52 protein-coding genes (1 of these 52 running past the window's edge) are annotated in these 56,039 nt (G+C 72.5%); 30 read left to right on the top strand and 22 right to left on the bottom strand.

Translation table 11 applies throughout. The features are described 5' to 3' along the window. Positions 1–184: the start of an acetyl-CoA C-acetyltransferase gene (locus tag ACWDUZ_RS29910; RefSeq protein ID WP_451634920.1), read on the bottom strand. Its footprint begins 1,031 nt before the window's first position; the window shows 184 of its 1,215 coding nt (coding positions 1–184); the start codon lies at positions 182–184; its stop codon lies beyond the left edge, outside the window. 11 nt (positions 185–195) lie between these two features. After that, on the bottom strand, positions 196–1,353 hold the full coding sequence (locus tag ACWDUZ_RS29905; RefSeq protein ID WP_451634919.1) for a CaiB/BaiF CoA transferase family protein: 1,158 nt from the start codon (positions 1,351–1,353) through the stop codon (positions 196–198). A gap of 247 nt (positions 1,354–1,600) precedes the next feature. Between ACWDUZ_RS29905 and ACWDUZ_RS29900 the strand changes: the two genes are divergently transcribed. Then, complete coding sequence (locus tag ACWDUZ_RS29900) at positions 1,601–2,779, top strand: saccharopine dehydrogenase family protein (protein WP_451634918.1); 1,179 nt, start codon at positions 1,601–1,603, stop codon at positions 2,777–2,779. Here ACWDUZ_RS29900 and ACWDUZ_RS29895 read toward each other — a convergent pair. Both ACWDUZ_RS29895 and ACWDUZ_RS29890 read right to left on the bottom strand, forming a co-directional pair. Next, positions 2,776–3,507, bottom strand: a complete 732-nt coding sequence (locus tag ACWDUZ_RS29895; protein WP_451634917.1) for an endonuclease V — start codon at positions 3,505–3,507, stop codon at positions 2,776–2,778. The two genes, ACWDUZ_RS29900 and ACWDUZ_RS29895, sit on opposite strands and share 4 nt — an antisense overlap. A 75-nt stretch (positions 3,508–3,582) precedes the next feature. Beyond that, a complete protein-coding gene (locus ACWDUZ_RS29890; protein WP_451634916.1) occupies positions 3,583–3,876 on the bottom strand; it encodes a plasmid stabilization protein in 294 nt (97 codons plus the stop codon). Between the two features lie 427 nt (positions 3,877–4,303). On the opposite strand from ACWDUZ_RS29890, the gene ACWDUZ_RS29885 reads away from it, so the two are divergent. The 4 genes from ACWDUZ_RS29885 to ACWDUZ_RS29870 all read left to right on the top strand — a co-directional run bounded on the left by ACWDUZ_RS29885 (position 4,304) and on the right by ACWDUZ_RS29870 (position 9,026). Beyond that, on the top strand, positions 4,304–4,720 hold the full coding sequence (locus ACWDUZ_RS29885) for an SsgA family sporulation/cell division regulator (RefSeq protein WP_451634915.1): 417 nt from the start codon (positions 4,304–4,306) through the stop codon (positions 4,718–4,720). 402 nt (positions 4,721–5,122) lie between these two features. Further along, positions 5,123–6,748 (top strand): ABC-F family ATP-binding cassette domain-containing protein, encoded by a 1,626-nt coding sequence (locus ACWDUZ_RS29880; RefSeq protein ID WP_451634914.1) that lies wholly within the window; start codon positions 5,123–5,125, stop codon positions 6,746–6,748. 297 nt (positions 6,749–7,045) lie between these two features. Next, entirely contained in the window at positions 7,046–7,822 is a 777-nt protein-coding gene (gene ddaH, locus ACWDUZ_RS29875) for a dimethylargininase (RefSeq protein ID WP_451634913.1), read from the top strand. A gap of 229 nt (positions 7,823–8,051) precedes the next feature. Next, positions 8,052–9,026, top strand: a complete 975-nt coding sequence (locus ACWDUZ_RS29870) for an acyl-ACP desaturase (protein ID WP_451634912.1) — start codon at positions 8,052–8,054, stop codon at positions 9,024–9,026. 29 nt (positions 9,027–9,055) lie between these two features. Here the strand turns inward: ACWDUZ_RS29870 and ACWDUZ_RS29865 are convergent, their stop codons facing one another. Next, on the bottom strand, positions 9,056–9,301 hold the full coding sequence (locus ACWDUZ_RS29865; RefSeq protein WP_451634911.1) for a WhiB family transcriptional regulator: 246 nt from the start codon (positions 9,299–9,301) through the stop codon (positions 9,056–9,058). A gap of 207 nt (positions 9,302–9,508) precedes the next feature. Between ACWDUZ_RS29865 and ACWDUZ_RS29860 the strand changes: the two genes are divergently transcribed. Next, on the top strand, positions 9,509–10,303 hold the full coding sequence (locus tag ACWDUZ_RS29860) for a VOC family protein (protein WP_451634910.1): 795 nt from the start codon (positions 9,509–9,511) through the stop codon (positions 10,301–10,303). Positions 10,304–10,318: 15 nt separating this feature from the next. Here the strand turns inward: ACWDUZ_RS29860 and ACWDUZ_RS29855 are convergent, their stop codons facing one another. Continuing rightward, entirely contained in the window at positions 10,319–11,356 is a 1,038-nt protein-coding gene (locus ACWDUZ_RS29855) for a LacI family DNA-binding transcriptional regulator (RefSeq protein WP_451634909.1), read from the bottom strand. Positions 11,357–11,411: 55 nt separating this feature from the next. Between ACWDUZ_RS29855 and ACWDUZ_RS29850 the strand changes: the two genes are divergently transcribed. Further along, entirely contained in the window at positions 11,412–11,753 is a 342-nt protein-coding gene (locus tag ACWDUZ_RS29850) for a hypothetical protein (RefSeq protein WP_451634908.1), read from the top strand. A gap of 15 nt (positions 11,754–11,768) precedes the next feature. Here ACWDUZ_RS29850 and ligD read toward each other — a convergent pair whose 3' ends face one another. Beyond that, complete coding sequence (gene ligD, locus ACWDUZ_RS29845; RefSeq protein WP_451634907.1) at positions 11,769–12,803, bottom strand: non-homologous end-joining DNA ligase; 1,035 nt, start codon at positions 12,801–12,803, stop codon at positions 11,769–11,771. A 74-nt stretch (positions 12,804–12,877) separates the two neighbouring features. Here ligD and ACWDUZ_RS29840 point away from each other — a divergent pair, with 74 nt between their 5' ends. Then, positions 12,878–13,951: an ATP-dependent DNA ligase gene (locus ACWDUZ_RS29840; protein WP_451634906.1), complete on the top strand. Its 1,074-nt coding sequence runs from the start codon at positions 12,878–12,880 to the stop codon at positions 13,949–13,951. A gap of 15 nt (positions 13,952–13,966) precedes the next feature. Here ACWDUZ_RS29840 and ACWDUZ_RS29835 read toward each other — a convergent pair whose 3' ends face one another. Continuing rightward, positions 13,967–15,157 (bottom strand): zinc-dependent alcohol dehydrogenase, encoded by a 1,191-nt coding sequence (locus ACWDUZ_RS29835; RefSeq protein ID WP_451634905.1) that lies wholly within the window; start codon positions 15,155–15,157, stop codon positions 13,967–13,969. A 122-nt stretch (positions 15,158–15,279) separates the two neighbouring features. Then, complete coding sequence (locus ACWDUZ_RS29830; RefSeq protein WP_451634904.1) at positions 15,280–15,744, bottom strand: MarR family winged helix-turn-helix transcriptional regulator; 465 nt, start codon at positions 15,742–15,744, stop codon at positions 15,280–15,282. A gap of 181 nt (positions 15,745–15,925) precedes the next feature. Here ACWDUZ_RS29830 and ACWDUZ_RS29825 point away from each other — a divergent pair, with 181 nt between their 5' ends. The 6 genes from ACWDUZ_RS29825 to ACWDUZ_RS29800 all read left to right on the top strand — a co-directional run bounded on the left by ACWDUZ_RS29825 (position 15,926) and on the right by ACWDUZ_RS29800 (position 20,938). After that, entirely contained in the window at positions 15,926–16,189 is a 264-nt protein-coding gene (locus ACWDUZ_RS29825; protein ID WP_451634903.1) for a hypothetical protein, read from the top strand. Beyond that, positions 16,186–16,959: a protocatechuate 3,4-dioxygenase subunit beta gene (gene pcaH / locus ACWDUZ_RS29820; RefSeq protein WP_451634902.1), complete on the top strand. Its 774-nt coding sequence runs from the start codon at positions 16,186–16,188 to the stop codon at positions 16,957–16,959. Before ACWDUZ_RS29825 ends, pcaH begins: the two co-directional genes overlap by 4 nt. A 5-nt stretch (positions 16,960–16,964) precedes the next feature. Further along, the gene (gene pcaG, locus ACWDUZ_RS29815) at positions 16,965–17,567 is read left to right on the top strand and encodes a protocatechuate 3,4-dioxygenase subunit alpha (RefSeq protein ID WP_451634901.1); all 603 of its coding nucleotides are present in this window, start codon (positions 16,965–16,967) and stop codon (positions 17,565–17,567) included. Next, positions 17,564–18,916, top strand: a complete 1,353-nt coding sequence (pcaB, locus tag ACWDUZ_RS29810) for a 3-carboxy-cis,cis-muconate cycloisomerase (protein WP_451634900.1) — start codon at positions 17,564–17,566, stop codon at positions 18,914–18,916. Before pcaG ends, pcaB begins: the two co-directional genes overlap by 4 nt. Beyond that, the gene (gene pcaDC, locus ACWDUZ_RS29805) at positions 18,913–20,082 is read left to right on the top strand and encodes a bifunctional 3-oxoadipate enol-lactonase/4-carboxymuconolactone decarboxylase PcaDC (RefSeq protein ID WP_451634899.1); all 1,170 of its coding nucleotides are present in this window, start codon (positions 18,913–18,915) and stop codon (positions 20,080–20,082) included. The genes pcaB and pcaDC overlap by 4 nt, the downstream gene beginning before the upstream one ends. Positions 20,083–20,146: 64 nt before the next feature. Beyond that, a complete protein-coding gene (locus ACWDUZ_RS29800; protein ID WP_451634898.1) occupies positions 20,147–20,938 on the top strand; it encodes an SDR family NAD(P)-dependent oxidoreductase in 792 nt (263 codons plus the stop codon). A gap of 11 nt (positions 20,939–20,949) precedes the next feature. On the opposite strand, the gene ACWDUZ_RS29795 is transcribed toward ACWDUZ_RS29800, so the two are convergent. Next, a complete protein-coding gene (locus ACWDUZ_RS29795) occupies positions 20,950–23,628 on the bottom strand; it encodes an ATP-binding protein (protein ID WP_451634897.1) in 2,679 nt (892 codons plus the stop codon). Between the two features lie 478 nt (positions 23,629–24,106). Here ACWDUZ_RS29795 and ACWDUZ_RS29790 point away from each other — a divergent pair, with 478 nt between their 5' ends. Then, positions 24,107–25,198, top strand: coding sequence for a DUF2510 domain-containing protein (locus tag ACWDUZ_RS29790; RefSeq protein WP_451634896.1), 1,092 nt, complete (start codon positions 24,107–24,109; stop codon positions 25,196–25,198). Positions 25,199–25,340: 142 nt separating this feature from the next. Here ACWDUZ_RS29790 and ACWDUZ_RS29785 read toward each other — a convergent pair whose 3' ends face one another. After that, a complete protein-coding gene (locus ACWDUZ_RS29785) occupies positions 25,341–25,958 on the bottom strand; it encodes a TetR/AcrR family transcriptional regulator (RefSeq protein WP_451634895.1) in 618 nt (205 codons plus the stop codon). 209 nt (positions 25,959–26,167) lie between these two features. On the opposite strand from ACWDUZ_RS29785, the gene ACWDUZ_RS29780 reads away from it, so the two are divergent. Together ACWDUZ_RS29780 and ACWDUZ_RS29775 are read left to right on the top strand one after the other, a co-directional pair. Beyond that, positions 26,168–26,968: a phosphatase PAP2 family protein gene (locus ACWDUZ_RS29780; protein ID WP_451634894.1), complete on the top strand. Its 801-nt coding sequence runs from the start codon at positions 26,168–26,170 to the stop codon at positions 26,966–26,968. Then, positions 26,965–27,978 (top strand): hypothetical protein, encoded by a 1,014-nt coding sequence (locus ACWDUZ_RS29775; protein WP_451634893.1) that lies wholly within the window; start codon positions 26,965–26,967, stop codon positions 27,976–27,978. The genes ACWDUZ_RS29780 and ACWDUZ_RS29775 overlap by 4 nt, the downstream gene beginning before the upstream one ends. 51 nt (positions 27,979–28,029) lie before the next feature. On the opposite strand, the gene ACWDUZ_RS29770 is transcribed toward ACWDUZ_RS29775, so the two are convergent. The 6 genes from ACWDUZ_RS29770 to ACWDUZ_RS29745 form a co-directional block, all read right to left on the bottom strand. Further along, a complete protein-coding gene (locus ACWDUZ_RS29770; protein WP_451634892.1) occupies positions 28,030–28,830 on the bottom strand; it encodes a phospholipid scramblase-related protein in 801 nt (266 codons plus the stop codon). 52 nt (positions 28,831–28,882) lie between these two features. Further along, positions 28,883–30,949, bottom strand: a complete 2,067-nt coding sequence (locus ACWDUZ_RS29765) for a phosphocholine-specific phospholipase C (RefSeq protein ID WP_451634891.1) — start codon at positions 30,947–30,949, stop codon at positions 28,883–28,885. 250 nt (positions 30,950–31,199) lie between these two features. Beyond that, the gene (locus ACWDUZ_RS29760) at positions 31,200–32,015 is read right to left on the bottom strand and encodes an ABC transporter permease (RefSeq protein ID WP_451634890.1); all 816 of its coding nucleotides are present in this window, start codon (positions 32,013–32,015) and stop codon (positions 31,200–31,202) included. A gap of 13 nt (positions 32,016–32,028) precedes the next feature. Beyond that, positions 32,029–32,892 (bottom strand): ABC transporter permease, encoded by an 864-nt coding sequence (locus ACWDUZ_RS29755; RefSeq protein ID WP_451634889.1) that lies wholly within the window; start codon positions 32,890–32,892, stop codon positions 32,029–32,031. A 2-nt stretch (positions 32,893–32,894) separates the two neighbouring features. After that, positions 32,895–34,091: an ABC transporter substrate-binding protein gene (locus ACWDUZ_RS29750; protein ID WP_451634888.1), complete on the bottom strand. Its 1,197-nt coding sequence runs from the start codon at positions 34,089–34,091 to the stop codon at positions 32,895–32,897. 24 nt (positions 34,092–34,115) lie between these two features. Continuing rightward, positions 34,116–35,147 (bottom strand): ABC transporter ATP-binding protein, encoded by a 1,032-nt coding sequence (locus tag ACWDUZ_RS29745; RefSeq protein ID WP_451634887.1) that lies wholly within the window; start codon positions 35,145–35,147, stop codon positions 34,116–34,118. A gap of 147 nt (positions 35,148–35,294) precedes the next feature. On the opposite strand from ACWDUZ_RS29745, the gene ACWDUZ_RS29740 reads away from it, so the two are divergent. Beyond that, positions 35,295–36,101, top strand: coding sequence for a FadR/GntR family transcriptional regulator (locus tag ACWDUZ_RS29740; RefSeq protein ID WP_451634886.1), 807 nt, complete (start codon positions 35,295–35,297; stop codon positions 36,099–36,101). 104 nt (positions 36,102–36,205) lie between these two features. Further along, positions 36,206–37,057: a cache domain-containing protein gene (locus ACWDUZ_RS29735; protein ID WP_451634885.1), complete on the top strand. Its 852-nt coding sequence runs from the start codon at positions 36,206–36,208 to the stop codon at positions 37,055–37,057. Positions 37,058–37,124: 67 nt separating this feature from the next. Here ACWDUZ_RS29735 and ACWDUZ_RS29730 read toward each other — a convergent pair whose 3' ends face one another. After that, entirely contained in the window at positions 37,125–37,796 is a 672-nt protein-coding gene (locus ACWDUZ_RS29730) for an MmyB family transcriptional regulator (RefSeq protein ID WP_451634884.1), read from the bottom strand. 225 nt (positions 37,797–38,021) lie between these two features. Here ACWDUZ_RS29730 and ACWDUZ_RS29725 point away from each other — a divergent pair, with 225 nt between their 5' ends. Next, positions 38,022–38,678, top strand: coding sequence for a helix-turn-helix domain-containing protein (locus ACWDUZ_RS29725; protein WP_451634883.1), 657 nt, complete (start codon positions 38,022–38,024; stop codon positions 38,676–38,678). Between the two features lie 262 nt (positions 38,679–38,940). Continuing rightward, the gene (locus ACWDUZ_RS29720) at positions 38,941–39,168 is read left to right on the top strand and encodes a hypothetical protein (RefSeq protein WP_451634882.1); all 228 of its coding nucleotides are present in this window, start codon (positions 38,941–38,943) and stop codon (positions 39,166–39,168) included. Positions 39,169–39,331: 163 nt separating this feature from the next. Here ACWDUZ_RS29720 and ACWDUZ_RS29715 read toward each other — a convergent pair whose 3' ends face one another. Together ACWDUZ_RS29715 and ACWDUZ_RS29710 are read right to left on the bottom strand one after the other, a co-directional pair. Beyond that, positions 39,332–40,012: a 4'-phosphopantetheinyl transferase family protein gene (locus tag ACWDUZ_RS29715; protein ID WP_451634881.1), complete on the bottom strand. Its 681-nt coding sequence runs from the start codon at positions 40,010–40,012 to the stop codon at positions 39,332–39,334. Continuing rightward, positions 40,002–40,868, bottom strand: a complete 867-nt coding sequence (locus ACWDUZ_RS29710; protein ID WP_451634880.1) for a metallophosphoesterase family protein — start codon at positions 40,866–40,868, stop codon at positions 40,002–40,004. Before ACWDUZ_RS29710 ends, ACWDUZ_RS29715 begins: the two co-directional genes overlap by 11 nt. Before the next feature lie 260 nt (positions 40,869–41,128). Between ACWDUZ_RS29710 and ACWDUZ_RS29705 the strand changes: the two genes are divergently transcribed. Next, on the top strand, positions 41,129–42,250 hold the full coding sequence (locus ACWDUZ_RS29705) for an ATP-grasp domain-containing protein (protein ID WP_451634879.1): 1,122 nt from the start codon (positions 41,129–41,131) through the stop codon (positions 42,248–42,250). Between the two features lie 303 nt (positions 42,251–42,553). On the opposite strand, the gene ACWDUZ_RS29700 is transcribed toward ACWDUZ_RS29705, so the two are convergent. Beyond that, entirely contained in the window at positions 42,554–43,891 is a 1,338-nt protein-coding gene (locus ACWDUZ_RS29700) for a 6-phospho-beta-glucosidase (RefSeq protein ID WP_451634878.1), read from the bottom strand. Positions 43,892–44,118: 227 nt separating this feature from the next. On the opposite strand from ACWDUZ_RS29700, the gene ACWDUZ_RS29695 reads away from it, so the two are divergent. Then, positions 44,119–44,964 (top strand): hypothetical protein, encoded by an 846-nt coding sequence (locus ACWDUZ_RS29695; RefSeq protein WP_451634877.1) that lies wholly within the window; start codon positions 44,119–44,121, stop codon positions 44,962–44,964. Between the two features lie 286 nt (positions 44,965–45,250). Next, positions 45,251–46,678 carry a glycoside hydrolase family 16 protein gene (locus ACWDUZ_RS29690; RefSeq protein ID WP_451634876.1) on the top strand — a complete coding sequence of 476 codons (1,428 nt, stop codon included), beginning with the start codon at positions 45,251–45,253 and terminating at the stop codon, positions 46,676–46,678. 70 nt (positions 46,679–46,748) lie between these two features. Here the strand turns inward: ACWDUZ_RS29690 and ACWDUZ_RS29685 are convergent, their stop codons facing one another. Beyond that, positions 46,749–47,780: a helix-turn-helix domain-containing protein gene (locus ACWDUZ_RS29685; RefSeq protein ID WP_451634875.1), complete on the bottom strand. Its 1,032-nt coding sequence runs from the start codon at positions 47,778–47,780 to the stop codon at positions 46,749–46,751. Positions 47,781–47,946: 166 nt separating this feature from the next. Between ACWDUZ_RS29685 and tkt the strand changes: the two genes are divergently transcribed. From tkt to ACWDUZ_RS29655, 6 genes are all read left to right on the top strand, one after another. Next, positions 47,947–50,022: a transketolase gene (gene tkt, locus ACWDUZ_RS29680; RefSeq protein WP_451634874.1), complete on the top strand. Its 2,076-nt coding sequence runs from the start codon at positions 47,947–47,949 to the stop codon at positions 50,020–50,022. A 19-nt stretch (positions 50,023–50,041) separates the two neighbouring features. Next, a complete protein-coding gene (gene tal, locus ACWDUZ_RS29675; RefSeq protein ID WP_451634873.1) occupies positions 50,042–51,208 on the top strand; it encodes a transaldolase in 1,167 nt (388 codons plus the stop codon). Beyond that, complete coding sequence (zwf, locus tag ACWDUZ_RS29670) at positions 51,208–52,893, top strand: glucose-6-phosphate dehydrogenase (RefSeq protein WP_451634872.1); 1,686 nt, start codon at positions 51,208–51,210, stop codon at positions 52,891–52,893. Before tal ends, zwf begins: the two co-directional genes overlap by 1 nt. Further along, positions 52,890–53,816 carry a glucose-6-phosphate dehydrogenase assembly protein OpcA gene (opcA, locus tag ACWDUZ_RS29665; protein ID WP_451634871.1) on the top strand — a complete coding sequence of 309 codons (927 nt, stop codon included), beginning with the start codon at positions 52,890–52,892 and terminating at the stop codon, positions 53,814–53,816. Before zwf ends, opcA begins: the two co-directional genes overlap by 4 nt. Before the next feature lies 1 nt (position 53,817). After that, positions 53,818–55,458, top strand: a complete 1,641-nt coding sequence (gene pgi / locus ACWDUZ_RS29660; protein ID WP_451634870.1) for a glucose-6-phosphate isomerase — start codon at positions 53,818–53,820, stop codon at positions 55,456–55,458. A 15-nt stretch (positions 55,459–55,473) separates the two neighbouring features. After that, positions 55,474–56,039, top strand: a 566-nt coding sequence (locus tag ACWDUZ_RS29655; protein WP_451634947.1) for an NADP-dependent phosphogluconate dehydrogenase, incomplete at its 3' end; no start/stop codon positions are given.

The raw sequence follows: 56,039 nt of genomic DNA, 5'->3' as shown, positions 1-56,039 counted from the left end.
GACCGACGACGCCGAGCACGATGTCGTCGACGGCGGCCGGGTCCAGGCCGGGGAAGCGGTCGCGGATCTCGTGGATGAGGCCGACGACCAGGTCGATGGGCTTCGTGCCGTGCAGGGCGCCGCCTGCCTTGCCGCGCCCGCGCGGGGTGCGGATCGCGTCGTACACGTACGCTTCGGTGGTCACGGGAAAGCCTTTCAGCGAGGGTTCTCGGTGCGGTGAGGTCGGGGGGCGAGCGTCGGCAGGTCCCAGTCGCGGGCCACGTCCGCCGTGTCGGCGCCCGGCCGGGCGGGGCCGGTGCGGACGGCGGTGGGGGTGGCGGAGAAGCGGGGAGCGGGGGCCGGCTGGGTGAGGCCGCCGTGGTCGGTGAACGTGGCTCGGGCGGCGAGGTGCGGGTGGCGCGGGGCCTCGCGCAGCGACAGCACGGGGGCCACGCATGCGTCGGAGCCGTCGAAGACAGTGGTCCACTCCTGGCGGGTGCGGGACCTGAAGCGGTCGGCGACCGCCTTGCGCAGTTCGTCCCAGCGGGTGATGTCGGCGTGCGCCCCGGCGAGGTCCGGCAGGTCGAGGCGGCGGAGGAACTCGTCGTAGAAGCGCTGTTCCAGCGCTCCGACGGCCATGAATCCGCCGTCGGAGGTCTCGTACGTGCCGTAGTACGGGCAGCCGCCGTCCAGGAGGTTGGAGCCGCGGCGGTCCTGCCAGCCGCCGGCGGCGAGCATGCCGTGGATCATCGCGGACAGGTGGGCGGCGCCGTCCACGATGGCGGCGTCCACCACCTGGCCGGTGCCGGTCGCGCGGGCGTGGTGCAGGGCGGCGAGGACGCCGACGACGAGGTACAGGGAGCCGCCCGCGTAGTCGCCGAGGAGATTGGCCGGCACGGCGGGGGGCCCGTCCGCCTCGCCGATCATGCCGAGGGTGCCGGTGACGGCGATGTAGGCGATGTCGTGTCCCGCGCGCGGGGCGAGCGGTCCGTCCTGGCCCCAGCCGGTCATCCGGCCGTAGACGAGCCGGGGGTTGCGGGCGTGGCAGTCCTCGGGGCCGACGCCGAGGCGCTCGGCGACGCCGGGGCGGTAGCCCTCGATGAGGACGTCCGCGCGGGCGGCGAGGTCGAGGACGCGGGCGGGACCGTCCGGTGACTTGAGGTCGACGATCACGGAGCGCTTGTTGCGGTTGGTGAGGTCGTGGGCGGGGTCGATGCCGAGTCCGGCGCCGCCGGGGCGGTCCACCCGCACCACGTCGGCTCCCAGGTCGGCCAGGAGCATGGCGGCGAACGGTCCGGGGCCGATGCCGGCCAGCTCGACCACGCGCACGCCGGTGAGCGGCCCGTGCCGACCTGACGCCTGTGCCGTTGTCATCGAGCCCCCTTGCCGCGACCACCGTGACACAACTGATGTCACACCGATGATGCTAAGAACCTGTTCCACCGCGCACAAGCCCTGACCGAGCAAGCGCTTAGCCGAGTCATGGCGAGATGTACCCGATACGGCGGTGGCCGTACCGCTCGGCACCCCTCGCCGTCGGGCGCCGTCGTCCCTCACGCTAGCCTCGGCCACCGGCAGCGGCGCGGGCATGTGGGCTGCGGGAGCGACGGCGAGGGGTGTCATGAGCAGGCTGAAAAGGACGGAGCGTCCGTACGACATCGTGCTCTTCGGAGCCACGGGCTTCGTGGGGACGCTCACCGCGGAGTACCTCGCCGCCCACGCCCCCGCAGGGCTTCGCTGGGCGATCGCCGGCCGCAGCGAGGAAAGGCTCCGGGAACTGCGCGAACGGCTGCCGGGCGGCGCGTCCGTCGGGGTGCTGCGGGCGGACGTGGCCGAACCGGACTCCCTGTGGGAACTGGCCCGGCAGGCGCGCGTGGTGGCCACCACCGTGGGCCCCTACGTGACGTACGGGGAGGAACTGGTCGCCGCCTGCGCGGACAGCGGCACGGACTACCTGGACCTGACCGGGGAGCCCGAGTTCGTCGACCTGGTGTACGTCCGGCACGACACGCGCGCGCGGGAGACCGGATCGCGTCTGGTGCACGCGTGCGGGTTCGACTCGGTGCCGCACGACCTGGGCGTGTACTTCACCGTGCAGCAGCTGCCGGAGGGCGTGCCGCTGACGGTCGACGGCTACGTCCGGGCGGACGCGGCCTTCTCGGGCGGGACGTTCGCCTCGGCGCTCAACCAGTTCGCCCGTCCGCTGCGGATGCGGGCGGCGGCCCGGGACCGCGCACGGCACGAGCCGCGGCTGATGGGGCGGCGGGCGTCCGCGCCGGTGGGCGCGCCACGGTTCGCCGGGGAGATCGGCGCGTGGGCGCTGCCGCTGCCGACCATCGACCCGCAGATCGTGGTGCGCTCCGCGCGGGCGCTGGACCGGTACGGCCCGGACTTCCGCTACCGCCACTACGCGGCCGTACGGCACCTGTCGGCCGCGGCGGGCGGGGTCGCGGCGGTCGGCACGCTCGCGACGGCGGCCCAGCTGCCGCCCGCCCGCCGCTGGCTGTCCGGCCGGCTCAGGCCGGGCGAGGGGCCGAGCCCGCAGAAGCGGGCCCGGAGCTGGTTCTCCGTGCGCTTCGTCGGCGAGGGCGGCGGCAGGCGGGTCTTCACCGAGGTCGCGGGCGGCGACCCCGGCTACGACGAGACGGCGAAGATGTTCGCGGAGTCGGCGCTGTCCCTCGCCTTCGACGACCTGCCGCACACGGCCGGCCAGGTGACGACGGCCGCGGCCATGGGAAACACGCTCATCGACCGGCTGCGTGCGGCAGGCATCACCTTCCGCACGGCGGCGAGCCGTTAGCGCGGCGTGTCCGTGCCCCGGCCCCGGCGCCGTGCCTGGGCCGTGGCCTCCCGCAGGGCCCGGCGGCACAGTGCGTCGGCCCTGCGGGTCGTCTCGGGCAGGCGGTAGGCCGGGGTGAGGGCGAGGGTGTGGGCGCAGGCGTTGTCCAGGGTCACCCGGTGGCCCACGGAGACGAAGACCGGCTTCACACCGTCCCGGGTGCGCAGGGCGCGGCCCACCTCGTCGGAGCCCGCCAGCAGTGGGGAGGCGCTGCCACGCGGGGCGCCGGGGTCGTCGTAGGTGAAGGCGAAGGGGTTCTTGGCGACGCCGATCGTGGGCAGTCCGGTGAGGACGCCCAGGTGGCTGGCGAGGCCGAAGCGACACGGGTGGGCGAGGCCGTAGCCGTCGCAGACGACGAGGCCGGGCGGGCGGTCCAGGGCGTCCAGCGCGGCGAGCACGGTGGGGATCTCGCGGAAGGCGAGCAGCCCCGGCACGTAGGGGAAGGAGATCCGGCCGACGGCGGTGGCCTCGGCGACGACCCGCAGGGTGGCCGCCTCCAGCACGACGGCCGCCGCCGCGACGACGTCCCGTTCGTCGTCGTAGGCCACGTCGACTCCCGTGACGTGCCCCGCGCCGGGCTCCGGCCCCCGCTCGTCCAGCACCACGCGGGCGCGCAACTCGTCCTGCACGGCGCGGGCCTGCTCCTCGGTCCCGGGCCAGCCGGCCGGAATGCCTACGGTCGTCGTCATGGTGCTGACGAGGGTACGGCGCACCGCGTCCGCCAGGGACGCCGGGGCGGGAGGCGGGCCCGCCCCGGGCGCGGGTCAGCTCTTGCCGAGGGCCTGCCGCAACTGCTGCTTGTTCATGTCCGAGCGGCCGTGGATGTTGCGCCGCTTGGCCTCCTCGTAGAGCTGGTCGTAGGTGGGCCCTTCGGAGCCCCGGCCGGACCGCTGTGCGGACCGGCTCGCGGTCCTGGACTCGCCCGAGCGGGCGCGCTCCTTGTTCACCGTGCGCGCGGCGATCTCCTGGGCGCGGTCTGCGCTCTCCCCCCGGTCCTGGGCGCTCTCCTTGATGTGCTCGTACTGGCGCTCCCGTTTCGAACTGGAACCGCGTGGCATGCCGTTCACTTCCTCTCTGTCAAGGAACGGATACCCGCATCCTGAAACAGTTCGTCATATCAGGCGATATCCACTCCGCCAGTCGAGCGACCCGTCCCGTGCCGCCGGGCCCCGGCGGCACGGGCCCCGGGCAGCCGTGGGCGCCGTACGCGCCGCGCCCGCCGCCCGGCCGCAGGGCCGCGAGCCACGTCCTCAACTGCCGGGCCGCACGCGGCCGGAGAGCCGCCGTGGCCCACCGGACGGACACCACCCGTAACTTCTGTGCATGAACGCGGTGACAGAGGTCACTCGCACTTCGTGTGCACGGATCGGCCGGTTCCGACGTCTCTTCCAGTGCCCGGCCTCGTCCGTGCGGACGTCCGTCCAGCCGTCCCACGTGATCGTCCCGCCTGATCGTGATCGTCATATGCCGCAAGGGAGCAAGGCGTTGTCCACCGTCATCGAGCAGACCGTCGAGGCGCGTCTGGTCGCCGCCGCGCCGCGGATGCCCAGCATTCCCGCCACCCTCCACTACGACCGGCGCGACCCGTTCGCCGTCCGCATGACCTTCCCGGCCCCGGCCACCCTCGAGGGCGTGGAGGTCTGCTGGACGTTCGCGCGCGACCTGCTCGCGGCCGGCCTGCACGAGACCGAGGGCCACGGCGACGTACGCGTGCGGCCCTACGGCTACGACCGGACCGTCCTGGAGTTCCACGCCCCGGAGGGCACCGCCGTGGTGCATGTGCGCAGCGAGCAGATACGGCGCTTTCTGCGCGCCACGAGCGAACTGGTGCCGGCCGGCCTGGAGCACCTCCAGCTCGACTTGGACCACGACCTCGCGGAGCTGATGCGCGACGCCTGCTGACGCCCCCGGCCCCGGGACGCATTCCACGCACCCGGCACGCGTTCCCCGGCCCTGGACGGGCTCCCCGTGCGGGACGGCTCCCCGGACGTCGGACGTCCGCGTCGGCGGGTGCCCGGCGCGGCCCGATATCCGTTGACAGCCGTCCCGCGCTCTCGTACGGTGTACAGTGGTCCTGTTGCCGTCGATTGGAGAAGGACGTTGCTCGTCTGAGGTCCTGAGACACCGCGTCACACCGAACAGGTGTGTGCGTCGCGTGCGACCTCGGCGTCCGAGCCGTCCTTCGGGTAGTCCGGCCAGGGCTTTTCTCATGCCCCGCGGGCCCTTCCCCTACGGTGATCCTCGCCTTGCGGTGTCTCGACACGCGATTGCCCCCCAACCGCACCCAGCAACCGCGAGGCGCCCATGTCCGCATCCATCACCTGTACCTCCCTGTCCTTCGCCTGGCCGGACGGCACCACCGTCTTCAGCGGTCTCGACATCGCCTTCGGCCCCGGCCGGACCGGGCTCGTCGGCGTCAACGGCTCGGGGAAGTCCACCCTGCTCAAGCTGATCGCCGGCGAGCTCACCCCGTCCGACGGCACCGTGCGGATCACCGGCGAGATCGGCTGCCTGCCACAGAACGTCTCGCTCGACACCGCGCTCCGCGTCGACGAGGCGCTCGGCATCGCCGCACAGCGGGCCGCACTGCACGCCATCGAGGCCGGCGACGCGGCCGAGGAGCACTTCGAGACCGTCGGTGACGACTGGGACGTGGAAGAGCGCGCCCTGGCCACGCTCGGCGAGCTCGGCCTCGGCCACATCGACCTGGACCGCACCATCGGCGAGGTGTCGGGTGGCGAGTCGGTACTGCTGCGCCTGGCCGCGCTGCTGCTGCGCCGCCCCGACGTCCTGCTGCTGGACGAGCCGACCAACAACCTCGACCTCTACGCGCACCGACGGCTGTACGCGGCCGTCGCCGCCTGGCCCGGGGTGATGGTCGTGGTCAGTCACGACCGCGAACTGCTGGAGCTGGTCGACCAGATCGCCGATCTGCGCGCCGGTGAGGTCACCTGGTACGGCGGCAACTTCTCGGCGTACGAGGAGGTCCTCGCCGTCGAGCAGGAGGCCGCCGAGCGGATGCTGCGGGTCGCCGAGGCCGATCTGCGCAAGCAGAAGCGGGAGCTGGCCGACGCCCAGGTCAAACTGGCCCGCCGTAAGCGGTACGGCCAGAAGATGTGGGACAGCAAACGCGAACCGAAGATCGTCATGGGGGCCCGCAAACGCGCGGCCCAGGAGTCCGCGGGCAAGCACCGCATCCTGCACGAGGAGCGGCTCGCCGAGGCCCGGGAGCGCCTCGACGAGGCGGTGGAGGCAGTACGGGACGACGACGAGATCCGCGTCGACCTGCCCTACACGGCCGTGCCGCCGGGCCGCACCGTCCTCACTCTTCAGGACCTCCGGCCGGCGTACGGCGCGCGCGTGGACGGCGGTCTCGACCTGCGTGGTCCCGAGCGCGTCGCGCTGATCGGGCGCAACGGCGCGGGCAAGACGACGCTGCTGCGCACGATCGCCGGGGAACTGGTGCCGATGTCGGGCACCGTGACCGCCCACGTCCCGACGCGGTTCCTGCCGCAGCGCCTGGACTTTCTCGACGGCGAGTTGAGCGTCGCGGAGAACGTGGCCCGGTTCGCGCCCGACGCCACCAACAACCGGATCCGGGCCCGCCTCGCCCGCTTCCTGTTCCGCGGCGCCCGGGCCGACCAGAAGGCGGCGACGCTGTCCGGCGGCGAACGCTTCCGGGCCGCGCTGGCCGCGCTGCTGCTGGCCGAGCCCGCACCGCAGCTGCTGATGCTCGACGAGCCGACGAACAACCTCGACATGGCGAGCGTGCGCCAGCTGACGAGCGCCCTGGAGTCCTACGAGGGCGCGCTGATCGTGGCCAGTCACGACCTGCCGTTCCTGGAGTCGATCGGCATCACGCGCTGGCTGCTGGTGGAGGAGGGAGAGCTGAGGGAGACCGACCGGGACGCCGTCGGGGACCCCGTGTAGCAGGTGTCCCGTGTCGGCCCGGACCGGGCAGCGGTGGCCGGCGGCGAGGCGCCGTGCCGGTCACCGCGGGCCCGTCCTTCGGGCGGACGACGCGACTTTCGGAACACCTCCTGGAGCGGCGGGCCCGGGAGGGCGCACCTCAGGAGCGCATTTCAGGAGGGCTACAGCCCGGCAACGGGGGGTTCAGTCCGCATGCTCCGGTGACGCATGATGGCCAATCGGTGCCCTGCCGTGCGACGCGTCCGCGGGGCACCGGCACCGCACACCAGTACCGCCCCGCTCGATACGGAGACTTTCGTGCCCAGCCAGAAGGCCCTCGTCCGCCGCCCCGGCCCGCGCCTCGCCGAAGGGCTGGTGACCCACATCGAGCGGGAGGCGGTCGATGTGGAGCTGGCGACGCGGCAGTGGGAGGCGTACGTCGAGGCGCTGACGGCCAACGGCTGGGAGACGATCGAGGTCGAGCCGGCCGACGACTGTCCCGACGCGGTGTTCGTCGAGGACACCGTCGTGCTGTACAAGAACGTCGCTCTGATCACCCGGCCCGGCGCCGAGTCGCGGCGCCCGGAGACCGCCGGGGTCGAGGAGGCGGTGGCGCGGCTGGGCTGCTCCGTCAACTGGGTCTGGGAGCCGGGGACCCTGGACGGCGGTGACGTGCTGAAGGTGGGCGACACGATCTATGTCGGCCGCGGCGGACGCACCAACGCGGCCGGGGTGCAGCAGTTGCGGGCCGTGTTCGAGCCGCTGGGCGCGCGTGTGGTGGCCGTCCCCGTCAGCAGGGTGCTGCACCTGAAGTCGGCGGTGACGGCGCTCCCGAACGGCACGGTCATCGGCCACATCCCGAAGGTGGACACGCCGTCGCTGTACCCGCGTTTCCTGCCGGTGCCCGAGGAGTCCGGCGGTCATGTGGTGCTGCTCGGCGGCGGCAGGCTGCTGATGGCGGCGAGCGCGCCGAAGACGGCCGAACTGCTGGTCGACCTGGGCTTCGAACCGGTCGTGGTGGACATCGGCGAGTTCGAGAAGCTGGAGGGGTGTGTGACGTGCCTCTCGGTGCGGCTGCGGGAGTTGTACGCCTGACCGGGTGAGCCGATCACTCGCCCAGCCCCAGGACCTGCGGGTCGCGGAGCTGCTCCGACCGCACGCGCGGCACGGCCGGCTCCCCCGCTCGGCCGCCTGATCAGCGATCTTTACGCCGTACTTAACCTACGGCTTCGTAACCTACGGCCACGTAGCCTACGATCCCGTAGGTTCCGGCACCGCTCGCCGGTATGTCCCCGCTTCCTTGCCGCGTCCCCCTGGAGTTCCCGTGACGATCACTTCCCCGCACCTCGGCAGCCCCTCCGCCTGGACCGACTCCCGGCTGCTGTACGCACTGGAGGAAGTGGTCGAGAACGAGCTGAACCGGCATCTGAAGGTCGCCAAGGACTGGATGCCGCACGAGTACGTGCCGTGGAGCGACGGCCGCAACTTTCCCGGGCAGTTCGCGGACGGCGAGGCCTGGGACAAGGGACAGTCCGAGGTCACCGAGATCGGCCGGATCGCCCTCGTCGTCAACCTCCTGACCGAGGACAACCTGCCCAGCTACCACCACGAGATCGCCACCCTGTTCGGGCGCGACGGCGCCTGGGGCACCTGGGTGCACCGCTGGACGGCCGAGGAGGGCCGGCACGGCATCGTGATGCGCGACTACCTGCTCACCTCGCGGGCGGTCGACCCGGACCAGCTCGAACGGTTCCGCATGTCGCACATGTGCGAGGGCTTCGAGTCCGACAACCGGCACTCGATGCTGCACTCGGTCGCCTACGTCGCCTTCCAGGAGCTCGCCACCCGCATCTCGCACCGCAACACCGGCCACCAGTCCGGCGATCCGGTCTGCGACCGCATGCTGGCGCGGATCGCGACCGACGAGAACCTGCACATGGTCTTCTACCGCAACCTGCTCAAGGCGGCCTTCGAGATCGCCCCCGACCCGACCATGCAGGCGGTGCGGGACGTGGTCGTCGACTTCCGCATGCCGGGCCACGGCATTCCCGGGTTCGAACGGGCGGCGGCCCAGATGGCCATCGGCGAGGTCTACAACCTGCGTATCCACCACGACGACGTGCTCCAGCCGGTGCTGCGCTTCCTGAAGGTCATGGAGATCGACGGCCTCGGCCCCGAGGGGCGGAAGGCGCAGGAGGAACTCGGCCTGTTTCTGGGCGGCCTGGACGCGGAGGCCACCAGGTTCGACGAGAAGCTGGCGGCCCGCAAGGCGCGCATGGCGGCCCGCGCCGGCGCCTGAACCGGCCGGCCGCCACCGAACGACAGGGCCTACCGCGTCGCCCTCCGCAGGTTCTGCCGTTCCTTTTCGGACAGTCCGCCCCAGACGCCGAAGCGTTCGTCGTGCGTGAGCGCGTACTCCAGGCAGGCCGAGCGCATCTCGCACATGCCGCAGATGCGCTTGGCCTCGCGCACGGAGCTGCCCGGCTCGGGGAAGAAGAAGTCGGCCCCGGTCTGCGCGCACAGCGCCTGGGCCTGCCAGGCGCGGTCGGCCGGGGTGAGGGTCTCGATGTGCATGAGCGAGATCGTGCCGGACGGCGAGAAACGTTCGATCAACGCCGGATCAACGGCGGGTGCGCAGGCCGCCCGCGGTCTTGATGATGGCGCCGCGACCGGGGCCGGCGCACGGCGGCGCGCCCGGGGACGGCGGCGACACGCGATTGTCGGTGGGCGGTGCGAGACTCGGCAGAGCAGGCAACGGGTCTCTCCCCGAGGAGGGCAGCGATGCTCACCACCCGTTTCGTGGACGGCGCTCCGAACTGGATCGACGTCGGCACCCCCGACATCGACGGCGCCCGCTCCTTCTACGCCGCGCTGTTCGGCTGGCAGTTCCGTTCCGCGGGGCCCGAGGCCGGTGGCTACGGCTTCTTCCAGCTGGACGGCCGGACCGTGGCCGGCGGCATGCAGATGACTGCCGAGCAGGGTCCGCCGGCCTGGACCGTGTACTTCCACAGTTCCGACGTGGAGGCGACCGCGAAGGCGGTCGAACAGGCGCACGGCAGGGTGCTGATGCGGCCCATGGACGTGATGGGCGAGGGCCGCATGGCGATCTGCGCCGACCAGGCGGGGGTGCCGTTCGGTCTCTGGCAGCCTGGGCGGACCAGGGGCGTGGACCTGGCCGGCGACCCGGGGTCGCTGTGCTGGGTCGAGCTGTACACGCCGGACATCGCGGCGGCCGCCGCGTTCTACCACCGGGTGCTGGGTCTGGAGACCTCGGCGGCCCCCTTCCCCGGCGGCACATACACGTGTGTCAACCCCACCGAGGGCGGCGAGGACGCCATGTTCGGCGGCGTCGTCCCGCTCGCCGACGACCCGTCCGAGGCGGAGGCCGGCCCCCACTGGCTCCCGTACTTCGAGGTCGAGGACCCGGACGCCACGGCCACCCAGGCCCTGGAGCGAGGCGGTGGGATCCACCGGGCCGCCGCCGACGTCCCGGGCGTCGGCCGCATCGCGCGCCTCGCCGACCCCTACGGCGCCCGGTTCGCGGTCATCAAGAGCGCCCCGCGGCAGGCCGCCTGAGGCCGCCCGGCGGCACTACGCGGAGGCGCGCCGTACCAGGGTGGTAGGGAGGACGACACCGTGCGGCGCGGCCTCCGCCCGGGCGTCGGCGCCCGGGCGGTCGAGGCCGCGCAGCAGCAGACGGGCCATCAGCCGGCCCATCTCCTCGATGTCCTGACGGACGGTCGTCAGCGGTGGGTCGGTCTGCTCGGCGAAGGGCAGCATGTCGTCGAAACCGACCACCGCGACGTCCTGCGGGACCCGCAGCCCGCGCTCGCGGAGCACGCGCAGGGCACCGGCCGCGGTCAGGTCGTTGGCGGCGAACACCGCGTCGAGATGTGGGCAGCGGTCCAGAAGTTCCCGCATGCCGCGCTCGCCACCGGCGGGCGTGAAGTCGCTCTCCACGATCAGCCGGGGGTCGGCGCCGGCCATGACGTCCCGGTAGCCCTCCAGCCGGTCCACCGCGGAGGTCTGGTCCAGGGCACCGGAGATGTGCCCGATCCGGGTCCGGCCGAGCTCGACGAGGTACCGTACCGCCTGCCGCGCGCCGCCCCGGTTGTCGCTGTCGACGTACACCACGTCCCGGGTGGCCTCGCTCCAGCCGGGCCGCCCGCCGAACACGGTCGGCACCCCGGCGCGCTGGATCAGCCCGGGCAACGGGTCGTCGAGGTGGAGGGAGAAGACGAGCGCGCCGTCGACGTGGCCGCCCGCGAGGTAGCGGCCGACCCGGGCGTGGTCGTCGCGGCCCTCGGTCAGCAGCAGGACCAGCTGGGAGTCGTGCGCCGTCAGTTCCTTGCTGATCCCGCGCATCTGGAGCGCGAAGAACGGGTCGGCGAAGACGCGGGTCTCCGGTTCGGCGATGACGACGGCGACCGCGTCGCGCCGCTTGGTCACCAGGCTGCGGGCCGCCTGGTTGGGCACGTATCCCAGTTCGTCCACGGCCCGCCGGACCCGCTCGGCCAGGGGCTCCCTGACTCCGTCCGACCCGTTCACCACCCGGGACACGGTGGCCCGGGACACCCCGGCCCGCGCGGCCACGGCCTCCAGCGTGGGACGCGGCGCTGTCTCGGTCACGTCGTAACTCCTCACGGGGCGGGTGCGGGTCAGGATAACCGGCACCCTCCTGAACGTGACGGGGCGGACGGCCTGGGCGTGCCCGTACACCGACTTCCCGCTTCTCGAGGTCCGGGCCGGTGACGAGGTGCGGGTACGGAAGAACCCCGTGCACGGCGCTTCAGGGCTGGCCGTGGGCGGCGACCGCGTGGCGTTCCTCGGCGGGTACCGCGAGCGGCGTGAGCTGGTCACCGAGTGCCGCCTCACCGAGACGACCGTCGAGGTCATGGCGGAGCGGCTGCTCGTGCGCCCCGACGGCGGGGCGCTCGCCCGACGGTACTCCGTCGTCTCCCGCGGCCCCCGCCTGTACGTCCGGGAGCGGGCGGCCACGGAGTGGTGCGTGTTCGAGCTGGGGTGACACCCCGGCGGCCGGTCAGGAGGCGGCGGCCGGTCCTTCCTTGGGTGCTCTGGCCCGGCTCGGCTGCACCCGCTTGGGCTCGCCGGGCATCTTCGGGTATTCCGGCGGGTAGGGCAGGTCGCCGAGGTCGTGGTCGCGCTCGTCCCGCGCGGCCAGCTCCAGGAGCGCCTCCAGGGAGAAGGCGTGGTCGTCCATGTCGGCGTGCACGTCGCCGAGGCCGGCGTACCGGGCGGGCATGGTCACGATGTCGAAGTCCTGGGGGCGGGCGACGCCCACCTCGTCCCAGCGCAGGGGGGCCGAGACGGGGGCGTGCGGGCGGGGGCGCACGGAGTAGGCGGAGGCGATGGTGCGGTCGCGGGCGGTCTGGTTGTAGTCGAGGAAGATGCGGGCCCCGCGTTCCTCCTTCCACCACTTGATCGTCACCTGCTCCGGCATGCGGCGTTCCATCTCCCGGCCGAGGGCGATGGCGGCGCGCCGCACCTGGGTGAAGGTCCAGCGGGGTTCGATGGGCACGAACACGTGCAGGCCGCGCCCGCCGGAGGTCTTGGGCCAGCCCCGCAGCCCGCCGAACTCCTCCAGCACCGCGCGCAGTTCGTGGGCGGCGCGGACGGCGTCGTCGTAGTCGGTTCCGGGCTGCGGGTCGAGGTCGATGCGCAGTTCGTCCGGGTGGTCGACGTCGTGACGCCGTACCGGCCAGGGGTGGAAGGTGAGCGTTCCGTACTGGGCGGCCCACACCACGGCGGCCTCCTCGGTGGGGCACATCTCGTCGGCGCTGCGACCGCTGGGGAAGGTGATGTGGGCGGTCGGGATCCAGTCGGGCATGCCTTTGGGCGCCCGCTTCTGGAAGAACCACTCACCGGCGATGCCGTCGGGGTAGCGCTCCAGGGTGGTGGGGCGGTCGCGCAGGGCGCGCAGGATGCCGGGGGCGACCGCCTGGTAGTAGCGGGCGACATCCAGCTTGGTGTAGCCGCGCTCCGGGAAGAAGACCTTGTCCGGACTCGACAGCCGAACCGTCCGGCCGGCCACCTCCAGTTCCACCGCATCGCCCATGCGAGCCACGGTAGGCGTACGCCGCACACCTCGCACACCGGGCGAACGGCGTCGCATGCGCGCACAATCTCAGCATGGATCTGCCCGTGATGCCCCCCGTGAAGCCGATGCTCGCCAAGTCGGTGGCGAAGATCCCCGAGGGCATGCAGTACGAGGCGAAGTGGGACGGGTTCCGGGCGATCGTGTTCCGTGACGGCGACGAGGTCGAGCTGGGCAGCCGTACCGGCAAGCCGCTGACCAGGTACTTCCCGGAGCTGGTGGAGGCGCTGAAGGAGCGTGTGCCGCAGCGCTGCGTGCTCGACGGGGAGATCGTGATCGCCCGGGAGGGTCATCTGGACTTCGACGCGCTGACCGAGCGGATCCACCCGGCCGACTCCCGGGTGCGCACCCTGGCCGAGCGGACGCCCGCCTCCTTCGTGGCGTTCGACCTGCTCGCGCTGGACGACGAGTCGCTGCTCGACGTGCCGCTCTCGGACCGGCGGGTACTGCTGGTCAGGGCGCTGGCGGAAGCAACCGCCCCGGTGCACGTGGCACCGGCGACGACCGACGTCGAGGTGGCCCGGCAGTGGTTCGAGCAGTACGAGGGCGCTGGTCTGGACGGGGTGATCGCCAAGCCGCCCGGGGTGCGCTACCTCCAGGACGAGCGGGCCATGTTCAAGGTCAAGCACGAGCGCACGGCGGACGTGGTGGTGGCCGGCTACCGGCTCCACAAGAGCGGTCCCGTCGTCGGATCGCTGCTCCTCGGTCTGTACGACGACCAGGGCAGACTCCAGCATGTGGGGGTGTCGGCCGCGTTCCCGATGAAGCGCCGCGCCGAGCTGATCGAGGAGCTGGCGCCGCTGCGGATGGACGATGTGGCCGGGCACCCGTGGGCGGCCTGGTCCGACGAGGCGGCGCACGCGTCGGCCCGGCTGCCGGGCGCGCCGAGCCGCTGGTCGGGCAGGAAGGACCTGTCCTGGGTGCCGCTCAGGCCGGAGCGGGTGGCGGAGGTGGCGTACGACCACATGGAGAACGGGGCGCGGTTCCGGCACACGGCGCGGTTCCGCCGCTGGCGCCCGGACCGCACCCCGGACAGCTGCACCTACGCCCAGCTGGAGGAGCCGGTCCGCTACGACCTCTCGGAGATCCTCGGCTCCCGGCCCCGCTGAGCCGGGGCGTCGTCGTCAGGGTGTCATCAGCACCTTGATCGCGCCGTCCTGCTTGCGCTGGAACATCTCGTACGCGTGCGGCGCGTCCGCGAGCGGCACCCGGTGCGTGGCGAAGTCGTCGACGCCGAGCGGGTCCTCGTCCGTGAGGTAGGGCAGGATCTCGTCGGTCCAGTGGCGGACGTTGGCCTGGCCCATCCTGATCTGGAGCTGCTTGTCGAAGAGGGTGAGCATCGGCATCGGGTCGGCCGAGCCGCCGTAGACCCCGGTCAGCGAGAGGGTCCCGCCCCGGCGCACCAGGTCGATGGCCATGTGGAGGGCGGAGAGCCGGTCCACGCTGAAGCGTTCGGACAGCGGGCCGCTCAGGGCGCGCGGCATGGCGGCGGCCGTCTGCTGGACGAGCCGGGCGACATGGCTGCCGTGCGCCTCGGTGCCGACCGCGTCGATCACCGCGTCGGGGCCGCGCCCGCCGGTCTCGTCGTGGATGGCGGCGACGAGTTCCTTCTCGTGGTCGAAGTCGCGCAGGTCGTACGTCTCCACCCCGCGCCGGCGCGCCCGTGCCAGCCGCTCCGTGACCAGGTCCACGCCGAACACGCGCTCGGCGCCGCGCGCCTTGGCGATCCGGCAGGCCATGTCGCCGATCGGGCCGAGGCCGAGCACGGCGACGGTGCCGCCCTGGGGGACGTCGGCGTAGGCGACGGCCTGCCAGGCGGTGGGCAGCACGTCGGAGAGGTAGACGAAGCGGTCGTCGGCCGGCCCCTGGGGAACCTCGATGGGGCCGTAGTGCGCCTGCGGGACGCGCAGGTACTCGGCCTGGGCGCCCGGTACGGCGCCGTACAGACGGGTGTAGCCGAACAGCGCGGCGCCCATGCCCTCGCTGGTGACCTGGGTGGTCTCGCACTGGGTCTGCAGGCCGGCGGAGCACATGAAGCAGTGGCCGCAGGAGATCTGGAACGGCACGACCACCCGGTCGCCGGGCTTGAGGTTCGGGACCTCGGACCCCACCTCCTCGACGATGCCCATCGGCTCGTGGCCGAGGATGTCGCCGGGTGTCATGAACGGGGTGAGCACCTCGTACAGGTGCAGATCCGAGCCGCACAGGCCGGTCGAGGTGATCCGGATGACGGCGTCGGTCGGCTCCTGGAGCTTCGGATCGGGGACGTCTTCCACCCGGACGTCGCGCTTGCCCTGCCAGGTCACTGCCTTCATGATGTGGCGCCCCTTCCCGTCATGGTCCGTCGCCTTCGCGGACGCCGGGTACCCGGGCAGACGAGGGCGAACCGGAACAACCGGCGGGACGGGCGGCGAGCGCGGACCGGGCGGCGACGACGTCAGGACGGCGCGGCCGCGCGTTCCCCCGGATTGCGCAGTTCCTCGGCGGCGTCCGCGACCCTGCGGATGAGGTCGAAGAAGCGGGTCTGCTCCTCGTCGCTGAGCGGGGCCAGGAAGACCTGGTTCATCCGGGCCGTACGCACGGTGAGCTTGCGGTGGACCCGCTCGCCCTCCTCGGTCAGCCGCAGCAGGAAGCGGCGGCCGTCCTGCGGGTCGCGGACCTTGTCGAGCAGTCCCCTGCGGCCGAGCCTGCTGACGACCTCGGCGATGGTGGACCGGTCGAGGCCCACCCGCTCCCCCACCGTGCGCTGGTCGAGCCCGGGCTCGGCGACGAGCGCGTTCAGGACCGCGAACTGCGGCGAGGTGATCTCCTCGGAGACCATCGTGTTCCACAGCAGGTAGTGGGCCTGCTGGAGCCGCCGGGCCAGGTGCCCGGGGTGGGTGGTCAGGTCCACCGCGGCCATGCGCGCCCCCTGATTGATTCGTCGGTGCACTGAACGATACAAGGCGATCGCCTGGCCTGTCGCTCTTCTGGTTCCAGGAGACGTCGAGGTCTTGACGGTTTCGACCTCCGGTGGCAGCGTGAGGGCCATCGTCGAATTACTCAGTGCCCTGATTAATTACGGAAGGGGTGCGCTGCACGGTATGGACAGGGTGGTCGCCGCGCCGGCCCGGATGACCGCGACCGGTGTCCGCGCCCTCGAGCGGCACGCCGTCGGACTCGCTCCGGCCGAGGCGGCCGACCGCACCCCGGCCGAGGCCGGCCGGACCTCCGCGCGGCTCGCCGGCACCGCCGCCCACCAGCCCGCCCGCGAGGGCTCGGCACCGGCGTCGCCACCCTTCGCATCAGCGTCGGCCGGGGCCCCGTCCTCGTCCTCGAACGCCAAGGAAGCGCCAGGTACCCCATGACCCTCACGCAACACGACATCGACCAGGAGATCGCGGCCGAGCACGCCGCGTACGAGAAGCGCCTCGCCGAAGGCGCGCCGGTCGAGCACCACCCGCGCCGCGACTACGCGCCCTACCGGTCCTCCGTGCTCCGCCACCCCAAGCAGCCGCTGGTCGCCATCGACACCGGCAAGGACCCCGAGCTGGTCGAGCTGTCTTCGCCCGCCTTCGGCGAGCGGGACATCACCGGGATCGACAACGACCTCACCCGGCAGCACACCGGCGAACCCGTCGGCGAGCGGATCACCGTCTCCGGCCGGCTGCTGGACCGTGCCGGGCGTCCCGTGCGGGGCCAGCTCATCGAGATCTGGCAGGCCAACTCCGCCGGCCGCTACGCCCACCAGCGCGAGCAGCACGACGCCCCACTCGATCCCAACTTCAGCGGTGTGGGCCGCACCCTGACCGACGCGGACGGCTGCTACCGGTTCACCACCATCCAGCCGGGCCCGTACCCGTGGCGCAACCACGTCAACGCCTGGCGTCCGGCGCACATCCACTTCTCGGTCTTCGGTTCGGCGTTCACCCAGCGGCTGGTGACGCAGATGTACTTCCCGAACGACCCCCTCTTCCCCTACGACCCGATCCTGCAGTCCGTCACCGACGACGCCGCCCGCCAGCGCCTGGTCGCCACCTACGACCACAGCCTGTCGGTGCCGGAGTTCTCGCTCGGCTACCACTGGGACATCGTGCTGGACGGCCCGCACGCCACCTGGATCGAAGAAGGACGCTGACCGCCATGACGAAGATCGACACCAGCGGCCCGGAGGGCGTGCCGCCCACGCCGTCGCACACCGTGGGCCCCTTCTACGGCTACGCGCTCCCGTTCCCCGGCGGCGAGGAGATCGCCCCCCTGGGCCACCCGGACACGATCACCGTGCACGGGTACGTGTACGACGGTGAGGGGCGGCCCCTGCCCGACGCGCTGCTGGAGGTGTGGGGTCCCGGCCCGGACGGCGAGCTGCCGGCCGTCGACGGCTCGATGCGGCGCGACCCGGCCTCCGGCGGTTTCCTCGGCCGCAACGGCGTGGAGTTCACCGGCTTCGGGCGTATCCAGACCGACTCCGACGGCCACTGGTACGTCCGGACGCTGCGGCCCGGGGCGCGCGGCAGCAACGCCCCTTACCTCAGCCTGTGCGTGTTCGCGCGCGGCCTGCTCGTGCACCTGTTCACCCGGATCTATCTGCCGGGCGACGCGGCGACGGCGGCCGACCCGCTGCTCTCCCGGCTGGACGAGCAGCGACGCGGCACGTTGATCGCCGGGGACGAGGGCAACGGGACCTACCGTTTCGACATCCGCCTTCAGGGCGAGGGCGAGACGGTCTTCCTGGAGTTCCAGTGACATCACCAGCACCACCGGCATCGTCCGCCGACGACGACGCCGGACTGCTCGGGCCCGGCTGGGCCGCCTCCGCCGCCGCGTCCGCGACGGGCGACACCGCCTTTCTGCGGGCGCTGCTCGACGCCGAGGCCGCCCTCACCCGGGCGCAGGCCGTGCTCGGTCTGGCCCCGGCCGAGGCGGCGGACGAGGTTTCCCGGGCGGCCGACCCGGCCCGCTTCGACGTGCGCGCGCTCGCCCGGCGCGCACACGCGGGCGGCAACCCGGTGATCCCGCTGGTCGCCGAGCTGACCCGGGCCGTGGGCGAGGAGTACGGCTCCTACGTGCACCGCGGCGCGACCAGCCAGGACATCATGGACACCGCGACGATGCTGGTGGCCGTGCGCGCCCTGGACACCGTCCTCGCCGACCTGGCCCGCACCGAGGCGGCACTGGCCCGGCTGGCCCGCACGCACCGCGACACGGTGATGCCCGGCCGGACGCTGACCCAGCACGCCGTGCCGACCACGTTCGGTCTGAAGGCGGCCGGCTGGCGGTCCCTGGTGCTCGACGCCCGGGACCGGGTCAGCCGGGTGCGGGAGACGCTGCCCGCCCAACTCGGCGGCGCGGCGGGGACACTGGCGGCCTTCACCGCGTACGGCGCCGACGACGCGACGGCGCTCCCGGCGGCGTACGCCCGGGAACTGGGCCTGCGCGCACCGCTGCTGCCCTGGCACACGCTGCGCACCCCCGTGGCCGACCTCGCCGGATGCCTCGCCTTCACGGCCGGGGCACTGGGGAAGGCGGCGGCGGACGTGCTGGTGCTCTCCCGTACGGAGATCGCCGAACTGGCGGAGGGCAGCGGCGGCGGCTCCTCCGCCATGCCCCACAAGGCGAACCCGGTGCGCGCCACCCTGATCGCGGCGGCCGCCCGGCGCGCCCCGCAGCTCGCTGCCACGCTGTACGGCTCGCTCGCGGCGGAGGACGAGCGCCCGGCGGGCGCCTGGCACGCCGAGTGGGAGCCGCTGCGCGATCTGCTGCGACTGGTGGGCGGCGCGGCCCGGGACGCGGCGGAGCTGGCCGAGGGGCTGCGGGTGGACGCCGATGCCATGCGCGCCCATCTCGGCCTGACCCACGGGCTGATCGTCTCCGAGCGGCTGTCGGCCGAGCTGGCCCCCTTGCTCGGCCGCGCCCGCGCCAAGGAGCTGCTCGCCGAACTCGCCGGCCGCACCCGCACGGAAGGCCGCGATCTCGGGGAACTGCTCGCCGGACAGCCGGAGTCGAAGGACCTCGACCTCGGCCGGACCACCGACCCCGCCCGCTACACGGGCTCCGCCGGAGCCCTCACCGACCGCGCCCTGGAGCGACCGTGACCCTGCACCACCTTGCCGAAGGCCCCACGAGTACTCCCCCGCTGCTGCTCGGGCCGTCGCTCGGCACCTCGTACCGGCTGTGGGACAAGGTCGCCCCGGAGCTGGCGGTCTCGCACCGGGTGGTGCGCTGGGACCTGCCGGGGCACGGCGGTTCGGCGGCCGGCCTGGTCGGTGCGGGCGCGACCGTCGGGGACCTCGCCGCACTGGTGCTCCGGCTCGCGGACCGACTCGGGATCGAGCGGTTCGCCTACGCGGGGGTGTCCCTGGGCGGTGCGGTGGGGCTGCACCTGGCCGTACACCACCCCGAGCGGGTGGCGTCCCTGGCGGTGATCTGCTCGTCCGCGCACTTCGGTGGTGAGAAGGCGTGGCGGGAGCGCGCCGAGCGGGTCCGGCGGGAGGGGCTGGAGTGGCTGGTGGCGAGCGCCGACTCCCGGTGGTTCGCGGGCGACTTCACCGTGCCGGAGCTGGTCCGGGACCACCGGGAGGCCGACCCGGAGGCGTACGCCGCCTGCTGCGACGCGCTGGCCGCGTTCGACCTGACCGACCGGCTGGACCGGATCGGCGCGCCCACGCTGCTGATCGCCGGCCGCGAGGATCCGGCCACGCCCCCCGCGCATCTGCGGCAGATCGCGGACGCGGTGCCGGGCGCGGCGCTGGTGGAGATCCCGGGGGCGTCCCACCTGGCGCCCGCCCAGTGCCCGGAGGCCGTCCTGGCCGCGCTGCGCACCCACCTGGGCGGTGCGCCGCGGCGGGGCATGGAGGTGCGGCGGGAGGTGCTCGGCGACGCGCACGTGGACCGGGCACAGGCCCGGCAGACCCCGTTCACGGCCCGCTTCCAGGACTTCATCACCCGCTACGCGTGGGGCGAGATCTGGGCCGATCCGACGCTCAGCCGCCGTGAGCGCAGCATGATCACCATGACGGCGATGGTCGCGCACGGCCACTACGACGAACTGGCGATGCATGTACGGGCGGCGCGCCGCAACGGGCTCACACCGGAGGAGATCGGCGCCGTGCTGCTGCAGAGCGCCGTGTACTGCGGGGTCCCGGCGGCGAACTCGGCGTTCGCGGTGGCCCGGCGGGTGCTGGACGAGGAGTCCGCGGAGTCCGAGGAGTCCGCGGTCTCCGGAACGGCCGGGGAGTCGGAGGTGTCCGGCGAAGGGTGACCCTGCTGGTCGTACCCGCGACGGCAGCACCCGTGCCGGCGGTGGGTGTGCCTACGGTGGGGGCATGTCCACTGTTCTGATCACCGGCGCCACCTCCGGTCTCGGCCGGTATGTCGCCTTCGAACTGGTCCGCTCCGGGCACGTCGTCCTCGCTCACGGGCGCGACCCGGGCCGCACCGAGCGGCTGGTCGAGGAGCTGCGCGCCGAGGGCGAGGCGGCGGGGTTCTTCGCCGACCTCGCCTCTCTGGCGCGGGTGCGCGAACTGGGGGCCGAGGTCGCACAGGCGTACCCCGGACTGGACGTGCTGGTCAACAACGCGGGCGTCGGCACCGGAGAGCCGGGCTCGGCACGCGAGGTCAGCGCCGACGGGCACGAGTTGCGCCTGGCGGTGAACTACCTCGCGCCCGTCGTGCTGACCCGGTCGCTGCTGCCGGTGCTGCGCGGGAACGCACCGGCCCGGATCGTGAACGTCGGGTCGGCCGGCCAGGAGCCCCTCGACTTCGCCGATCCCGAACTGACCCGCGGCTACAGCGGTGTGGCCGCCTACTGCCGCAGCAAGTTCGCGCTGGCCGCCCACACCTTCGCCCTCGCCGAGGAGCTGGCGGGCACCGGTGTCACGGTGAACGTGCTGCACCCGGCGACATACATGGACACGTCCATGGTGCGGGCGGCCGGCATCGAGCCCCGGAACACGGTCGCCGACGGCGCGCGCGGCGTCCTGGCGCTGGTGACGAAGGATCTGGGTTCGGGCCGCTACTTCGACGGCGCACGTCCGGCGCGGGCGCACGAGGCCGCCTACGACCCCGGGGTGCGGGAACGCCTGGCGGCGGTGACCGAGCAGCTGCTCGGTCTGTGACCTGGGGGTCGCTATCGCAGCCCGCGGCCCGACTCCAGCACCTCGCGGGCCTGGGTCACCAGTCCGTCCGCGCCGCAGGAGCGCGCCAGCGCCAGTCCGCGTTCGAGTTCGGCCACCGATCGGGAGGCGATGCCGTACTCGACGCGGGCGGCGGCGTGTTCGTACTGGCACGGGGAGGCCTCGAGGTAGGTGACCGCCTGGGCGGCCAGGCGGACGGCGCGCTGCCCGGTCTCCAGGGCGGCGGCGCAGCGCAGTGCCTCGCCTATCGCGGTGTCGGTGCCGAACCGCTCGGCCTGCCGGCGGATGTCGGCGGCGAGCCGGGCGGCCCGCGCCGGGTCCTCGGCGGCGAGGACGCGGGCGAGGTCCGCCGCCCAGGGCACCATCACCGGGTTGTGGTGGCCGCGCAGGGCCGCCGCCTTCTCGGCGGCCTCCAGTTCGTTGACACCGTCCTTGGTGCGGCCCACGGCGAGCAGGAGTCTGCCGCGGACGCTGCGCGGGTCCGGGATCACGATCGTGGACGGGTAGGGCGGGGCGAACCCGTACCGCTCGGCGACCTCCCAGGCCTCCTCGGCGTGGCCGCGGGCGAGCAGCGTGTCGACGAGGTTGCAGGTGGCGGTCCAGTACAGGGGGAGCCCGCGGCCGACCCGTTCGGCGAGCCGCAGTGACTCGCGCAGGGCGGCCTCCGCCTCCCTGAGCCTGCCGCGCCTGCGGTGGCCGAGGCCCACGTAGGCGTGTGCGAGGGCGAGGTGGCCGCCGCTCCAGCCCGCGGTCTCGTAGGCGCGCAATGCCTCGTTGTAGAGGGTCTCGGCCCGGTCGAGACGGTCGCTGTAGGCGTACGCGCTGGCGAGCATCAGCAGCAGTTCGATGCCCCACTCGGTGTCGGTCCAGCCCAGTCCGGGAGCGAGTCGGCCGTTGACGAGGGCGCGGTCGCACAGTTCGGCGACCTCCTCGGCGTTCTCGCCGCGGCTCATGGCGTCGAAGCCGCGCAGGATGAGCAGGGCCCGCTCGGAGTTGTCGCGTCCGGTGCAGCCGGCGGCGAGTTCGGCGAGGTGCTCGGAGCGGCCCGGCGAGATCGTCTCGCCGGCGTGCAGTCCTTCCCACATGTACTGCACGGCGTGCAGACGCAGCCGGGTCGGTCCCGGCGCGTGGCGGGCGGCCTCGGCCTCGACCGTGCGGACGGCCTCCTCCAGCTGGTTGTTGTGGAGCAGGGCCTGGGAGAGGCGCCATACGGCGTCGACCCGGGTGTCGCCGTCCAGGCCGGGCATGCTCAGGGCCTGCTGGAGGTGCTCGATGGTGGTGGCGGGGGCGGTCAGGAGGGTGGCGCAGCCCAGTTCGTAGAGGACGCGGGCGTGGACGTCGGGGGTGGGCGGTTCCAGCAGGGCCCGCTCCAGGCAGCGGCGGGCCGCGCCGGGGGCGCCGACGGCGAGGTGTTCGCGGGCGGCCTTGCGCAGCTGTTCGACGAGTTCCTCGTCGTCGTCCGGGTGGACCTGGAGCAGGTGCCTCGAGGCCGCCGCCGCACCGAACCCGGAGTCGGTGACGACCTGGGCGGCGATGCCGTGCATGGCGGTGCGCAGGGCGTCCGGGATGGAGTCGTAGACCGCGGTGGCGATGAGCGGGTGGACGAACTCCAGTTCCGCCTCGCCGGCGCGGACGGTCGCCGGGTCGGGTTCGGTGAGGATGCGGGCGCCGCGCAGCAGGTCGGCGCAGCGCAGCGCGTCGTCGCGGTTCATGGTGGCGAGCCGGGCGACGAGGTCCACGGAGATGCCGGTGCCCAGGATGGCGGCGGCCCAGGCGAACCGGGTGGCGTCGATGCCGAGTTCCTCAAGGCGTGCGACGAGTCCGCCGCCGCGGGCCGCGCGGTTCAGGTCGCGCAGTTCTCCGGCGCGCGCCTCGACCGGTTCGAGTTCGCTGTCGCGGACCTTGGCCAGGAGCTCGACGGTTTCGTAGGGGTTGCCGCCGGTGACGGCCCACACCTCGCGACAGAACGGGGCGTCCACGTGCGGGCCGAGGGCGTCGCGGGTGAGGCCGGCGGTGGCCTCGGGGGTCAGGGCGTTCAGGGTGCTCACGCCGGCCGCGGCGGCGACCGCGTCCAGCCACTGGGCGCTGCGCCCGCTCACCTCGCCGGGCCTGCGGGTCACCACGAGCAGGACGGACAGGTCGTCGAGGCGTTCGGCGAACCCGGCGAGCCAGCGCAGGGTCTCCTCGTCGGCCCAGTGGGCGTCGTCGATCAGCAGCACCAGGGGCCAGTCACGCTTGGCCAGCCGGCGCACCGCGGCGACCAGGCCGTCGCACACCCCCTGCGGGTCCGCCTGCCGGTCGCCGGGTTCCGCTATGCCGAGGGCGGGCCCGGCGATGCTGTACCAGTCGCCGAGGTACTCGCGTGCCTCCTCCGGCATCAGTGTGATCAGGGCGGGTTGCAGCAACTGCCGTACCACGTTGAAGGGGACGGCCCGGAGGATCTCGCCGCCGCGCGCCGACCAGACGGTGCAGCCGCGCTTCTCGGCGATCCGCCGGGTCTCGGCCAGCAGGGCGGTCTTGCCGAGTCCGGCCTCGCCCTGGAAGACGAGCAGTCCTCCGGTGGACGAGCGGTCGGAGCACAGTGTGTCCACCGCGCGCCGGACGGCGGTGACTTCCTCGTCGCGCTCCCACAGGGGAGCCGAGGCGGTCGCACCCGACCGTGCCTCCGTCATCCCGCTACCTCCCCAAGTCGCCCGAACGACGTACGGCTTACGAGCCTAGTCCCCGGGCCGCCGCCGCGGAGGCCGGACGGAACACCTGTTGCCATGTCGGGTGACCCACGGCACGGCCGGGCGACGCACCGCCCCCGCGACCTGCGGGCACGGGGGGCTCCCTGTCACCAATCAGCCGTCAACGGCCGTGCCCCGCACGGACTTTCGCAGCGTTCCGTCCCCGGTCGCGGCGGTCCCGACCGACTCCGACGCCGGTCCGGTCCGCGCCCCGGACACCCGGCGCCCGCCGCGACCCGGGTCCGCAGCCGCCCGCTCACCGGCTTCGCGACGGTCACGGTCCGGCACACGGCCCACGCACCGGCTCTCACGACGGTCACGGTCCGGCGGACACCCCACGCGTCCGGGCCTCGCGGCGGGCACGGTTTCGAGGGGGCGGCCCTCTCATCCGGCTTTCACCGAGGCCTCATACGGTGGGGGCATGACGCAGGTGACTCCCCCCGGGTGGTACCCCGACCCGGGGCAGACAAGTGACGGTCCCGCCACCGAGCGCTGGTGGGACGGTAAGGCATGGACGGACCGGACCCGCCCCGCCGGGTCGGGCACCGTATGGGGGCCGCCGACACAGCCGTCCGCGGCCGAGCCCGGGTACGCGGGACAGCCGGGCCGGAACCAGCAACCGGGACAGCCGGTGCCCCACGGCCATCCGGTGTACCCCGGGTACCCGGTGCATCCGGGGTATCCCGGCTACCCGGTGCAGCCGCCGGCGCGGCGGCGCGGGGTGCGCACGGGTGTCGCCGTGGTGCTGGCCGCGGCGGTGCTGGCGAGCATCGGGGTCGGGGTGTACGCGCTGAGCAACGACGACGGCGCGAGCGGGAACCGGGCCGGTTCGCACCAGGGACAGGGCGGCTCGGGCGGCCGGGAGGGGTCCGGCGGCGGGGGCGGACCGTTCGGCGGCCCCGGCGGGGACGGCGGCCGGGGCGGCTCCGGCGGGGACGGGGACTCGGGCGGCTCCGGCGGCGGCCGGTCCCAGCCGCCGAAGATCCGGAGCGGGTCGGTCGGCGACCGCGCCAGCGGCATCAGCCTGCCCATACCCGACGGCTGGTACGGCCGGCAGCTCGGCGTGGGCGCCCAGGTCACCTCGGACGACGCCTACAAGTGCCCCGGCGACACCAGCGCCACCTGCACCAAGGGCGGCGCGTACTCGGCACCCGCGCTGCTGCTCGGGACCCGGGGCGAGACGGCGGAGGAGGTCGCCAAGGCCGACATCGCGGCGAACGCCGAGAAGTCCTACGGCGGCAAGTCCTACGGCGCGATCACCTCGCACCAGGTGCTGGCGTCCAAGGCGGTGACCGTGGCCGGCCGGAAGGGCTACCTGGTGCGCTGGAAGGCGGTCACCGCGAAGGGCTCGGACGGGTATGTGGAGTCCCTGGTCTTCCCGTCCCCGGCGGACTCCCGCCGGCTGGTCGTGGTCCGCTTCGGCGTGGACGTCTCCGAGCAGCAGTCCGTGATCGACGACATCACCCGGGGCATCACGGTGTACTCGGGCGGGGGCAACGGCCAGAACGTCTGATCCGGCCGGATGTTCGCCGGCCGGGTGGCGTCCCTGTCCGCTCAAGAGGGACACCACCCGGCCGGGGGTGCGCGCCGCCCCCGTCCCCACGGTGCGGCGCGATCAGGTCACCGTCCAGTCATCCCGTGGACGGCGGCCTGAGTCATGGCGCGAGGCCGAGTGCCGGCAGCACGGCGGCCTCCACGAATCGGACCAGATAGTCCGGGTCGGCGTACTCCCCCTCCAGCACGGGCCGGATGCGCTGGACGCCGAACATCTGCGCGGGCACGTACTCCAGCGCCGGGTTGTCGGCGCGGACCTCACCGCGTTCGACCCCGCGCCGCAGGATCTCCCGCAGCGCCGCGAGCTCCGGCTCGACCAGCGTCTCGCGCAGCGCCTGCTTCAGTTCCCGGTCCTGCAGCATCGCGTGACCGAGCGCCTGCAGCAGCCGGGTGTCGTTGCCCGACCACTCGCCCGCGGCGCGCGCCGCCTGCCGCAGGTCCTCGGCGAGCGAGCCGCTGTCGATGCCCGTGAACCGGGGGCACCGGTTGGCGCGCAGCGCGGCCACGACGAACTGCGGCTTGTTGCGCCACTGCCGGTAGAGCGTGGACTTGCTGCACCGGGTGCTGGCGGCCACGCCCTCCATGGTGACGGCGTCGTAGCCGCACTCGCGGATCTGATCGAGGACGGCGTCGAAGAACTCCCGCTCACGCTCGGGCGTGATCTTGGAGCGGCGCGAGGAGGTGACCGTCTCCGGTCCGTCCGCGGCCTGCGACGTCATCACTCTTCTCCTCGCTCGTGGTCCCAGCGGCACTCGGGCCGCTCTCCAGTGTGGCGCTCAAGTGTGAGGCGTTCGATCGATACGTCAGTGTACCGGTACCGAATCGTATCGGTACACTCACGTATCGGTACACTTGCGTATCGGTACGTCACCGTATCGATGTGCGGAACAGCCGCACACACGCACACCGTCAGCAAGGGGACCGGGGCATGAATTCCCGAACCGAGGCGGCCGCGGTGGGTCCCGACCGGACCACCCGGCCTCCGCTCGTGCGCGAGTTGCTGCTCGTCACGGGTCTGTTCCTCGTCTACAAGCTGGGCCGGCAGCTCGCCGCGGACCACACCGGCGAGGCGTTCCGCAACGCCGACCACGTGTGGGACCTGGAGCGGGCCTCCCACCTGCCCGGCGAGGGCTCGGTCCAGTCCCTGCTGCTGCACGGCCACACCGTCGTGCACCTCGCGAACACCTACTACGCGACCGTGCACTTCCCGGCCACCGCGGGCCTGCTCGTCTGGCTCTATCTGCGCCGTCCGGAGCACTACGTCTGGACGCGCCGCGTGCTCGCCGCCGTGACGGCCGCGGCCCTGGTGCTGCACCTGACGTTCCCGCTGGCCCCGCCGCGCATGCTCGCCGAGGCGGGACTGATCGACACCGCGCGCGTCTTCGGCCCCTCGGTGTACGGACCGCCGAAGGCGGACCACCTCTCCAACCAGTTCGCGGCGATGCCCTCGCTGCACTTCGGCTGGGCGCTCATGGTGGCGATCACCCTCATCGTCGCCACCACCTCCCGATGGCGCCTGCTGTGGCTGCTGCACCCGCTGCTCACCCTGCTGGTGATCGTGGGCACCGCGAACCACTACTGGCTCGACGCGGTGGCGGCGACGGCGTTGCTCGCCCTGGCCCTCACGGTGATACCGCTACCGCTCCACCCGGTGGCCGGCGCCGCCGGTCGGTGCCGGCGGACGTCCGCACCGGCCGAGCAGAACACCCTGGTGGGGGCGGCCCGATGAGCGCCGCCCTGCTCGCCGTGGTCCTCTCGCTGTTCTCGGCCGTCGCCTACGCCGCGGCGGCGGTCGCCCAGGAGCGGCTCGCCGCGCGTACGAGGGGCTCGGGCATGCTGCGGCTGCTGTGCTCGGGCGCGTGGTGGTGGGCCGTGGCGCTGAACGGATCGGCTGCGCTGCTGCACGTCGTGGCCCTCAGGTACGGGCCGCTGACCGTGGTCCAGCCGCTCGGCGCGCTCACCCTGGTGGCCGCCGTGCCGATGGGTGCGCGCCTGGCGGGCCGGCGGGTCGCGGCGGCCGAGTGGCGCGGCACGGCGCTCACTCTGCTGGGACTGGGCGGGCTGCTCGTGGCGGCGTCCGGGCCCGCACCCGAACGAGTGCTGAGTCCGGTCGAGGCGCTGACGGTCGCGGGCGCCACCGCCGTCCTCATCGGCGCCCTGTCCCGGCCGGGAACCCGACCGGGTCTGCGGCACGCGACGGCGTCCGGGGTCGCCTCCGGTGTGGCCTCCGCGCTCACCCAGACCGTGACCGTCGCCGCCACCGACCACTCCGGGCCGCTGCTCAGCGGGCGCGTGATCATCGTCGCACTGCTGGTCGCGGCCTTCGCGACGAGCGGGCTGCTGCTGGCGCAGACCGCCTACCAGGGCGGTCTGGGAGCCCCGCTGGCGGTGGTGACGCTGGCCAACCCGGTGGCGGCCGCACTGATCGGGCTCACCCTGCTCGGGCAGGGACTGCACGGCGGCGCGAGCGGGGTGCTGCTCGCGCTGGCGGGAGCCGGGCTCGCCTCCTGGGGGGTCGTGGCGCTCACCCGGGCGACCCCTCACCCCGCGCCGACCGGACCGCCGTACCCTGAGCCCGGCCGTACCGGGCCCGGTCGGCACGACGGCCACGAGGCGCACCCCGTGGCCGCCGTCCTGGCCCTGGAGCCGGAGTCGGCGTCCCGGGAACCGGCCCTGCTGCCCCGGCGCTCCAGGACGCGCCGGTCCCGGTCCGGGCCGGGACACCTCACGCGCCTGTGACGACCGGACCGTCGGCGCGCCAGGAGTCCACGCCTCTACTAGGGCCTTTCGTCAGCCCAGACCACGCGAGTCCTGCTTGAGCGCGGTGTCGACGGTCAGCGCCGTCGCCACCACCAGGCTCAGCAGCGGTTCGGGCAGCTGGTAGTGGATCTGCAGGACGTAGTTGTCGGCGGTGGTGAACATCGTCTTGGCCAGGCCCTCCCAGGTCTTGGTGATCCGGGCGACCTCGTTGTCGGCGTGGTCGACGATCGCGAAGTTCCAGGCGCGCCAGTTCTCCGCCTTGATCGCGCCGATCTGCTGCCCGCCCGCGTTCATCGCGAAGTTGATCTTGCCGAAGACGTTCTGCTGGACGATCTCGCCGACCTGCGAGCCGTCGGGGCGGGAGACGATCACCCGCGACTTGAAGACCTTCGCGGGCCGGGTGAGCAGCAGCTGCGGCTGACCGTAGCCGTCCCGGATCTCCAGCTTGTGCGTCATGAACTGGTCGAGGCTGGAGACGAAGCGCAGGATCTTCTTCAGCGCGTTCTGCCCGACTTCGGTGACCGCGCCGATCTGGTTGCCGTTCTGGTCGAAGACCTTGTACTCGTTGGTCAGCTCGATGAGCTTGGCCTTCTGGTTCACCACGAGCACCGGCTCGCTGAACAGCGTGCCGCCGCCGGCGCCGGTCGGTGCGACGCCGGCCTGCTGCTGCACCTGCTGTTGTACGCGCGCGTCGGGCGCGGGGGCCGCGGGGGCCTGCGCGCCCGCGTGAGTGTGCTGGGTCCACTGCGTGCCGTCCCAGTAACGGAGCGTCTGCGCCGCCCCGTGCGGGTCCGGGTACCAGCCTGCAGGTGTGTTCGAATGCGTGGTCACCCGCGCACAGTACCGCGACCTGGCTTGAAATCAACCGTCGCCCGCCCCCGCCTCAGCCGGTCGCGATCGCCGGATCGCTCACCCCGGGACGCCCGTTCTCGACATGTCCGGCGAACCGCCGCACGAACGCCGGGTCCGCCTCCGAGACGACGGTGAGGTCGTACCAGCGCCCGCTCTCGCCGAGCTTGTAGCGGCGCCGCACCCGGGCGCCCGGCCGCACGCTCACCGTCGCCGCGCTTCCGCCGTAGCCGCTGGTCACCCGCAGACGGACCGTGCCCCTGCCCCCGTTGGTGAAGGTCAGCTCGACGTCGTCGTCGCCGTGCCGTGCGGTGACCTCGGGTCCGGCCGCCCCGCCGGGACCCTTGAAGACCCGCAGGAAGCCGTTCGGGCCGTGCACGGTCAGGTCGTGAAGGCCGCCGGAGTACGCCGAGTTCCAGGTGTCGGAGACGGTCCTGCCCGCCTGCGTGGTGTACGTCCAGGGGCCGTCGGTGCGATGGCCGGAGGTGACCAGGAAGGCGGCCCCGGCCTGCGCGCCGGAGGCGAAGGTCAGGGTGAGCTTCCCAGCCGCCGGATCGACCGATCCGTCCACCAGGGGCGCGTACTTCAGGGGTCGGGTCGGCCGCCGGCCCCGCTCCTGCCGGGGCAAGGCGCCCCGGGCGGGCGGGGTCGGCACGTAGTCGGGGTGGCGGTCGCGGTCCGAGGGCTCGTAGCCGGCGGTGTCGGGCAGGGAGGCCGGGCGGGTGTCCTCGCGGGAGAAGTCGAAGGCGGAGGTCAGGTCCCCGCAGACGGCGCGCCGCCAGGGCGAGATGTTGGGCTCGTGCACCCCGAAGCGCCGCTCCATGAACCGGATGATCGAGGTGTGGTCGAAGGTCTCCGAGCAGACGTACCCGCCCTTGCTCCAGGGCGAGACCACGAGCATCGGCACACGCTGGCCGAGTCCGTAGGGGCCGGCGACCTGACCGGCGCCGCCCTCGAACAGGTCCAGGCCGGGGTCGACCGTGGACCTGCCCTGGCCGGCGGAGTCGGGCGGGAACGGCGGGACCATGTGGTCGAAGAAGCCGTCGTTCTCGTCGTAGGTGAGGAACAGGGCGGTCCTCGCCCACACCTCAGGCACGCTGGTGAGCGCGTCGATGACCTGGGCGACGTACCAGGCCCCGTAGTTGGCGGGCCAGTTCGGGTGCTCGGTGAAGGCCTCGGGGGCGACGATCCAGGAGATCTGCGGGAGCTTTCCGCCCCTGACATCGGCCCGCAGCCGGTCGAAGTAGCCCTCGCCCCGGCGGGCGTCGGTGCCGGTGCGGGCCTTGTCGTACAGGGGGTCCCCCGGCTTCGCGTCGCGGTAGCGGTCGAAGTACAGCAGGGAGTTGTCACCGTAGTTGCCGCGGTAGGCGTCCGGGATCCATCCCCAGCTCCCGGCCGCGTCGAGGCCGTCGCCGACGTCCTGGTAGATCTTCCAGGACACGCCCGCCTTCTCCAGGCGTTCGGGGTACGTCGTCCAGCCGTACCCGGCCTCGTCGTTGCCGAGGACGGGACCGCCGCCCCGGCCGTCGTTGCCGGTGTGCCCCGACCACATGTAGTAGCGGTTGGGGTCGGTGGAGCCGATGAGCGAGCAGTGGTAGGCGTCGCACACGGTGAAGGCGTCGGCGAGCGCGTAGTGGAACGGGATGTCGTCACGGGTCAGGTACGCCATGGTCGTGGTCCCCTTGGCCGGGACCCACCTGTCGTAGCGGCCCTGGGCGAAGGCGGCGTGCCCGTCGTTCCAGCCGTGCGGAAGGTCCTGGAGAAAGGCCAGGCCCAGGTCGTCGGCGGCGGGGCGGAAGGGCAGGACCTCCCTGCCGTCGCCGTCCGTCTGATGCCAGACGCTCGTGCCGTTCGGCCAGGTGACCGGGCGCGGGTCGCCGAAGCCGCGGACGCCTCGGAGGGTGCCGAAGTAGTGATCGAAAGAACGGTTCTCCTGCATGAGGACGACGATGTGCTCGACGTCCTCGATCGACCCCGTGCGACGGTTCGCCGGCAGCGCGGCGGCACGCTGGATGCTGTTGGAGAGCGCGGTGAACGCCGTCGTGGCGCCCGCGATCCGCAGGAAGCGGCGCCGGTTGACTTCGGGCGTGCGGGAGGGCATGGGCGGGAGTCCTCTCATCCTGACGTGCGGATGGCCGGAACAGACGGAATACGCGCGCAGCGAGTGTTCCAAGCGCACCGAACATGACGGAAGGGTGCGATGTCGCCCGCGTGAAAGAAGCGAGTACGCGAGGTGCCGCCTCCCGGGCGGGCGGCAGGACTGAGCGTCCAGGCGATCGGTCTTCGTGGACCTCGGCTGAGCACGGGTGGAGGCGGAACGGTGGAGTTCGACGGCAGGGCAGGCAGCGGGGCTACACCCGGCTCCCGGTCGCCGTGTCCGCCGACAGCCGCTGGGCGACGTAGATCGGCACCACGGAGAGCAGGATCAGAACGGCGGCCACGACATTGACCACCGGGGCCTGTTGCGGCCGGGTCATGTTGTCGAAGATCCAGATGGGCAGCGTCTCGACGCCGGGCCCCGCGGTGAAGGTGGTGACCACGATCTCGTCGAAGGACAGGGCGAACGCGAGCAGGGCGCCCGCGAACAGTGCGGAGCGCACCAGCGGGAAGGTGACGTCGGCGAAGGCGCGGAAGGTGTCGGCCCCGAGGTCCATGGCCGCCTCCTCGTAGGAGCGGGAGGTGCGGCGCAGCCGGGCGACCACGTTGTTGAAGACGACGACGATGCAGAAGGTGGCGTGCCCGACGACCACGGTGAACAGTCCGAGTCCGACCCCGAGCGGCCGAAGCACCGTGGAGAACGCGGAGTTGAGGGCGATGCCGGTGACGATCCCGGGCAGGGCGATGGGCAGCACGACCACGAAGGAGACGGTGCCGCGGCCGAAGAAGCGGTGCCGGGCGACGGCGAACGCGATGAGCGTGCCGAGCACCAGGGCGACGGCGGTGGCGCCGAGGCCCGCGCGCACCGAGGTCCACAGGGCGTCGCGGGCGCCGGAGTTGTGCCAGGCCACCGACCACCAGTGCGCGGTCAGCCCCGGGGGCGGCCAGCTCGCGCTCCGGTCCGGGTTCAGCGAGTTGACGAGCACCAGCAGCAGCGGCACGTAGATCACTGCGAAGCCGAACCCGGCGGCGACGCGCAGCGCGATGCGCGCGGAACGGGAAAGGTGCATGGCGACACACCCCCTAGAGGCTGCTCAGAGCGCCGGTGCGGCGCATCGCGAGCAGGTACAGGACGACGACCACCACCGGGACCGTGCCGAGAGCGGCGGCCATGGGGAGGTTGAGTTCGATGTTGGAGTAGACGAGGTTGCCGATCAGCTGGGTCTTGCCGCCGACGATCTGCACGGTGATGTAGTCGCCGAGGCTGAGTGAGAAGGTGAAGATCGAGCCGGCGGCGAGCGACGGCAGCACCATCGGCAGCACGACCGAGCGGAAGGTGCGTCCGGGACGCGCCCCGAGGTCGGCGGACGCGTCGAGCAGAGCGGCGGGCAACTGCTCCAGCGCGGTGTGGATCGGCAGGATCATGTACGGCAGCCAGAGGTACGTCAGGGTGAGGACGGCGGCCGGGAGGCCGAAGCCGGGGCCGCTCAGCCCGAACGGCTCCAGCATCCAGTCGGCGAGCCCGCCCTGGGACAGGATCAACCGCCAGGCGTACACCTTGACCAGGTAACTCGCCCACAGCGGGGTGAGGATCGCCACCACGAGCAGCGGGCGCCACCTGGGCCGGGCGACGCGCGCGGTGTAGAACGCGAGCGGGAAGGCGATCACCGCGCACAGGGCGGTGACGGCGAGCGCCACTCCGATGCTGCGCAGGATCACCTGGCGGTAGACCGGCGTACCGAACAGTTCGCGGAAGTTGTCGGTCGACCAGACCTTCACCACCTCGGAGGTGAAGGAGTCCGTCGTCCAGAACGCCGAGACGAACAGCACGGCCAGCGAGCCGAGGTAGAGCACCGCCAGCCACAGCAGCGGCGCGGTCAGCAGCAGGGACAGCCGGAGGCGGGGGCGCCGGTGCAGCGCCCCCGCGGTCCGCGTCAGCAGGCTCATGCTCAGCCCTTGATCTCGGTCCAGGCCTGCACCCACTTGGCGTACGGCACGCACGTGACGTCCGTGCGGCCGTCGAGGCACTGCTCGATGGGTGTGTTCCAGAAGGCGATGTGCTTCCAGTAGCCCTCGTCGGCGGCGTGATAGGTCGCGCAGAAGTTCTTGTCGCTGGTGTGCGCGCACGCCTTGGAGTTGGCCGGGGCCTCGCCGAAGTACTCGGCGACCTCGGCGTTGACCTTCGGCGAGATGATCCAGTTCATCCACTGGTAGGCACAGTTGGGATGCTTGGCCTTGGCATAGATCATCCAGGTGTCGGACCAGCCGGTGGATCCCTCCTTCGGCACGAACGCCTTGACCTCGGCGCCCTCGGAGGCGGCGAGGTTGGCGATGACCTGCCAGGTGGTGCCGACCACGGAGTCGCCGCTCTTGAAGGCGGAGACCTCCTTGAGATAGTCGCTCCAGTACTCGCCGACGTCCGCGTTCTGCTTCTTCAGCAGGGCCACGGCCGCGTCGAACTGCTTCTGGTCCAGCGCGTAGGGGTCCTTGATCTTCAACTCGGGCCTGGTCGCCTTGAGGTACAGCGCCGCGTCGGCGATGTAGATCGGGGAGTCGTAGGCGGTGACGTGGCCCTTGTACGCGGCCGCGTCGTCGAAGACCGCGGACCAGGAGGTGGGGGCGGGCTTGACCTTCTGCGTGTTGTACATCAGCAGGTTGGCGCCGCGGCCGTGCGGGATCCCGTACATCGTGCCGTTGACGGAGTTCCAGCCACCGTTCTTCAGGCCGCTGAAGACGTCCTTGTAGTTCGGTACGAGATCGGTGTTGACCGGGGCCGCGTCGCCGGACGCGATCAGACGCAGGGAGGCGTCGCCGGAGGCGGAGACGGCGTCGTACTCCCCGGTCTTCATCAGCTTGACCATCTCGTCGGAGCTGGCGGCGACCTTGGAGTGCACCTGACAGCCCGTTCGCTTCTGGAAGTCGGTGACCCAGTCGGCCTTGGGGCCGTTGGAGCCGTTCTCGACGTAGCCGGCCCAGGCGATCAGGTTGACCTGGCCCTCGGAGGTGCCGAGCTTCGTCGGCGCCTTGAGGTCGGGCGGGTTGAGTCCGGTGGCGGAGGAGCCGCCCCCGGAGGAGCCGCAGGCGGTGGCGGCGAGCAGGAGCGCGGTGACCGCGGCCGCTGCCTGGAGGGTTCGGGTGAGGCGCACGACGTTCTCCATACGTTGGGGGGATCAGTCGGGAACGTGGACGGTGTGGCGTCGGTGCCAGGTGAGGCGGACCCGGGCGCCGCGGTAGGCGGCGACGTCCTCGGCGGAGCTCTCCAGGTTCTGCTGGAGCGCGGTGAGACGGCCGCCGGCGTCGAGGTCGACGAGGAAGCGGGTGGTGTCGCCGAGGTAGACGACGTCGGCGACGGTGCCCGTGGCGGTGGCGTGCTCGGGTTCGTCGACGATGGCGGCCTCCTTCAGGACGCGGATCTTCTCCGGCCGGATGCTGTGGGTGCCGCCGGTGCCGAGCACGCGCCGCGCGACATCGTCCCGGAGCAGGTTGGAGGTGCCGACGAAGGAGGCGACGAACGAGGTGGCGGGGCGTTCGTAGATCTCGGCGGGGGTGCCGACCTGTTCCAGGCGGCCCTGGTGGAAGACGGCGATGCGGTCGCTCATCGTCAGCGCCTCCTCCTGGTCGTGGGTGACGAAGACGAAGGTGATGCCGACCTCGCGCTGGATCGCCTTGAGTTCGAGCTGCATCTGCTCGCGCAGCTTCAGGTCGAGGGCCCCGAGCGGCTCGTCGAGCAGGAGCAGGCGAGGGCGGCCGACAAGGGCGCGGGCGAGGGCGACACGTTGCCGCTGGCCGCCGGAGAGCTGGGCGGGGCGGCGCCTTCCGTGTCCGTCGAGGCGGACCTCGGCGAGGGCCTTGCGGGCCCGCACCAGCCGTTCGGCCTTGGGCACCTTGCGGATCTTCAGGGCGTAGGCGACGTTCTGCTCGACCGTCATGTGCGGGAAGAGGGCGTAGTCCTGGAAGACCGTGTGGACGTCCCGTTCGAAGGGGGCGAGCCCGGTGACGTCCTGTCCGGCGAGTTCCACGCGGCCCTCGGTGGGGGCCTCGAATCCCGCGATCAGCCGCAGGACGGTGGTCTTGCCGGAGCCGGACGGGCCGAGCATCGAGAAGAACTCCCCGTCCCGTATCTCCAGATCGACCCCGGCCACCGCGGTCGTCTCCCCGAACGTCTTGCGCAGAGCTTGCAGTCGGACCGCAATCCCCTCCATGCGGGAACCTTTCTGGCGCTCATGAACGTTGCTCGGAAACATATGAAGTCATAGTTCAAGGTTCAAGACCGCCTCAGCGCAAAGCTTGGGTCAATAGGCAGGGTGGTGGCCGTGAAGCAACGACACGTCGGGAGCGGGGCGGGGGGCATGAGCGGTGACGGCGGCACGGGCGCGCTGCGCGTGGGCGGCCTGAGCGCCGGCGGTCTGCGCAGCGAGCGGGGCGGGCCGGGTGAAGTCGGCGCGCGCAGGACCGTGTTCGCCCCGGTGGAGCGGCGGGCCCGGGTGGACGCGGTGGTCCGCCGGATCGGTGACGCCATAGAGCTGGGTCTGCTGGCCGACGGCGAGCAGCTGCCCGGCGAGAGCGAACTGGCCGGACAGCTCGGGGTGTCCACGGTGACCCTGCGGGAAGCGCTGATGGCGCTGCGGCAGCAGGGGCTGGTGACCACCCGGCGCGGGCGCGGCGGCGGCAGTTTCGTCTCGCTGCCCGGGCGGCCCGGCCGGGCCCGGCTGATGACCCGGCTGCGCGGCTGGAGCACCGAGGAGCTGCGCGATCTCGGCGACCACTGGGCCGCGCTGTCGGGTGCGTCGGCGCGCCTCGCGGCGGACCGTACGGAACCGGAGGACCTACGTCAACTGAACCGCTCGGTCGACGAGTTCACCGACGCGCCCGACGCGGCGGCGCGCGGCCGGGTCCACGGACGCTTCCACGTCGAGCTGGCGGCGGCCGCGCAGTCCGCCCGGCTCACCCGGGAGCAGGTCGCCCTGCAGACCGAGGTGGGCGCGCTGCTGTGCCTCGTGCTCGGGGACGACGAATATCGTGAAGAAGTCGCAGACCGGTACCGCGCCGTCGTCCGCGCCGTGCAGGATGGGGCCCGTGACGCGGCCCGTACGCTGGCCGAGCGGTGCGTGGAGGAGTCGGCGGCGCGACTCGTCGCCCTCCGGCTCACGTTGTAGGGCCCCCGCGCGTGCGCCGGCGCCCGCCGCAAGGGCGGGGCGGGCGGGACTACGGCGACGGGCCCGGACCGCACCGCGTCTCGTCCCGTCCGCTGGAGGGCGCCATGAGCACGATCCCGGCACTCGCCGGAGCGCCGGCCGCGGCACACGGCGCGTACGCCGCCGACCGCGTGGCCGCGCAGGTGGGGCGCGCCCTGGACGCGGTCTTCGAGGCCGTCGCCGAGACCGCGTCCGAGACGGCGGCGCTGCTGACGCGGGTGGCCGCCGAGAAGCGCCGGCCCGCGACCGCCGATCTGGCCGCGTTACGGCCGGGGCTCCATCTGCGGCTGATGCGCCAGGAGTTGGTCTCGGGGATCGGCTTCATCGCCGCGCCGGGACTGCTGGCCGACGTGCCCGCCTGGCTGGAGTGGTGGCAGAGCACCGGTGAGGGTGACGTACGGCCGCTGCTGCTCGACCTGGATCCAGGGCGGTCGGCGTACGCGGACTACACGCACTGGGACTGGTTCGCGCTGCCCCGTGACACCGGGCGACGGGCGGTGGCCGGGCCCTACGTCGACTACCTGTGCTCCGACGAGTACAGCCTGACGCTGTCGGCGCCGGTCGAGGTGGCGGGTCGCTTCGCCGGAGTGGCCGCGGCCGACGTGTACCTGCGCCACTTCGAGACGGCGGTGCTGCCCCTGCTGCGGGAGTTGCCCGGGCCCGCGTACCTGGTGAACGCCCGGGGGCGGGTGGCCGCCTCCGCCGACCCGGCACATTTGGCCGGATCCCTCACTCGGGGGCCCGACTTCGGCGCCGTCCTGGAGCGGGCGCGTCCCACTGCCCGGGGCGAGGTGGGGCTCGTGCCGTGCCGTCCCGTGCCCCTGGTGCTCGTGGTGGGCCCGGCCCTCGGGTCCGCGACGAGCGGGGCGGCGGGGGGCGGGGATGTGGCGCGCGGTGCGGCGGCGAGCGGGACGTAGCGGACGAGGAGGTGGCGGGCCGAGCGAGCTCGGCGCCGTCGGCGACCTGAACGCCGACGGTGCCGGCTCAGGACTCGGGCGTGGGCACCACGCTGAGGTGCCCCGCCGTGCGTCCGGTGGTGCGCGGCCTGCGCGGGGCCGGGGCAGGGCGGCGCGGATCGCGCAGCACCATGGTGAGCCGGGTGTAGCCCAGCTCCCGCAGGGTGTCCGGGGCCTCCTCGACGATCCGGCAGTCGGTGACGCCCCAGCGCGGGTCGGGGTGGATCAGCGGCCGGACGGCGCCGTCGGACCGGGCGGCCGCCTCGCCGACCGTGCGGATCCAGTGCGGCAGCCCCTGCCGGAAGGCCGCCTCCATGATCGGGTCCTGGGCGATGTCCCGGCGGATGGCCTGAAGGCCGTGGTCGGGGCCGCAGCGCTCCATGGTGGCGGAGAAGTGCGCGAGCATCGGCAGACACCAGCGGGACTCGTGGTCGCCGAGGACCGTGCCCACGTCCGGGTGGAAGAGCACGAAGCGCAGGAAGTTGTCGCCCGGCATGGCCGTCGGGTGCGGGCCCATCCCTCTGAAGAGCGAGGTGAAGGCGCTGTTGGACAGGACGACGTCCCAGCGGTGGTCGACGACGAGGGAGGGAAAGGAGACGGCCTCCAGCAGCATGGCGTAGTCCTGCAGGTAGGCCTGCGCCTCGGGACTGACGGGGACGGGGGGCGGCGCCGGCCGCTGCCCTCCTGCCTGAAATGCCATCGGGAGGTCACCCCTCTTGCCTCTGCGGCCTTCACGCGGCGACCCGATCCTGCTGGTCCGACGCGAGCCGTGTCAACTATCGTGGCATTTCATGCCGGTTGACGGCTGAAATTGGCCACAGTTGTGGCGAGACCTGGATGCGAGTTCGAACAACCGGCTACTCTCCGGGAAGTTCACGGCACCCCGCCCTGTGAGAAGCCTGTGAGAGACGTAGGAGATCTGTCGGTGACGGACGGCATCGAGGATCCGGGCGCCACGGCGTCGGCTGTGCTGCCGGTGGTCGTCGCACGCGTCACCGCGCTCGCCGACCGGCTCGGCGTGCCTCAGGCGGAGGTCTTCGACGTCGGCCGTCTGTCCGTGGCCTGCGGCGTGCCCGAGCCCGTGGTGAGGGCCCTGCTGAGCGGGCGGCCCGCGGGCGAACCGGATGTCCAGGCCCGCTTCCTCCAGCGGCTGGACCTGCTGCGCCGTACCCGGCTCAAACCGAACGGGCGCCGCTACACCCAGCAGGAGATCGCGGACGGCGCGGGCATGTCCCGGCAGCAGGCCGGGGCCCTCATCAACGGCGACCGGCGCCCCACCATGGAGCACTGCGACGCCATCCAGCGCTTCTTCCGCGTGCACGCCGGCTTCCTCACCGCCGAGGACCCCGAGGCGCTCGCGGGCGCCCTGCAACGCACCGAGCAGGAACTGCTGCAACGGCTCGCCGACCGGGAGCGGGAGGCGGAGGCGACCGCCGACGACCCGCTGGAGCGGCTGCTGCAGGACCACGGGGTGCGCGGCATCGCCTGGCGCGCGGCCCAACTTCCCACGGACCAGCACCGGGACAAGGTGGCCGAGTGGCTGGACATGCTGCTGGAGAGCGTCAGACGTCCCGAGGCGTGAGGCCGTGAGCGGTGCCGCCGGGGAGCACGGTCGGCGACGTCGCCGGCCGCACGGGAAGCGGTACACCCGACAGCCGAAGTCCCCGTTTCCGCCCGCCGTGCCCTCCGGTCTGCTCCGGGCGGGCGAACCGGGTCGGAGCGCGGGGGCGTTGTCAGTGGTGGGCGGCAAGCTGGAGGGTGCGCCGCCGCTGCGCGGGGGCGCCCGCGCCGTCCGGGACACCGGGTGCGCGACCGTGTGACGCCGAAACCGGGGAGAGCGACCCATGCCCACCGCCGTGCTGACCGACCGTGAGCGCGCCGCCGTCCAGGCCTACCTGCGGCTGCTGCACACCGTGCGCGCGACCCTCGACGGCCCTCCGGCCGCCGGCCGGCCACCGCTCGTCCCGCCGTCCGTCCTCGCGGAGGCGGACCAGGCCCTGGCCCGCGCCGGGCTGACGGGCAATGAAGAGGCGTTCTTCCAACTCCTGCACGAGTGCAACCCGCGGGCGTGACATCCAGGGCTCGGCCGGGGCGACCGCGCGGGACGAGAACGTCGCCCGCGCGCCCCTTCCCGCCGTGCCCGGACGGGCGCGCCCCCTCTTCGCCCGCCGGACATCCCGCCGACGGGGCGTCCTTCCGACCGGCGGCGTCCCCCCGGTCGAGGGCATCCCCCGGTCAGGGGTGCGGGACCGTCACCGCCGTGGCCAGCAACTCCGGTGTGACGGTCCAGCGACCGTCGAAGTGGCGAAGGCGGACACCGTCCAGCTCGGGGCCGGGGACGAGGAGTTGGGCGCGGAAGCGCCCGGTGCGTGGGACGTCCGGACCCGGGACGATCTCGATGTCCGCTCCCGCGAAGTCCAGCCACCGGCCGGTGAGCGGGAACCACGCCTTGTAGACGGACTCCTTCGCGCTGAACAGCAGCCGGTCCCAGTGGACGCCGGGATGCCGCTCCGCCAGGCCGGCGAGCCGCCGTCGCTCGGCGGGGAGGGCGACGACGTCCATCACCTCCCCGGGAAGCCGCTCGTGAGGTTCGGCGTCGATGCCGAGCGAGGCCAGGTCACCGGCCCGCACCAGGGCGGCGGCGCAGTAGCCGTCGCAATGGGTCATGCTGCCGTCCAAACCCTCCGGCCAGCGCGGGGCGCCCCGCTCGCCGGGCAGGATCGGCTGCGGCGGCACGCCGAGTTTCTCCATGGCGCGCCGGGCGCAGCGCCGCACCGCGGCGAACTCGCGGCGGCGCTTGTCCACCGCCCGCGCCATGACCGCCTCCTCCTCCGGATACAGCGGGGCGTCGGCGCAGGCGTCTTCGCCGTACGCCTCCACGGCCACCACCGTGTCCGGGAGCAGGTCACCGATCACCGGTGCCGTCCTCCGTCGGCAGTACGCGGCGCGGTCCGCCCGGCGGCTGCGGGCGCCGCCGCCACTCGCGGGGGTATCCCACCGACACCTCCTCGAAGCGGACCCCCTCGTGCCGGGTCGTCCGCGGGATGTGGAGATGTCCGTAGACCATGGCGGCCACGCGGAACCGGCGGTGCCAGTCGTCGGTCAGCGTGGTGCCGCACCACATGGCGAACTCCGGGTACCACAGCACGTCCGTCGGGTGCCGGTGCAGCGGGTAGTGGTTGACGAGCACGGTGGGCAGGTCGGCGGGGAGTTCGGCGAGCCTGCGCTCGGTCCCGGCGACCCGGGCCCGGCACCACGCCTCCCGACTGGGGTACGGGTCGGGATGCAGCAGGTACTCGTCGTTGCAGACGATGCCGGTGCGGTGCGCGTAGGCGAGTCCCTCCTCCCGGGTCGCGCAGCCGGGTGGCAGGAAGGAGTAGTCGTAGAGCAGGAAGAGCGGCGCCACCGCCACGGGGCCGCCCGGGCCGTCCCAGACCGGGTAGGGATCCTCGGGCGTGGTCACGCCGAGTTCGCGGCACAGCTCGACCAGGTGCTCGTAGCGGGCGACGCCACGCAGTGTGACCGTGTCGCGTGGATGCGTCCACAGCTCGTGGTTGCCCGGTACCCACAGGACCTTGCGGTATCGGCCCGCGAGGGTCTTCAGGGCCCAGCGGATGTCGGTGACGGTCTCGGCGACGTCCCCCGCCACGATCAGCCAGTCGTCGTCCGACTCGGGGGTCATCCGCTCGACCAGGGCGCGGTTCTCGCTGTAGCCGATGTGCAGGTCGCTGATGGCGAGCAGCCGCCCGGTCCCGCCGACCGTCCCCGTCACCTCTCGCCCCCTGTCGCACACACGTGGGCCACCACCACAACACACCCGGCACCGACCGGACAAGCGCATCCGTCCCACCGCCGCCACGTGTCCGAATCCGTCACATGCGTGTGGCACGCCACAGCCGGCAGAAGCCGTATGATCGCCCCAACACCGCCGCCGTCAGCCATCCCTCGCGCAGGGCGGTTCGGTGTCCCTCTTTCTCCTCTGGCCGGGCACGGCCGGCTTCGCCCTGCCCGCGAACCCGAAAGGCGGCCCGCATGATCTCTCGCGTACGCGTATGGCTCAACCGCACGTACGCGGAGAACGTGTTCTTCATCGATCAGCTGCGCAGAAATCCCCGCGACCGGGCCGTCGAGATCCATGCCACGCACAGCGACCCGGACTCCCCCGTGCTCGCCGCCGCCGACACCGCCGAGTTGGAACCGGAGGGCCTGTCCCCCTCCGCGTACGCCGAGTACGCCCTCGACCAGTGCGCGCGACGCGGCATCGACGTGTTCGTGCCGCGGCTGCACCAGGCCGCGATCGTGGCGCACCGCTCCGAGTTCGAGGCGGTCGGTACGGCGTTGCTGGCGCCGACCCCGCGGGCGGTGGCCGTCTTCGAGGACAAGGTGACGGCGTACGAGGCGGTCGGGGCGATCGGCGTCCCGGTGCCGCCCTGGCGGCGGGTGCGCACCGCCGACGAACTGCTCGCGGCCGTGGAGGAGCTGGAGCAGGCCGGTCACCGTGCCTGCTTCAAACCGGCGTCCGGTGCGGGCGGGACGGGCTTCCGCGTCATCACCCGCGGGTCGTTCTCGCTCACGCATCTGAGCGGTTTCCCGGGCCCGTACGTCCCCTTCGACCTGGTGCTGGGGGCCCTGGCGCGGGCGGATGAGCCGGTCGACTGGCTGGTGATGCCGCACCTGGAGCAGCCGGAGGTGTCGGTCGACTGTCTGACGGGCCCGGACAACCGGATCCGTATGGCCGTGGGGCGCACCAAGAACGGCCGCCGCCGCGGTTTCACCCTGCACGAACAGTGGCTGGAGCCGGCCCGGCGGATCGCCGAGAGCTTCGGCCTGCACTATCTGTCCAACATCCAGTTCCGGATGTACGGCGACCGGCCGGTGCTGATGGACGTCAACACGCGTCCGGCCGGCGGACTGCACCAGCTGTCGCTGTGCGGGGTCAACGCCCCGTGGGCGGCCGTGAGCTTGGCGCTCGGCGAGGATCCGGGCGAGCTCCTGCCCCCGTTCCTCGGGCAGGACTACACGGTGGTGTCCGGGCCGCGCCCGCTCCGGCCGGTGGCCCTGCCACGGCAGCGGACGGAGGAGGCGGGGTCGCCGGCGCCGGGAGCACCGGCGCCGGGCGGCATCGTCACGGCGGCGGAGGCACTGCGTCTGTAGGCGGGCGAGCTGCGACTCGTACCGCGTTTCCTTGTTGCCGACGGTGCCCGCGCGGACGTTCACCGTCGACTGCTCCACGCGGTTTTTTTCTCCCCGGGGTGTATCAACGCCCCCTCCCCCGACTCTCAAAGGGTGAGGGCGGCAGAAACACGGGGGACGCCCGAGGGGAGGACGGGGGATCACGGGGGGTCGGGGCGGCCGGTCGCCGTACGGGGGAGCGACCGGCCGCTCCGACGCGCGTCAACGGCCCGCGGCCACGCAGAGCGCGCCGCTTCGGCGCTCCTTCGATGCCGCGGGCCTCCCCTACGTGAGGTACGCCAGGCCCGGGTGGACCGCCATGTAGTCCTCGACCAGCCCGCGGGCCACGTTCACCGAGTCGACCAGCGGGTGCAGCGCGAAGGCTCTGACCGCCGTCGCCCGGGAGCCGGACTCGGCGGCGGCGAGCACCTCGCGCTCGACCGCCTTGACCGCGCAGACCAGGCCGGTGGCGTGGCCGGGCAGCGGCTCGACCGACACCGGGTGCGCGCCGCACGCGTCGACCAGGCAGGGGACCTCGACGACGGCCTCGGCGTCCAGCGCCGACAGGGTGCCGCGGTTGCGGACGTTGAGGATCAGCGTGGTGCGCTCGTCGCGGGCGATGGCCCGCATCAGGGCGAGAGCCACCTTCTCGTAGCCGCCCGAGAGGTCGTCGGCCTCCCGCTCCCCCGCGCCGGCGGTCCGGCGGTTCTCGGCCATGTAGGTGGCCTCGCGCTCGTGCCGGGTGCGGTTCCAGGTGTCGAGCGCCGGGGCCCCGGGCTTGCGCAACTCCGCGTAGAAACGCGCCTGTTGTTCGTGCAGGAAGGCGCCGCGGGTCTGAGCGGCGTTCCGGTGGGCGCGCACGGTCTCACGGGTGAAGTAGTAGTAGTGCAGGTACTCGTTGGGGATCGCGCCCAGCGAGCGCAGCCAGTCCGCGCCGAACAGCCGGCCCTCCTCGAAGGAGCCGAGCAGGGCGGGGTCGGCGAGCAGGCGCGGCAGCTGGTCGCGGCCGGCCACGCGCAGCCCGCGCACCCAGCCGAGGTGGTTGAGGCCGGCGTAGTCGATCCACGCGGTGCCCGGGTCCGCACCGAGTGCGCGGGCGACACGGCGCCCGAGGCCCACCGGCGAGTCGCAGATGCCGATGACACGGTCGCCGAGGTGACGGGACATGGCCTCGGTGACCAGGCCGGCCGGGTTGGTGAAGTTGATGACCCAGGCATCGGGCGCGAGACCGGCCACCCGCCTGGCGATGTCGACGGCGACGGGCACCGTGCGCAGGCCGTAGGCGATACCGCCCGCGCCGACCGTCTCCTGACCGAGCACGCCGTGGTCGAGTGCCACCCGTTCGTCGTGGGCGCGGCCCTCCAGACCGCCCACGCGGATCGCGGAGAACACGAAGTCGGCGCCGCGCAGCGCCTCGTCCAGGTCCGTGGTGGCGCGGACCCCTGGCGCGTCCGGCACTCCGGCGGCCTGTTCGGTGAGCACCCGGCTCACCGCGTCGAGGCGGCCGGCGTCGAGGTCGTGCAGGACGACCTCGGTGACCCGGCCCTCGGCGCGGTCGCCCAGCAGCGCCCCGTACACGAGCGGCACCCTGAATCCGCCGCCGCCCAGAATCGTCAGCCTCACCCTCGCTCCCTTCCCGGCGCCGCCGTCACGACGGCCGTCCCGGCCCGCCGCCCGGCCGTCCACCGGACCGTCACCGGGCCCGTGCGGGGCCCGTGTCCGGCCGGTTCCGGCACCTGACGGAAACCCTACTGTTCAGCTGCGGCGTCTCCCGGAAACGGTGACGAACGGCCCGGCGCATGGTTCCATGCGAGCGCCATCCTCACCTTCGTCGATTCGGCAGGTATCTGATGAGACGTCAATTACTCGCCGTGGCAGCCCTGACCGCGGCCGTCACGCTCGGTGCGGCCATGTCGCCGGCGTCGGCGGCCGCGCCGGTCTGGCAGGAGACCGGCACGGCGTACGTCGACTCGCTCGGCGGCGGGCAGGGGCTCGCCAGTCGCGCGGACGGCTCGCTGCTGCACCGCGGCCTCGCCTCGATCCCGCTGGACCTGCGCTTCAAGGGCTGGAACCACGTCGGGGACCCGGACATCGCCCAAGGACACGTGTTCGACGCCTACCAGGGCGGGGACACCGCGACGTCCAAGATGTTCGCGGTGACCACCCCGTCCGGCAAGCGCTACGAGTACGTCCACAAGCTGGACGCGGGCGAGAAGCTGAACAACTCCTTCGCCTCCGTCTCGCCGGACGGCCAGTGGCTGGTGTCGGGCGAGTGGGGCGACCAGAACCGGCTCCAGGTCTTCCCCGCCCCCCTGCTCAACGCGGCCACCCCGCGCACGGGCGGTGCGCTGCCGCAGGCGCCGCAGATCACGCTCGACAGGCCGGTGCGCGACATCCAGGGCTGTGACTTCGTGAACGACACCCGGCTGCTGTGCGCCTCGGACGACGGCTCGAAGGAACTCTTCCCCGAGGACCGGCCGCTGCTCCAGGTGGACCTGACGCACCGGCTGGACGGCGGCCCCGTCACCGGCCATGTCACCAGCCTGTTCGCGCTGCCGCAGCGCAGCGTGTGCAGTGGCGCGTTCGAGGCCGAGGGCGTGGACTTCGACGCGGCGCGCGGCGTCCTGCGCGCCGCGGTGATCTCACCGGGCGTGTGCCAGGTGGCGACGACCGTCTACTCGTACCGCCTCCGGTAGGGGGCGGTTCCCACCGTCCCGGCCGCCGCGGACTCCTTCCGCGCGGCCGGGTACGGCGGCATCAGGCTCTGGTGCGTGACACCCAGTGCACCGGCCGCCGTCTTCGGGCTCCGGGCACAACCCGGAAATCTCCGCCTTCATCAGCTGAACTCCCGTGCACGGCAGGGACTTTCCTTGCTTCAACTCTTGACGACCGGGGTGCCTGGGAGCACATTGGCGGCGCGCACTGCCTGAGAGCGCTCTCAGAACTCTCCGACCCCACCACTCCGGACCCGAGAGGCCCCCCATGAGTGAACCCTCCGGCATATCCACCGGCCTGCCTGCCGGTGCCCACCGCAGACGTCGCCCGGTGCGACGGGCGCTCGTCGCCGTCCTCAGCACTCTGGGCCTGGCGGCCGCCGCGGCGACCGCCGCGACACTGCCCGCGAACGCCTCCGCCCCCACGCCCCCCTCGGGCTGGTCGCAGGTCTTCCTCGACGACTTCGACGGCCCCGCCGGCTCCGGAGTCGACACCGGCGACTGGCTGTACGACACGGGCACCTCGTATCCGGGCGGCGCCGCCAACTGGGGCACCGGCGAGGTCGAGTCGATGACCTCCTCCACCAGCAACGTCTCTCTCGACGGCAACGGCAACCTGCGCATCACCCCGCGCCGGGACGCCTCCGGCCACTGGACCTCGGGCCGGATCGAGACCACCCGCACCGACTTCCAGCCGCCGGCCGGTGGCAAGCTGCGGGTGCAGGCCCGGATCCGGATGCCCGACGTCACCGGCGCCGCCGCCAAGGGCTACTGGCCCGCCTTCTGGATGCTGGGCTCGCCCTTCCGCGGCAACTACTGGAACTGGCCGGGCGTCGGCGAACTGGACATCATGGAGAACGTCCAGGGCCTGAACACCGAATGGGCGACCATGCACTGCGGCACCAACCCGGGCGGCCCCTGCAACGAGACGTCCGGCATCGGCGGTTCCACCCCCTGCGCCGGCGCCACCTGCCAGGGCGCCTTCCACACCTACGCGTTGGAGTGGGACCGCTCGACCAGCCCGGAGGAGATCCGCTTCTCCCTCGACGGCGTCGACTTCCACACCGTGAGGGCCAACCAGGTGGACGCGACGACCTGGGCCAACGCCACCGACCACGGGTACTTCATCATCCTGAACGTGGCCATGGGCGGCGGCTTCCCCGACGCGTTCGGCGGCGGCCCGGACAGCGGCACCGAGCCCGGCCACCCCATGGTGGTGGACTATGTGCAGGTCCTCCAGTCCTCGGGCGGCGGGGGCGGCACCACTCCCCCGCCCTCCGGCAACCGTGACGCCTACCGCCCCGTGCAGGCCGAGTCCTACGACGGCCAGAGCGGCGTGAACACCGAGGCGACCACGGACAGCGGCGGCGGCCAGGACATCGGGTCGATCGCGAACGGCGACTGGGCGCTCTACAAGGGCGTCGACTTCGGCTCGAACCCGGCGCGGCAGTTCTACGCCCGGGTCGCGAGCGGCGCGGCGAACGGGGTCAGCGGGCTGGTCGAGGTGCGCCTGGACAGTCGTACGAGCGCCCCGGTCGGCAGCTTCGCGGTGGCCGACACGGGCGGCTGGCAGTCCTGGCGGACGGTCCCGGCGAACATGTCCGCGGTGACCGGCACCCACGACGTCTATCTCACCTTCACCAGCGGCCAGCCGGCGGACTTCGTGAACGTCAACTGGTTCGACTTCGGCCACTGACCGTCACCTTCGCGCACGGGGCCTCACGCGCACGCGTGGGGCCCCTCCTCGTGTGCGCGGCCCGGTGTGTTCAGCGCAGTTCCGCCCGGAAGGCCACCGGCGTGTGCCCTGTGTGCAGATGGAAGAACTTCGAGAAGTTGGCGGCGTCGGCGAAGCCGACGGCCGCGCCCACCCGGCCGATCGGCAGGTCGGTGTGGGCGAGCAGGCGCTTGGCCTCCAGCACGACACGTTTGTCGATGAACCCCTTGGGGGTTTCGCCGGTGGCGGCGCGGACCGCGCGGACGAGGGTGCGGCGGGAGTAGCCGAGGGCGTCGGCGTAGGCGCTGACGCTGTGGTTGGTGGTGAACCCCCGCTCGACCGCCTCGCGGAACAGCGTGAAGGTGGTGTCCGCCTGATCCCGTGCCGCCTGGGCCGAACTGGCCGCCAGATGGGCCAGGCGCAGCAGGAACGCGGTGAGCGAGTGGCGCAGTACCGCGGTGTGCAGGCTCAGCGGAAGGGTCTCGGTGTCCTCGTACTCGCGGCGCAACTGGGCGAGCGAGGCGGTCAGGGCGGCGCGCTGGGTCTCGTCGGGACGGAGCAGGGGAGGCTGGTCGTACCGGTAGAGGCCGGTGGCCTCGACCGTGTCGCGGGGCAGGAAGCCGGGCTGCATGGCCAGGACGGTTCCGCGGTACTCGCTCGCACGGGAGAAGCGATGGACCTGTCCGGGGCGGATCCACAGCACGTCGCCGGCCGCGGCCTCGTACTCGGCGAAGTCGATCATGTGGCGCACGGGGCCGTCGCTGAACAGCATGACCACGTGGAAGTCGATGCGGTGGACGCGGTGGAGAGGAGCGGCGGCGTGCCAGAAGTGCTCGGTGCCCATCGGGCCTATCTGCAGCCCGACTCCGAGCAGGCTGAGGTCGACGGGGAAGGGGAAGGTCCTGATCCCCTCGCCGTCGGCGTGCCCGCGACCGCCCCGGTCGCCGTTCACCGCGCCGGCCCGGTCGTCGCGCGCCTCGCCGGTCCGCCCGCCGGGCACCTCGTCGGTCGGGTCGCCGTTCCCCGTGCCGCCCCGGTCGGCATCCCTGGCAGCCGGTCCGCTCTGGGCGTTTCCGTCCGTCATGTCCCTTTTCTACCGCCTTGCTCGCCCGCCAGGCGGCCCCGCCCGACAGGTTGTGTCCCACTTTCACCACAGAGTGACACACGCAGACCTTCCGGCAAATAAGTCTGACTTTTAAGTTCGAACGCGTCCGGCAATCAATCCCGCTGCTTTCGAGGACTTCTTGAAGATGAGCGAGCAGACAACCGACCGCTTCGAGTGGACGGAGCTCGACCGGCGTGCCGTCGACACCGCCCGCCTGTTGGCCGCCGACGCCGTGCAGAAGGTGGGCAACGGCCACCCCGGCACGGCGATGAGCCTGGCCCCAGCCGCGTACACGATCTTTCAGAAGGTGATGCGCCACGATCCGGCCGACCCCGAGTGGACGGGCCGCGACCGCTTCGTCCTCTCCCCCGGCCACTCCTCGCTCACCCTCTACACGCAGCTCTACCTCGCGGGGTACGAGCTGGAGCTGGACGATCTCAAGGCCTTCCGCACCTGGGGTTCCAAGACCCCCGGCCACCCCGAGTACGGGCACACCGCCGGCGTGGAGACCACGACCGGTCCGCTCGGCCAGGGTGTCGCCATGGCGGTCGGCATGGCGATGGCCGCCCGCTACGAGCGGGGCCTGTTCGACCCGGACGCCCCCGAGGGCACCTCTCCGTTCGACCACACGATCTGGGCGATCGTCTCCGACGGCGACCTGGAGGAGGGCATCTCCGCGGAGGCGTCCTCGTTGGCCGGCCACCAAAGGCTCGGCAACCTGGTCTTCCTCTACGACGACAACCACATCTCCATCGAGGGCGACACCGCCACCGCCTTCTCCGAGGACGTGCTGAAGCGCTACGAGGCGTACGGCTGGCACACCCAGCGCATCGAGCCGGCCGAGAACGGCGACATCGACGTCCACGCCCTGTACGCGGCGCTGACGGCGGCGAAGGCCGAGACCGGCCGTCCCTCGATCATCGCGATGCGCACGATCATCGCCTGGCCCGCCCCGAACGCCCAGAACACCGAGGCCGCGCACGGCTCGGCGCTCGGCGATGACGAGGTCGCCGCCACCAAGCGCGTCCTCGGCTTCGACCCCGAGCGGACCTTCCAGGTGGACCAGGACGTGCTCGCCCACACCCGCGGGGCCCTGGACCGGGGCGCCGAGGCGCACGCGGCCTGGGACAAGCAGCTCGGTCGGTGGCGCGCCGGACAGGTGGAGCGGGCCGAGCTCTTCGACCGGATCGTGGCCGGGCAGCTGCCCGAGGGCTGGGAGGACGCCCTGCCGGTCTTCGAGGCGGGGAAGTCGCTCGCCACCCGCGCGGCCTCCGGCAAGGTGCTCCAGGCGCTGGGCGCGGTCCTGCCCGAGCTGTGGGGCGGCTCCGCGGACCTGGCCGGCTCCAACAACACCACCATCGACAAGACCTCCTCCTTCCTCCCGAAGGGGAACCCGCTGCCGGGGGCCGACCCGTACGGCCGCACCGTCCACTTCGGCATCCGCGAGTTCTCCATGGCCGCGGAGCTGAACGGCATCGCCCTGCACGGCAACACCCGGATCTACGGCGGCACCTTCCTGGTGTTCTCCGACTACATGCGCAACGCGGTGCGGCTGTCCGCGCTGATGCAGCTGCCGGTGACGTACGTGTGGACGCACGACTCCATCGGCCTGGGCGAGGACGGCCCCACCCACCAGCCGGTCGAGCACCTGGCCTCGCTGCGCGCGATCCCGGGCCTGAACATCGTCCGCCCGGCCGACGCCAACGAGACCGCGATCGCCTGGGCCGAGATCCTGAAGCGGCACGCGAGGCGCCCGGCCCCGCACGGACTCGTGCTCACCCGCCAGGGCGTGCCCACGCACGCCCCGGACCCGGCCGCCGCCAAGGGGGGATACATCCTGCGCGAGGCGTCCTCCGGGAGTCCGGACGTGGTGATCATCGCCACGGGCTCCGAGGTGCAGCTCGCCGTGGCCGCGCGGGAGCTGCTGGAGGCGGAGGGGACCGCCACACGGGTGGTGTCGATGCCGTCCGTGGAGTGGTTCGAGGAGCAGTCGCGCGAGTACCGCGAGCGGGTGCTGCCGCCGTCGGTGCGGGCGCGCGTGGCCGTGGAGGCCGGCATCGGTCTGACCTGGCACCGCTACGTGGGCGACGCGGGACGCGTCGTCTCCCTCGAGCACTTCGGCGCCTCCGCCGATGCCGCGACCCTGTTCGCCGCATACGGCTTCACCCCTGAGAACGTCGCCGCCGCGGCCCGCGCCTCGCTGGCCGCCGCGCGCGCATGATCCGAACGCGACAAGGAAGATGATCACTGTGAGCGAAGCAACCGCGACCGCCGGAGCGCTCGAGCGCCTGTCCGAGGAGGGCGTGTCGATCTGGCTGGACGACCTGTCGCGGCGGCGGATCGAGTCCGGAAACCTGGCCGAGCTAGTCGAGACCCGGCACGTCGTGGGCGTCACGACCAATCCGTCGATCTTCCAGGCGGCCATCGGCTCCGGGGAGGGCTACGAGGAGCAGCTCGCCGACCTGGCGGTGCGGGGGGTCACGGTCGACGAGGCCGTACGGATGATGACCGCCGCCGATGTGCGCGCCGCCGCCGACGTGCTGCGGCCGGTGTACGAGGCGACCGGCGGCCGTGACGGCCGGGTCTCGATCGAGGTCGACCCCCGGCTGGCCCACGACACGACGGCCACGGTCGCCGAGGCCCGGCAGCTGGCCTGGCTGGTGGACCGGCCCAATGTGATGATCAAGATTCCGGCCACCCGGGCGGGTCTGCCGGCGATCACCGAGGTGGTCGGGGCGGGTATCAGTGTCAACGTGACGCTGATCTTCTCCCTGGAGCGCTACCGCGAGGTCATGGACGCCTACCTCGCCGGTCTGGAGCAGGCGCGCGCCGCGGACCTGGACCTGTCCAGGATCCACTCGGTGGCCTCCTTCTTCGTCTCCCGGGTCGACACCGAGATCGACAAGCGGCTGACCCTGCTGGGCGGCGAGGAGGCCCTGGCGCTGAAGGGCCGGGCGGCCCTCGCGAACGCGCGGCTGGCCTACGCGGAGTACGAGCAGGTGTTCGGATCCGCGGACGGTTCGACCGCGCCCGGCGAGCGCTTCGCCGCGCTGGCGGACGCCGGAGCGACCCGGCAGCGTCCCCTGTGGGCGTCGACCGGGGTGAAGGATCCGGCCTACAAGGACACCCTGTATGTGGACGAACTGGTCGCGCCCGGCACGGTCAACACCATGCCGGAGGGCACGCTGAACGCCACCGCCGACCACGGCTCGATCACCGGTGACACGGTGACCGGCGGCTATGCGCGGGCCCGCGCCGACCTGGCGGCGGTCGAGCGGCTGGGGATCTCCTACGACGAGGTCGTGCAGCAGCTCGAGGACGAGGGTGTCGCCAAGTTCGAGGCGGCCTGGCAGGACCTGCTGGACGCGGTCACGAAGTCGCTGGACAGCAAGGGAGTTGACGCGTAATGAGCAAGAAGCCCGCCGCGCCGGCGGCGCCGGACGTGGCCGTGGGCCCCGCCCCGGACGCCACCGCCGAGGCCAAGGCGCAGGCCCCCGGGGCGGCGCGGCCGGACGCCGCGCCCTCCCAGGCCGCGCCCTCCGATGTACGTGTCCCCGTCGCCCCGTCCGCCGACTGGGTGAATCCGCTGCGCGATCCTCTGGACCGCCGGCTGCCGCGGATCGCGGGCCCCTCCGGCCTGGTGATCTTCGGCGTCACCGGCGACCTGTCGCGCAAGAAGCTGATGCCCGCCGTGTACGACCTCGCCAACCGTGGCCTGCTGCCGCCGGGCTTCTCACTGGTCGGCTTCGCCCGCCGCGACTGGGAGCACCAGGACTTCGCCCAGGTGGTGTACGAGGCGGTCAAGGAGCACGCGCGCACGCCCTTCCGCGAGGAGGTCTGGCACCAGCTGTCCGAGGGCATGCGGTTCATTCCGGGTGACTTCGACGACGACACGGCGTTCAAGCAGCTCAAGGCGGCCGTCGAGGAGCTGGACGCCTCCCGCGGCACGGGCGGGAACTTCGCCTTCTACCTCTCCGTACCGCCGAAGTTCTTCCCCAAGGTCGTGCGGCAGCTGAAGAAGCACGGCCTGGCGGAGGGGCCGGAGGACTCCTGGCGGCGCGCCGTCATCGAAAAGCCGTTCGGTCACGACCTCGCCAGCGCCCGTGAGCTGAACCGGATCGTGCACGACGTGTTCGACCCGGAGCAGGTCTTCCGCATCGACCACTACCTGGGCAAGGAGACCGTCCAGAACATCCTGGCGCTGCGCTTCGCCAACCAGATGTACGAGCCGATCTGGAACCGGTCGTACGTGGACCATGTGCAGATCACCATGGCCGAGGACATCGGTATCGGCGGCCGGGCCGGCTACTACGACGGGATCGGCGCCGCTCGCGACGTCATCCAGAACCACCTGCTCCAGCTGATGGCGCTCACCGCGATGGAGGAGCCGATCGCCTTCGACGCCGAGGCGCTGCTGACCGAGAAGCTGAAGGTGCTCAAGTCGGTGCGGCTGCCCGAGGACCTGGGCGCGCACACCGTGCGGGGCCAGTACACCGAGGGCTGGCAGGGCGGTGAGAAGGTCCCCGGCTACCTCGAGGAAGAGGGCATCGACAAGAAGTCGAAGACCGACACCTACGCGGCGATCAAGCTGGGGATCGACAACCGGCGCTGGGCGGGCGTCCCCTTCTATCTGCGCACCGGCAAGCGGCTGGGCCGGCGGGTGACGGAGATCGCGGTGGTCTTCAAGCGGGCCCCGCACTCCCCGTTCGACTCCACGGCCACCGAGGAGCTGGGCGAGAACGCGATCGTGATCCGCGTCCAGCCGGACGAGGGCATGACGGTCCGCTTCGGCTCCAAGGTGCCGGGCACCTCGATGGAGATCCGGGACGTGTCGATGGACTTCGCCTACGGCGAGTCCTTCACCGAGTCCAGCCCGGAGGCCTACGAGCGCCTCATCCTGGACGTGCTTCTGGGGGACGCCAACCTGTTCCCCCGCCACCAGGAAGTGGAAGAGTCCTGGAAGATCCTCGACCCGATCGAGACCTTCTGGGAGGAGAACGGCAGGCCCGCCCGGTACCGGTCGGGGACGTGGGGTCCGGCGGAGGCAGACGAGATGCTCGCACGAGACGGACGGAGCTGGCGCAGGCCATGAAGATCGACCTGACCGAGACCACCGCAAGCAAGATCAACAAGGCGCTGGTGCAGGGCCGCCGCGCCATCGGCACACCCGCCGTGGGCATGGTCCTGACGATGGTCATCGTCACGGACGAGGAGAACGCCTACGACTCGATCAAGGCCGCCGAGGACGCCTCGCACGAGCACCCCATGCGGACCCTGGTCGTCATCAAGCGGCACGCCCGTACCCTGCGCGACCGCACCCACTCCCGGCTCGACGCCGAGGTCCGGGTCGGTTCCGAGGCCGGCACCGGCGAGACGGTGGTGCTGCGCCTGTACGGCGAGGTGTCCGACCACGCCGACTCGGTCGTCCTGCCCCTGCTGCTGCCGGACGCGCCGGTCGTCGTCTGGTGGCCGGTGGACGCGCCGGACGACCTCGCCGAGGACCCGCTGGGCACGCTGGCCCAGCGCAGGATCACCGACCTGTACGCCTTCGAGCGCCCGCTGGAGGTACTGCAGAGCAGGGCGGAGCACTACGCCCCCGGCGACACCGACCTCGCCTGGACCCGGCTCACCCTGTGGCGCTCGATGCTCGCCGCCGCCCTGGACCAGGCCCGCGTGGAGGTGACCTCGGCGACCGTCGAGGCCGAGGCCGACAACCCGAGCGCGGAGCTGCTGGCCCGCTGGCTCGAGGCGCGGCTCGGGGTCAGGGCCGACCGGGTGCACAGCCCCGGCCCGTTCGTGACCTCCGTACGCCTGGGCACCGCGAACGGCGAGATCACCATCGACCGGCCCGAGGGCCCGCTGGCCACGCTGTCCCTGCCGGGCCAGCCGCCGCGCACCCTCGCCCTCAAGGTCCGCCCCACCTCCCAACTCATCGCCGAGGAGCTTCGCCGCCTCGACGCCGACGACATGTACGCCGTGGCCCTGCGCGGCGCCGGCATCAAGGAGACCGTCTGACATGCCCGACACCCCCGAGCTCACCCAGCGGCCGGAGTGGACCGCCCTGGAGGACCACCGTGCCCGCTCGCAGCCGCATCTGCGCGAGCTGTTCGAGGCGGACCCGTCCCGCGCGGAGCGCTACACGGTGCGCGTCGGTGACCTGCGTATCGACTACTCCAAGAACCTGGTCACCGACGAGACTCTGCGGCTGCTGCGGGAGCTGGCCGCCGCGACCGGCGTGGCCGGGCTGCGGGACGCCATGTTCCGCGGGGAGAAGATCAACGTCACCGAGCGGCGGGCCGTGCTGCACACGGCGCTGCGCGCGCCGCGGGACGCGGTGATCGAGGTCGACGGCGAGAACGTCGTGCCCCAGGTCCACGCGGTGCTGGACAAGATGAGCGACTTCGCCGGCCGGGTCCGTTCCGGGGAGTGGACCGGGCACACCGGCCGGCGGATCCGCAACGTGGTCAACATCGGCATCGGCGGCTCCGACCTGGGCCCGGCGATGGCCTACGAGGTGCTGCGCGCCTACACCGACCGCGACCTGACGGTCCGGTTCGTCTCCAACGTCGACGGGGCCGACCTGCACGAGGCCACCCGCGACCTGGACCCGGCCGAGACCCTGTTCATCGTCGCGTCCAAGACCTTCACCACCATCGAGACGATCACCAACGCCACCTCGGCCCGCTCCTGGCTGCTGAAGGGCCTGGGCGGCGACGAGAAGGCGGTCGCCAAGCACTTCGTGGCGCTGTCGACGAACGCGGAGAAGGTCGCCGGGTTCGGCATCGACGTCGACAACATGTTCGAGTTCTGGGACTGGGTCGGCGGTCGCTACTCCTACGACTCCGCCATCGGCCTGTCCCTGATGATCGCCATCGGTCCCGACCGGTTCCGGGAGATGCTCGACGGCTTCCGCATCGTCGACGACCACTTCCGCAGCGCGCCCGCCGAGGCCAACGCCCCGCTCATCCTGGGCCTGCTCGGCGTCTGGTACGGCAACTTCCACGACGCGCAGACGCACGCGGTGCTGCCCTACTCGCACTACCTGTCGAAGTTCACCGCCTACCTCCAGCAGCTGGACATGGAGTCCAACGGCAAGTCGGTGCAGCGTGACGGCGAGCCGGTGCGGTGGCAGACCGGCCCGGTGGTCTGGGGCACCCCCGGCACCAACGGTCAGCACGCCTACTACCAGCTCATCCACCAGGGCACCAAGCTGATCCCGGCGGACCTGATCGGCTTCGCCAATCCGGTCGGCGAGCTCAGCGACGAACTCAAGGCGCAGCACGACCTGCTGATGGCGAACCTGTTCGCCCAGGGTCAGGCGCTGGCCTTCGGCAAGACGCCCGAGGAGGTGCGTGCCGAAGGGGTGCCCGAGGAGCAGGTTCCGCACCGCACCTTCCACGGCAACCACCCCACCACCACGATCCTGGCGACCGAACTGACCCCCTCCGTCCTCGGCCAGCTGATCGCCCTCTACGAGCACAAGGTGTTCGTGCAGGGCGCGATCTGGAACATCGACTCCTTCGACCAGTGGGGCGTCGAGCTCGGCAAGGTGCTGGCCAAGCGCGTCGAACCCGCCCTGACCCGGGGCGCGGACGTGCCCGGTCTGGACGCCTCCACCGCCGCCCTCGTGGCCGCGTACCGCACACTCAGGAAGTGAACTGACATGGCATCGATGCAGTTGGGCCTGATCGGCCTGGGCAAGATGGGCGGCAACATGCGCGAGCGCCTGCGCAACGCCGGCCACACGGTGGTCGGCTACGACCGCAACCCCGAGGTGTCCGATGTCCCCAGCATGGTCGACCTCGTGGACCAGCTCCCCCAGCCGCGCATCGTCTGGGTGATGGTTCCCGCAGGCGGCGCCACTCAGCACGTCATCGACCAGCTGGCCACCCTGCTCAAGCCCGGCGACCTCGTCGTGGACGGCGGCAACTCCCGCTGGACGGACGACGAGAAGCACGCCAAGCAGCTGCACGCGCGGGGCATCGGCTTCATCGACGCGGGCGTCTCCGGCGGTGTGTGGGGCCTGCAGAACGGCTACGCGCTCATGGTGGGCGGCGACAAGGAGCACGTCGAACAGGTCAAGCCGGTCTTCGACGCGCTCAAGCCGGAGGGCCCGTACGGCTATGTCCACGCGGGCAAGGTGGGCGCCGGGCACTTCGCGAAGATGGTCCACAACGGCATCGAGTACGCGATGATGCAGGCCTACGCCGAGGGCTGGGAGCTGCTGGAGAAGGTCGA

It is taken from the genome of Streptomyces sp. NPDC003393, assembly GCF_053589015.1.
The sequence above is the reverse complement of the archived record's forward strand: the minus strand, read 5'-3'. Positions and strand labels throughout refer to the sequence as shown.

Coding starts and splice junctions, on each gene's coding strand:
- ACWDUZ_RS29685 (WP_451634875.1), bottom strand. CDS start 47,780: ATGACGGACGGAAACGCCCAGAGCGGACCGGCTGCCAGGGATGCCGAC.
- ACWDUZ_RS29780 (WP_451634894.1), top strand. CDS start 26,168: ATGAATTCCCGAACCGAGGCGGCCGCGGTGGGTCCCGACCGGACCACC.
- ACWDUZ_RS29880 (WP_451634914.1), top strand. CDS start 5,123: ATGTCCGCATCCATCACCTGTACCTCCCTGTCCTTCGCCTGGCCGGAC.
- ACWDUZ_RS29720 (WP_451634882.1), top strand. CDS start 38,941: ATGCCCACCGCCGTGCTGACCGACCGTGAGCGCGCCGCCGTCCAGGCC.
- ACWDUZ_RS29705 (WP_451634879.1), top strand. CDS start 41,129: ATGATCTCTCGCGTACGCGTATGGCTCAACCGCACGTACGCGGAGAAC.
- ACWDUZ_RS29840 (WP_451634906.1), top strand. CDS start 12,878: ATGGATCTGCCCGTGATGCCCCCCGTGAAGCCGATGCTCGCCAAGTCG.
- ACWDUZ_RS29905 (WP_451634919.1), bottom strand. CDS start 1,353: ATGACAACGGCACAGGCGTCAGGTCGGCACGGGCCGCTCACCGGCGTG.
- ACWDUZ_RS29690 (WP_451634876.1), top strand. CDS start 45,251: ATGAGTGAACCCTCCGGCATATCCACCGGCCTGCCTGCCGGTGCCCAC.
- ACWDUZ_RS29825 (WP_451634903.1), top strand. CDS start 15,926: ATGGACAGGGTGGTCGCCGCGCCGGCCCGGATGACCGCGACCGGTGTC.
- ACWDUZ_RS29785 (WP_451634895.1), bottom strand. CDS start 25,958: ATGACGTCGCAGGCCGCGGACGGACCGGAGACGGTCACCTCCTCGCGC.
- tkt (WP_451634874.1), top strand. CDS start 47,947: ATGAGCGAGCAGACAACCGACCGCTTCGAGTGGACGGAGCTCGACCGG.
- ACWDUZ_RS29760 (WP_451634890.1), bottom strand. CDS start 32,015: ATGCACCTTTCCCGTTCCGCGCGCATCGCGCTGCGCGTCGCCGCCGGG.
- ACWDUZ_RS29695 (WP_451634877.1), top strand. CDS start 44,119: ATGAGACGTCAATTACTCGCCGTGGCAGCCCTGACCGCGGCCGTCACG.
- ACWDUZ_RS29800 (WP_451634898.1), top strand. CDS start 20,147: ATGTCCACTGTTCTGATCACCGGCGCCACCTCCGGTCTCGGCCGGTAT.
- ACWDUZ_RS29740 (WP_451634886.1), top strand. CDS start 35,295: ATGAGCGGTGACGGCGGCACGGGCGCGCTGCGCGTGGGCGGCCTGAGC.
- ACWDUZ_RS29795 (WP_451634897.1), bottom strand. CDS start 23,628: ATGACGGAGGCACGGTCGGGTGCGACCGCCTCGGCTCCCCTGTGGGAG.
- ACWDUZ_RS29835 (WP_451634905.1), bottom strand. CDS start 15,157: ATGAAGGCAGTGACCTGGCAGGGCAAGCGCGACGTCCGGGTGGAAGAC.
- zwf (WP_451634872.1), top strand. CDS start 51,208: ATGAGCAAGAAGCCCGCCGCGCCGGCGGCGCCGGACGTGGCCGTGGGC.
- pcaH (WP_451634902.1), top strand. CDS start 16,186: ATGACCCTCACGCAACACGACATCGACCAGGAGATCGCGGCCGAGCAC.
- ACWDUZ_RS29730 (WP_451634884.1), bottom strand. CDS start 37,796: ATGGCATTTCAGGCAGGAGGGCAGCGGCCGGCGCCGCCCCCCGTCCCC.
- ligD (WP_451634907.1), bottom strand. CDS start 12,803: ATGGGCGATGCGGTGGAACTGGAGGTGGCCGGCCGGACGGTTCGGCTG.
- ACWDUZ_RS29775 (WP_451634893.1), top strand. CDS start 26,965: ATGAGCGCCGCCCTGCTCGCCGTGGTCCTCTCGCTGTTCTCGGCCGTC.
- ACWDUZ_RS29755 (WP_451634889.1), bottom strand. CDS start 32,892: ATGAGCCTGCTGACGCGGACCGCGGGGGCGCTGCACCGGCGCCCCCGC.
- ACWDUZ_RS29900 (WP_451634918.1), top strand. CDS start 1,601: ATGAGCAGGCTGAAAAGGACGGAGCGTCCGTACGACATCGTGCTCTTC.
- ACWDUZ_RS29890 (WP_451634916.1), bottom strand. CDS start 3,876: ATGCCACGCGGTTCCAGTTCGAAACGGGAGCGCCAGTACGAGCACATC.
- ACWDUZ_RS29745 (WP_451634887.1), bottom strand. CDS start 35,147: ATGGAGGGGATTGCGGTCCGACTGCAAGCTCTGCGCAAGACGTTCGGG.
- ACWDUZ_RS29735 (WP_451634885.1), top strand. CDS start 36,206: ATGAGCACGATCCCGGCACTCGCCGGAGCGCCGGCCGCGGCACACGGC.
- ACWDUZ_RS29865 (WP_451634911.1), bottom strand. CDS start 9,301: ATGCACATCGAGACCCTCACCCCGGCCGACCGCGCCTGGCAGGCCCAG.
- ACWDUZ_RS29860 (WP_451634910.1), top strand. CDS start 9,509: ATGCTCACCACCCGTTTCGTGGACGGCGCTCCGAACTGGATCGACGTC.
- tal (WP_451634873.1), top strand. CDS start 50,042: ATGATCACTGTGAGCGAAGCAACCGCGACCGCCGGAGCGCTCGAGCGC.
- ACWDUZ_RS29765 (WP_451634891.1), bottom strand. CDS start 30,949: ATGCCCTCCCGCACGCCCGAAGTCAACCGGCGCCGCTTCCTGCGGATC.
- ACWDUZ_RS29895 (WP_451634917.1), bottom strand. CDS start 3,507: ATGACGACGACCGTAGGCATTCCGGCCGGCTGGCCCGGGACCGAGGAG.
- pgi (WP_451634870.1), top strand. CDS start 53,818: ATGCCCGACACCCCCGAGCTCACCCAGCGGCCGGAGTGGACCGCCCTG.
- pcaG (WP_451634901.1), top strand. CDS start 16,965: ATGACGAAGATCGACACCAGCGGCCCGGAGGGCGTGCCGCCCACGCCG.
- ACWDUZ_RS29790 (WP_451634896.1), top strand. CDS start 24,107: ATGACGCAGGTGACTCCCCCCGGGTGGTACCCCGACCCGGGGCAGACA.
- opcA (WP_451634871.1), top strand. CDS start 52,890: ATGAAGATCGACCTGACCGAGACCACCGCAAGCAAGATCAACAAGGCG.
- ACWDUZ_RS29830 (WP_451634904.1), bottom strand. CDS start 15,744: ATGGCCGCGGTGGACCTGACCACCCACCCCGGGCACCTGGCCCGGCGG.